The following is a 57,671-nucleotide window of genomic DNA, read 5'->3' on the forward strand; positions in this document are numbered from 1 at the left end:
AACATCTCATTGCGACCTACCTCTGCGAGAATACGTCTGAATGAATTCATAATCTTCTTCTTCATAACCTTAAAAAATTAAACTAACATCTTGAAAACTGAAAACTAATTTCTCTCTTAAAAGGGGATGAATGCTTAAAGCATTACATAACCCCAGATGTTCTTATCGGCTTCGCCGAAACGTCTAAATAATTTTCTTAACTTTTTCATTTTGTTATCCTCCTAAAATCAATCTTGTTATTCTTAAAAATAACCTGTTATCCTATCGTTTCTATGTTTTATAACACAAAAATAAGGCCTTTGTTCAAGATAGCAAGTGAAAATACATAGAAAAACATGTTTTATAACACATTTCTTGACCTAAATCAATTCCCTGCAACATTACGGCGGCAAGCAGGGACAGAATGTCAGTAAAGCAAAGCAATTCTGACAGACCGAGGTAAAAATGGCGGCAATAAAAAAAGCAGAGCGCATCCGGCACCCTGCTTTCACATTATTATATATAAAAAGAATTACTTTTCCGGAGTCTGCTCCAAAGTAGCAACCAGGAAGTCATAGAACTTCGTCACAGACGGAATATATGCACGTTCATCGGGCGAATGCGGTGAACGCAGCGTAGGTCCGAAAGAAATCATGTCGAGTCCCGGGCAATTGGCACCGATAATACCACACTCCAAACCGGCATGAATGACCTTCACAGCCGGTTCCACACCGAATTGCCGCTTATAGGACAACGTCATGGCATGCAGAATCGGGGAATCCACATTAGGCTGCCAGCCGGAGTAACCGCCGCTCAACTCTACCTTCATACCTGCCATAGAGAAACATGCTGTCAGGCTATCCGCCAAGAAGTCTTTCATTGTATCGCAAGAGCTGCGAGCCAATATGCGAACATCAGCCTTACCGCCTCCAATCGTTACAATGGCCAGATTGGAAGAAGTCTCCACCGTGTCTGGTACAGTGGGAATCATACGCATAACCCCGTTCTGACAGGCCATCAATACACTGATCATATTATCCTGGATTTCTTCGGGAACAATGGCGGCAGGCAACTCTACGTTCTCCAGTTTTAACGTAATATCTTCTTCGATCGGAGTATATTCTTCATTAATCTGTGCCTCATATTCCTTGATATAGTCTTCTAATCCTTCGATGTCTTCGGGATTAAAGACCAATACGGCGTGCGCCTCACGTGGAATCGCATTACGCATATTACCGCCTTCAAAGCTTGACAACTGGCAATCGAACTCAATCAGCAAGTCGTGTACGATACGGGCAAGCAACTTATTGGCATTACCGCGTCCCTGATTGATTTCCAATCCGGAATGTCCGCCACGCAAACCTTTCAAGGTTATCTTACGGGCTACGGAATCAGCCGCAGGGGCTTCTTCCTTATATTCCAATGTAGCTGTAATATCGATGCCGCCTGCGCAACCGATATAAAGTTCCCCTTCGTCCTCGGAGTCAAGATTCAGCAGAATCTCACCATTCAGCGTACCCGGTTTCAAACCGAACGCGCCGTACATGCCCGTTTCCTCGTCTTTGGTAATCAACGCTTCCAACGGACCATGCTTCAGGTCGTTCGCCTCAAGCACAGCCATAATAGCGGCTACGCCCAAACCGTCGTCCGCACCCAACGTGGTACCTTTAGCCTTTACCCAGTCACCGTCAATGTAAGTTTCAATGGGGTCTTTGGTAAAATCATGAACTGTATCGTTGTTCTTCTGCGGAACCATATCCATGTGTGCCTGCAGAATGACACCTTTGCGGTTTTCCATACCCGGAGTGGCAGGTTTGCGGATAATAACATTGCCGACCTCGTCAACAAACGATTCCAAGCCCAAACCCTTACCGAAATTTATCAGGAACTCAGTTATTTTCTCCATATGTCCGGAAGGACGGGGTATCTGAGTCAGCGAATAGAAATGCTTCCACACATTTTGTGGAGCCAACTGTAAGATTGTACTCATAATTATAAATGTTGTTTTCGCAAATATAAGAGTAATTTTTCAATATCGCTCTAATCGGAATTGCAAAAATCGGTAAAGTCACGCTCAAATTGCATGAAGCCGCCGGGATAAACGGCGTCTATCAGTTGGGAATAACGAACGCCTGTCATTTTTTTGTTCAATAAGGCTATAAAGTTCTCCATAAACTCTTTTTCAGCCACTTCAAGTCCGAACGTAACAAGCGCGTGGGAAAGAACGTAGGCATAAGATTCATCCGTAAGCAGTTTCTTACGAAAATCACCGTTGGTATTGTCGATAAACGATTTCAAATCCACTTCACCTAACATGTACATGGTACGTATCCGTCCCCGCTCGTAATCTCCGAGCGTGTGCTTAAGCCCTTTCTTACCCAACTCGCAATTTTCAAAATATTTGGATAGGCCTTCGTTAAGCCATCCCGGAAGTCTTTTTATGGTCTGACGGCTTAAATGATGCGTCAATTCATGAATAATTATCTTTGAGCTCCGTTCCCGCCATTTTTCACGTCCTAAGATAATCGCTTCTTTCTTACCGGGGATATACAGTCCGCCGGCATGCAGAGATGGCAGGGCTACTTTTATGCTGTCCAAATAATACCAAGCATCCTGCTTTTTCTCAAAGACGGTCAACTTCAAGTTAGTAGTATCTTTCAAGCCAAACCGTGCATAGAATTCTATTTCGGATGTCAGAAAACGTTCTATCCAAATCCTATCTTTTTCCGAAAGGGGATCCCCCTCATATCTTATCTGTAAATTTTGCGCGACAGCCCCGCAATATGAGGCGAACACCAAATAAAGGAATAGTGAAAGTCTCATTTCATTTTTTACTTTTTAAATACTTCTTTTGTTCACGCTTGCTCATATCCAGCATAATGAGTTCATCATCGACAAGCGCATTATACATCTTCCTCTCCACAGGCTTTACATCGCCTTCCGCAGTACGGAATACCGGCGTAAAGTGTGAATAGACATATCCGGCGGCTTCCAATCCGCTGAATTTATTTTTATCAAGGAAGAAAAAGGAGATAGAAACTCCCGTAGGACCGGCTATCCCGACCGGTTGTCCCGTACGTACCTCCTCACCGGGAGAAACAAAATTCTCATTCATAGCCAGATAGGCTGCAAAAGTATAGTCGGCATGGCATATCAGCAACTGGCGAGGTAACATCGTACGACACACGATTCCGCTACGGGTGGCATAGACAGTATCACCCGGCAACATGCGAAATTGCAAGGTTCTGACAGATTCGCGCCTGTCCGTTTTCCAAGCGGTTTGCATGCCATTCTTTACAGGAAACGCATAAGGCGTATTTATATTGAAGTCCTTTGGAAAACTTCCACGAAAAAACGTGTAAGTAGTGGCTCTGTTAAATAGGTTATTGTACTGTGCATCTTTCATTCTCTTAAAAACGGTGTTCTTGCCGGGTCTCAAATTATAGGAGTCATCATTAACCCTATAAAGATAATAGTTACAATAATCTTCGTTGTAATAATTCAGTTCCTGATTCCCGTCATTATCATACTCCCATTCCGACCGAACTATATTGACAGGGCGTTCCAATATTCGTTGAAAAGACTGTGCATCAGCACAAACCGATAATGCCGACAATGCAGCGGCTACTATCAAAGAATTGATTGTGTTTTTCATAAACAGTTTACTTTCTATGCGCAAAAGTAATTATTTATTCCTAACAGCAAATAATAAGAACATAAAAATCTTTCTTATCCGTCATTTCTGTTACTTCTTGAGCCGTATGCATGCAAAAGATGCTTGGTAAGCCATCTGCGTACCGGTTCATCATACAATTTCAAGCATAAGTAAGCCAGCACGACAGAACCCGCCACAAGCGCTACCGCACCCGGCAGAGACTGCGTAAATGTAAGGTGTTCATTCTTAACCCAAGCATAATACAGATAGATAAAAGGATAGTGCACCATGTACAACGGATATGATATATCTCCCAGAAACTTACAAACCCGGGTCGTGACTTTATCCGTAGTCTTTCCCGAAGCTCCAAGACAGACTAACAAAGGAAACGCGACGGCAAAGCATATAGTATCATACAAACCATTCATCCATAGATGCTCACTGCCGCCAATTCTGGGAATCGCCGATAAAATGACAATAGAGAAACTCCCTATCCAGAAAGCCCCTCGTACCTTGACAGGCTTAAAGATGCGTGACAACAACAAACCAGCCGGAAACGAGAACAACAATCGCAAAGAGCCGCCGATTATATTTTCTTCTGTCAAAGCAAAGCCCACACATATATCGCCAAGCGGTCCGCAAAGAGCAAATACAGCCAGTCCGCACCCCGCCGACAATACTAATACGGAAAGGACTTTTGTAGAAAGCTTATGCAGAAAGAACGCATATAGAATATTACCCATATATTCAAAAAACAGAGACCAGCTGGGTCCGTTCAGAGGGTACATCTCGCCTACTCCCCGAATTTCCATACCGGGAGTCGCCGGAATTAGAAAAGTATTCATTAGCGTAGCGAGTATCAACGCCATTGCAGATACCTGTGAAACATCCCAAACAGAACAGCCTTGAAAATAAAACATCACAGCTCCGATGACCGCTCCGAGAACTACCATAGGATGCAAACGAATAAACCGACGTTTAAGGAAATCAGTAATACACATTGTTTTCCACCGGTCATCATAAGCATAACCAACGACGAATCCGGATAAAATAAAGAAAAAATCGACAGCCAAATACCCGTGGTTAATCTTCTGGTCCAGATGACTGGTGGCATAAGCCTCAAACAAGTGGAAACATACAACTGTCAGCGCCGCCACCCCACGCAGTCCGTCGAGGATATTATAATGCGGTTTCGTATCTGCAAATGCAGATGATAAAGTATCAGACATCTGTGCTATTTATGTGTTTATACTTTTGCAAAAGTATAAAATTAATTGATTCATTTTGCACGGTTCACCAACGAAACGTGCAGTCCGCCATAAATACCGAGCAGTACAACCAGCAAGGTTTGAATACCATGTACTATCAGTGCAAAAGCGCCGGCATCCGTAGCGTTCACGCCGTAAAGCATCATCATGGTGATAACGGCAAAATGCCAAGGGCCCGCCCCATTGGGCGTAGGAACGATTACAGCAAACGTTCCGCCTACAAACATCACCATTGCGGCCTGAAAACTAAGATGTTCCGTAAAAGAAAAGCAATAGAAAGTCAGATAGAAATGATAGAAGTAACATCCCCATATAAGTAACGTATAGAGAATAAACAAGGGGATATTCCTCACATTACGAAGCGACATCACCCCCTCGCACACATTCAGCACGACTCCCTTCACTTTCTCAAAGAAAGAAAGCATCCGCATCAGATAATACATAAGCACCAGCACGCCGATAACACAGAACAGGGACACATAAAACCAGGGCGATGTCAGCAGATGCATCAGTGAAGGGATTTTTGTACCCGTTTCCTGAAAGAAGCGGAGAAACACGGGCATCTGAACCAGAAAAGTAAGTCCCGTAATCAAAAGGATGCACAAGGTATCCACCAAACGCTCGGTTACCACAGTCCCCAAAGATTTGGAAAACGATACATCATCATACTTAGCCAGAATACCGCAACGCGACACTTCACCCACACGGGGCAATATCAAATTGGTAGCATAGGAAATGAATATGGCATCCACGCAATCGCTCCTCTTGGGATAAGCCCCCAACGGTTCCAGCGTCTGTCGCCAGCGCCACCCTCGAAACACATGGCTCATCACGCCGAAGAACAGTGAGAACAGCATCCATCCCCAATTCGTACCATGCAAAAGCAATTCTTTGGCACGTTCAAAATCAAAATCACGATACACCCAATACAGGATAAAACCGCCCAAAAGAACGGGCAACACGATTTTCAATGTCTTTTTTATTATCTTATTCATCGTTTTACCTTAAAATTCATCCGGCACGCGTCGTAATTTGTGATTTGTAACTCGTAATTCGCCGAAAAGGATTACCTTTGAACCGCAAAAGTAACGATTTAGTTGATACATGAGATTAGTTAAACCTAAAAAGTTTCTCGGCCAGCACTTTCTGAAAGACCTGAAAGTGGCGCAGGACATCGCCGACACCGTAGACGCCTGTCCCAAACTCCCGATACTGGAAGTGGGACCGGGTATGGGGGTACTGACACAATTTCTTTTACCCAAAGAGCGCACAGTGAAAGTTGTGGAAGTGGATTACGAATCGGTAGCCTATCTGCGGGAAGCTTACCCGCAATTGGAGGATAATATCATAGAGGACGATTTCCTGAAAATGAATCTGCAACGCCTGTTCGACGGACAGCCATTCGTACTGACGGGTAATTATCCCTATAACATATCCAGCCAGATTTTCTTTAAAATGCTGGACAACAAGGACCTGATACCATGCTGCACGGGCATGATACAGAAAGAGGTCGCCGAGCGCATCGCCGCCGGTCCGGGCAGCAAGACGTACGGTATTCTGAGCGTACTGATACAAGCCTGGTATCGCGTGGAGTACCTCTTCACCGTAAGCGAGCACGTATTCAACCCTCCCCCTAAAGTGAAAAGCGCCGTTATCCGTATGATTCGCAATGACACGCGACAATTGGGATGCGACGAAAAGTTATTCAAGCAGGTGGTAAAAACCACATTCAACCAACGCCGGAAAACCTTGCGCAATTCCATAAAACCGATACTCGGCAAAGAATGTCCGCTGACCGAAGACATCCTCTTCAATAAGCGTCCCGAACAACTGTCCGTACAAGAGTTTATAGAGTTGACCAACCGGGTGGGAACAGCCTTGAAAGAAATGAAAGAAGAAACAGACAAATGAGCATTTAACGGCTTTCAGCCTTAGGCGATATACAATGAGTTATGGAAATAAACGAAGAATACATAGATAGAGTCAAAAGCTTTATAGAGCAGAAAGACGCGGAAAACGTCAAGGCGCTTCTTATCGACCTGCATCCGGCAGACATTGCCGAACTGTGTAATGACCTCGCGCCCGAAGAGGCGCGCTTCGTTTATCGTCTTCTCGACAACGAAACAGCCGCCGACGTATTGGTAGAAATGGACGAAGATGTCCGAAAGGAATTCCTGGAGCTTCTGCCTTCGGAAACCATTGCCAAACGGTTTGTGGACTATATGGATACGGACGATGCCGTAGATCTGATGCGCGACCTCGACGAGGAAAAAAAGGAAGAAGTCCTCTCGCATATTGAAGATATAGAGCAGGCCGGAGACATCGTAGACCTGTTGAAATACGATGAAGACACCGCCGGCGGTTTGATGGGTACGGAAATGGTAACCGTCAACGAGAACTGGAGTATGCCGGAATGTCTGAAAGAAATGCGTCTGCAAGCCGAACAGCTGGACGAAATCTACTACGTATACGTCATTGATGATGACGAACGCCTGCAAGGCGTATTCCCGTTGAAGAAGATGATTACCTCTCCCTCCGTTTCCAAAGTGAAACATGTGATGAGGAAAGACCCCATTTCCGTCCATGTAGACACTCCCACGGACGAAGTGGTACAGATCATCGAGAAATACGACTTGGTGGCAGTGCCCGTCGTCGACAGTATAGGCCGCCTGGTAGGGCAAATCACCGTGGACGACGTCATGGATGAGGTTCGCGAACAATCGGAGCGCGACTACCAATTGGCATCCGGTTTGTCACAGGACGTGGAAACGGACGACAATGTCATGCGCCAGACTTCCGCACGCCTGCCGTGGCTGCTTATCGGTATGTTGGGCGGTATCGGCAACTCCATGATATTAGGCAATTTCGACGCGACTTTCGCCGCACACCCCGAAATGGCGCTGTACATTCCGTTAATCGGTGGCACGGGCGGAAACGTGGGAACCCAGTCTTCCGCAATCATCGTGCAGGGCCTTGCCAACAGTTCTCTGGACGCAAAAGATACATTCAAGCAAATTGCCAAGGAATCCGTGGTAGCGGTAATCAACGCGACTATCATATCCTTATTGGTATACATATATAATTTTGTACGGTTCGGCGGTACGGCCACAGTTACCTACTCCGTATCTATCAGTCTGTTTGCCGTTGTCATGTTCGCTTCCATATTCGGAACGTTAGTACCCATGACACTCGAAAAGCTGAAAGTAGACCCGGCCATCGCCACAGGTCCGTTTATATCCATCACCAACGATATTATCGGCATGATGATGTATATGGGCATCACCGTACTATTGGCCTGAAACGGCTAAATTGAAAAAAATTAAGGGAAAAAGTATGAAGTAATCATTTTATTTCATTAATTTGTAACCTAATGTAACCCGAACGGGGTATCCCGTTTCTAAAAAGTAAATACAAATGACGGACACTCATGACACTAATCTCCCCGACAAACCGGTGGAATTAGAAGAAGACAAGAAAACAGCAGAGGTTTCTGAGCCGGCAACAACAGAAACTCCCGCTGAGGCAACCTTGACCGACAAGCCGGCCGAATCAGTTCAAAAGCTCACTAAAGAAGAAATCCTGAACAAACTCAAAGAGATTGCAACAGACGTGGAGAATGCTGCCAAATCGGAGATAGACGGTTTGAAACAGGCTTTCTACAAACTACATAACTCAGAGCAGGAAGCCGCAAAGAAGCAATTCGTTGAGAATGGGGGAGCTATTGAAGAGTTTGTTCCACAAGCCGACGCTTTGGAAGAGGAATTCAAAAATACCATGTCCGTCATCAAGGAAAAAAGAAGCGCGCTCAATGCAGAACAGGAGAAACTGAAAGAACTCAACCTGCAAATCAAGCTTTCTATCATCGAGGAACTGAAAGAGTTGGTGGAATCTCCGGAAGACGCCAATAAGAACTATACGGAATTCAAAAAGTTGCAGCAGCAATGGAACGAAGTTAAAATCGTGCCGCAGGCCAAGATTAACGAACTGTGGAAGAACTACCAACTGTATGTCGAGAAGTTCTACGACCTTTTGAAACTGAATAACGAATTCCGTGAATATGACTTCAAGAAGAATCTTGAAATAAAGAATCATCTTTGCGAAGCCGCCGAGAAACTGGCAGACGAACCGGATGTGGTTTCCGCTTTCCATCAATTGCAGAAATTGCATCAGGAATTCCGCGACACAGGACCGGTAGCCAAAGAACTGCGCGACGAAATATGGGCACGCTTCAAAGCAGCCTCTACTACCGTGAACCGTCGTCACCAGCAACATTTCGAAGCTTTGAAAGAGACTGAGCAACACAATCTCGACCAAAAGACCGTAATTTGCGAAATCATCGAGGCCATTGATTACAGCGAGCTTACCAACTTCGCTTCCTGGGAAAACAAAACTCAGGAAATTATCGCTTTGCAAAACAAATGGAAAACCATCGGTTTTGCTCCGCAAAAGATGAACGTGAAGATATTTGAGCGTTTCCGCAAAGCCTGTGATGAATTCTTCCAGAAGAAAGGCGAGTTCTTCAAATCCCTGAAAGAAGGCATGAACGAGAACCTTGAAAAGAAGCGCGCCTTATGTGAAAAAGCGGAAGCCCTGAAAGACAGTACCGACTGGAAAGCGACAGCGGACGAACTGACCAAACTCCAGAAAGAGTGGAAAACAGTAGGGCCTGTTGCCAAGAAATATTCGGACGCCATTTGGAAGCGGTTCATCTCCGCCTGCGACTACTTCTTTGAACAAAAGAACAAAGCGACTTCTTCACAACGTTCCGTTGAACAGGAAAATCTGGAAAAGAAGAAAGCCATTATCGAAAAGCTGACCGCCATCGATGAAACGACGGATGTGGAAGAAGCCACCCAACAGGTTCGCGAACTCATGAAAGAGTGGAACGGCATAGGACATGTGCCATTTAAGGAAAAAGACAAGATTTACAAACAATATCACAGCCAGATAGACAAGCTGTTTGAACGCTTCAACATCAGCGCTTCCAACAAGAAGCTGAGTAACTTCAAATCGTCTATCAGCAATATTCAGGAAGGTAGCCCGCAAGCCCTCTACCGTGAACGGGACAAACTGGTACGTGCCTGCGAAAACATGAAAAACGAATTGCAGACTTACGAAAACAATTTGGGTTTCCTGACGGCTTCTTCCAAGAAAGGCAACAGTCTTTTGACCGAGCTTAACCGTAAGGTTGAGAAACTGAAAGGCGATATAGAGCTGGTTAAACAGAAAATTAAGGTGATTGACAATTCAATCAACGAAGCGGAATAATTTTTTGAATCTAATTATACGAGGTTATGCCAAAAGAATGAAGGCTTTTGGCATAACCTCTTTTTTATCCAAATCTAATCTCACTGCTGAAATATGAAAAGAATTCTAACCTTAGGTATCGTGCTGCTGACGACAAACAGTCTGCTACCAGCACAAGAAATCACATTCTCGGAAACCAAATTCGATTGGGGAACCGTTCAGGAACAAGACGAAACCGTCAGCCATGATTTCCGGTTCGTAAACACCGGTGACAAACCTCTCACTATCAAAAGCATCATTACCGGTTGCGGATGCACCTCGTCCGAATGGTCTGAAAAAGCCTATCAACCCGGTGAGAAAGGAACCATACGGCTGGTATATCATCCGCAAGGCAGAACGGAAAACAGCATCAACCTCGTTGCCGAAATATATACCAACCGAGCTGCCAAAGGAGTGGTTACCTTGGAAATGGCAGGAGAGATAAAACGTCAGGCACCCTCCTATCCCGCCTACTATAATCCCGCCAATGGAAAGCGAAGCCAAAGCCAAGCCGGCATCCCGCAGGACGAATATGAGCAAATTCTCGACCGGATACGCGAAGAACTATATGCCAAATCCACCCCGCAGCAAACAGACCAAGCAACAGAGAGATTATTACGCTCCATGCTCCCGGAAGGCAAATGGAACGACCTCGATTATACCTGTTTTTTCCGTACCAACTGGGAACCGGCAGACCACTTGAAGCGGTTGGTTACAATAGCCGCTTCATATACCGACAAACAATCCCGCTATTACGGTAACGAGGTATTATACAATGCAATCAGGGCTGCCCTGCAATACTGGATAGCACAAGATCCTACCTGTTTCAACTGGTGGTATAACCAAATTTCCGTACCGCAAACGCAAGCTTCGCTCCTCGCCCTGATGGATGCAGGACAACAGAAGCTCCCGCCCGAAATCAGTGCGCCTATCTTAAAAGCAATGGGCGAACGCAGCGACCCGCGTAAGTGGACCGGCGCCAATAAAATGGACATTGCCATTCATCATTTAATAAGAGGTTGCCTATTAAAAAATGACAGCATTGTACGCGTCAACGCCGATGAAATATTCTATCCCGTACAAATTGTCGCGAACGAAGGCATACAGGAAGACTTGTCCTATCACCAGCACGGGCCACAACTCTACATCGGCGGATACGGAACGGTGTTTGTTGATAACATAGTGCGCATGGGCAATATCCTCAACGGCACAAAATATGCCATGAATCCGGAGAAACTCAACCTGTTTTCCAATTTTATCCGCAACACCTACTTCAACGTATTCCGCAGCAGATATCTGGACTTCAGTGTAACAGGCAGAGGTGTCAGCCGCAAAGGAACATTGGATTACGGAGATTGCGCAGTCCTGTTTAAAAACTTACAGACACTCGATGCCGCACATGCCGACGAATATGCGAGCATTGCCCGCCGTTTCCTCACCCGGGAAGCATCTTATCAGCGTTCGGACAGAAATACAATGTATTATTGTTCAGACTACATGTTACACAACCGACAGAATTACGACTTTTCCGTACGCACCTCCTCAACACGCACCAACAAGACCGAAAGCGGTAACGGCGAAAATATATACGGAACCTATATGAGTGACGGTGCTACCAACATTCGTGTCAATGGCAATGAATATGTTGACATCTTCCCCGTTTGGGAGTGGGACAGAATACCGGGAACCACTCTGCCCGCAGGAGAAAAACGCAATCCTGTTGACTGGGGAACCAAGGGAACCTGTACATTCACAGGCGGAGTATCCGACGGGAAATACGGTGTAATGACCTTCAGGCTGAATGATTATGGCGTAAAAGCCCAAAAGTCATGGTTTATGTTCGACAACGAAGTGGTCTGCTTAGGTAGCGGCATCGGCTCGGATGTCCCGGCAGACATCGTTACCACCCTCAATCAATGCCATTTAGACGGAGACACATGGATAAATACAGGAAAGACACTCCAGCAAGCAGCCCAAGGAGAATTTTCTTTTGAGCAAGCTCCGCAATGGATCTGGCATGACAGCATCGCCTACCTGTTCCTTCAGGAGAATAATGTAAAGCTAAGGATGAACAGGCAAAAAGGCAACTGGGCAAAAATCAATTTCAATTATCCTGCTACGGAAATCAGCATACCTGTGTTCAACCTGAGCATTAATCACGGCAAGTCACCCCGGAATGCATCTTACGCATATATCATTGTACCGGGAATCAACCATCCGGAAAAGATGAAAGCATACTCCCACCGGCATCTGAAAATTGAACGGAACGATATGGAGATACAAGCCGTTAGTAATCGGAAATCTGGAATCCTGCAAATTGTTTTCTTCAAGCCCGACACCTTCGACAATGGAGAAATAAAGGTGAAAGCCCTGAAACCCTGTGTTGTACAAATAAAGAGAAGTAAAGGAAAAGTGACGGATATACAAATTGCCGACCCGCAAAATCAGGAAAAGCTAAAGCCCGGGATAGATGTAATAATCTTATAGAAGGGGGCGTCAAAATATACTTGATAATTTCTTTCAGGCACGGATTACACGGACTTCACGGAAAAGGATAAAGGAAATCCGTATTTTCCATAAAATCCGTGTAATCCGTGCCTGAAAAGAAACAAATAGTAAGTGAATTTTATTTTGGCACATCCACCTCTTAATGGTGGAACAGACGGATACCCGTAAACGCCATTGCTATACCATACTTATCGCAAGTCTCGATAACATGATCATCGCGTACCGAACCGCCGGCCTGCGCTATAAACTCCACGCCACTCTTGTGCGCGCGCTCAATATTATCACCAAAGGGGAAGAAAGCGTCAGAGCCCAGTGCAACCCCTCTTAAAGTATCCAGCCAGGCACGTTTCTCCTCACGGGTCAGCACCTCCGGCTTCTCCGTAAAGAATTGCTGCCAAACGCCGTCAGCCAATACATCATCATAATCGTCACTGATGTAAACGTCAATCGTATTGTCACGGTCGGCACGGCGTATCTTCTCCACCCAAGGCAGATTCAGCACTTTCGGATGTTGGCGCAAGTACCATATATCAGCTTTATTTCCTGCCAGACGGGTACAATGAATACGACTTTGCTGACCGGCGCCGATACCGATTGCCTGGCCGTCTTTCACATAACATACGGAATTAGACTGGGTATACTTCAGGGTAATAAGCGCTATCATCAAATCACGCTTGGCGGCTTCGGAGAAATTCTTATTCCGGGTAGGAATATCAGCAAACAACTCCTCGCCATTCAGCTTAATCTCATTGCGCCCTTGTTCAAAAGTAACTCCGAACACGTCTTTATGCTCAATCGGAACCGGTTTATAAGCCGGATCAATCTTGATTACATTATAAGTACCTTTACGCTTGTTTCTCAATATTTCGAGCGCCTCATCGGTATAGCCCGGAGCAATCACCCCGTCTGAAACCTCACGATTGATGAAACGGGCGGTAGCCTCGTCACATACATCACTCAGGGCGATAAAATCGCCATAAGAAGACATACGGTCGGCACCACGGGCACGCACATAGGCATTGGCAAGCGGTGAAAGCGGCAGGTTATCAACAAAGTAAATCTTTTTTAGCGTTTCGTCCAGCTCCAGCCCGATAGCGGCTCCTGCCGGGCTCACATGTTTGAATGAAGTGGCGGCCGGCATTCCGGTAGCCTCTTTCAATTCCTTCACCAATTGCCAACCGTTCAAGGCATCCATAAAGTTGATATACCCCGGACGTCCGTTCAGGACTTCGATAGGCAACTCCCCCTCCTGCATAAAAATGCGGGCCGGCTTTTGATTAGGGTTACAGCCGTATTTCAGCGATAATTCTTTTGCCATAATTAGTATTGTTTGAGTTGTTGCAAATTTACTCTTTTTTGCCTAATAAAAAAACCCACTAAATTATGATTTTAGTGGGTTCTTTAGCTTTAAATATATGTCTTATGGTTGGGCTACCTGGATTCGAACCAGGAATGACAGGACCAGAATCTGTAGTGTTACCATTACACCATAGCCCAATTGAGCATCGCATTTCTGTTTTGCGGTGCAAAGATACAAAGTTTTCCATAAACCAAAACATTTTCCGTTATTTTTTTCATTAAAATCTGATAAGATACCATGACACAAAGAATTATATACCTAAAAAAAAACAAAAAATGAAAGACTTTTTCTCTTTTGCGTGTTTGATATAATAAATCAACGTATATTTGTCACCTGTTTAATATTAATAATGTGTAATGAACGAAGCTAAAAAACTAATTCAACAAATAACAGAAGGTATTCAAGATAAAAAAGGAAAAAAAATCGTCATAGCAGACCTTACCCAAATAGACGATACTATATGTAATTATTTCGTCATCTGTCAAGGAAACTCTCCAAGCCAAGTAAGCGCCATTGTAGACTCTGTAAAAGACTTCACCCGTAAAGGAGCGAACAGCAAGCCTTTTGCGGTAGACGGTTTACGTAACGCCGAATGGGTAGCCATGGACTATTCCGATGTATTGGTTCACGTCTTTCTGCCGGAAGCGCGTGACTTCTACAATCTGGAACACCTATGGGCAGATGCCAAACTAACTCAAATCCCCGACCTCGATTAATTTAGACTTATGGACAATAACACCAATAAAAAGCCCTCTAAAACCAATATGCCCAAGTTCAACCTGAACTGGTTGTATATGATTATAGCCATGATGTTACTGGGACTGTATCTCACCAACGAAAGCGGTACAGCCAGCAAAAACATCCCCTACGACGAATTTCAGGAATATGTACGCAACGGCTATATAAGCAAAGTGACCGGTTATGACGATAACTCCGTAGAAGCATACGTCAAGCCCCAATATGTGCCCAATGTATTCAAAGCCGATTCCAGCCGTGTAGGCAAGAATCCTCTGATTACGACAGAAGCCCCCTCGCGCGAAAGCCTGGGTGACTTCCTGCAGAAAGAAAAAGACGAGACTCGTTTCGACGGCTCCATCAACTACGAAAAGAAGCGTAACTACTTCGGTGCAATCCTCTGGCAGATACTGCCGTTCGCATTCCTTATCGGCTTCTGGATATTCCTGTCCCGTCGCTGGAGTGGCGGTGGCGGCATGGGCGGCGGTAGCGGCATCTTCAGTGTCGGCAAATCCAAAGCGCAACTGTTTGAAAAGAACTCTCCCGTAAAGGTAACCTTCAAGGATGTAGCCGGACTTGCCGAAGCCAAACAGGAAGTAGAGGAAATCGTGGAATTCCTGAGAGAACCGCAGAAATATACAGACCTGGGAGGCAAGATACCCAAAGGCGCATTGCTCGTAGGCCCTCCGGGAACAGGTAAGACGTTGCTGGCAAAGGCGGTAGCCGGAGAAGCCAACGTACCGTTCTTCTCATTGGCAGGTTCCGACTTCGTGGAAATGTTTGTCGGCGTAGGCGCTTCCCGTGTCCGCGACCTGTTCCGCCAAGCCAAAGAAAAAGCTCCCTGCATCGTGTTCATCGACGAAATCGATGCAGTGGGACGTGCCCGTGCCAAAGCGGCCGCTATGGGCGGTAACGATGAACGCGAAAACACATTGAACCAATTGCTGACCGAAATGGACGGTTTCGGTTCCAACAGCGGTGTCATCATTCTCGCCGCAACCAACCGTGTGGATGTCTTGGACAAAGCATTGCTGCGCGCCGGACGTTTCGACCGCCAGATACACGTTGATTTACCGGACTTGAACGAGCGTAAAGAAGTATTCGGCGTACATCTGCGCCCCATTAAGATAGACAATACGGTGGACGTGGAATTACTGGCCCGCCAAACTCCGGGTTTCTCCGGTGCCGATATCGCCAATGTCTGCAACGAAGCCGCCCTGATTGCCGCCCGTCACGGAAAGAAGTTTGTAGAAAAGCAGGACTTCCTGGATGCCGTAGACCGTATCGTAGGCGGATTGGAAAAGAAAACCAAAATTACGACAGAAGAGGAACGCCGTTCCATCGCCATACACGAAGCCGGACACGCCAGCATCTCATGGCTGTTGGAATACGCCAATCCGCTGATTAAAGTAACAATCGTTCCGCGTGGACGCGCCCTGGGCGCTGCCTGGTACTTGCCCGAAGAGCGACAGATTACCACCAAGGAGCAGATGCTGGACGAAATGTGCGCTACTTTGGGAGGACGCGCTGCCGAAGATTTGTTCATCGGAAGAATCTCTACCGGCGCCATGAACGACCTGGAGCGCGTAACCAAGCAGGCTTACGGCATGATTGCCTATTTAGGCATGAGCGACAAATTGCCTAATCTCTGCTACTACAATAACGAAGAGTATTCTTTCAACCGCCCGTACAGCGAAAAGACCGCCGAGCTGATTGACGAAGAAGTAAAGCGTATGGTCAACGAGCAGTACGAGCGTGCCAAGAAGATACTTTCCGACAACAGGGACGGCCACAACAAGCTGGCTCAACAGTTGATAGACAAAGAAGTTATCTTTGCGGAAGATGTGGAAGAAATCTTCGGCAAGCGTCCGTGGGCTTCCCGTTCCGAGGAAATCATCAGTGCCGGCAAGACCTCTAAAGAGTTGAAAGAAGCCGAAGAGCAAGAAGCCGCCAAGGCCAAAGAAGCGGAAAAAGAAGTGAAAGAAGAAGAAAGCCGTAACACAGAGGCTTCAGACAAAACCGACAATACGGCTCACGCCGAATCAAACAATTAAAACGAGAACACTTTGAAAAATAACTTCATACAACGCGCGATTACAGGTGCATTATTTGTAGTCATATTGGTGGGCTGTATCCTTTACAGCCCCCTCTCATTCGGGATTCTGTTCACCATCATCAGCGCATTGAGCGTGCATGAGTTCGCCCATTTGGTAAACAAAAGCGGTGAGGTCGGTATCAACAGGACGATTACCGCTTTAGGCGGAGCCTATCTGTTCCTCGCGCTCATGGGCTTTTGTACGTCCGCTATCGACGCGCGCGTATTCTTACCCTATTTAGGGCTGCTGCTCTATTTGATGATTACGGAGTTATATCTGAAAAAGAAGAATCCTATCGGCAACTGGGCATATTCCACATTGAGCCAGCTATACGTAGCCTTGCCTTTCGCGTTACTGAATGTACTCGCTTTCCAGAATTCACCGGAAACGAGCAGCGTGACTTACAATCCTATCCTGCCGCTTTCCATCTTTGTATTTATCTGGCTGAGTGACACAGGCGCATATTGCGTAGGTTCTTTAATAGGCAAGCATCGTCTGTTCGAGCGCATCTCTCCCAAGAAATCATGGGAAGGCAGCATAGGCGGAGCGGTTTTCTCCATCGCCTCTTCCTTTGTATTTGCCCGTTTTTTCCCTTTCATGTCCATGTGGCAATGGGCGGGACTGGCAGTCATCGTGGTTATTTTCGGTACCTGGGGCGACCTGACCGAATCGCTGATGAAACGCCAACTGGGCATCAAGGATTCCGGAAACATCCTGCCAGGACACGGCGGAATGCTCGACCGCTTTGACAGCGCCCTAATGGCCATTCCCGCAGCGGTGGTCTATCTGTATATACTGACAATGATTTAACAAACAAGAAACCAATATTTTTTAGGCACGGACTACACGAATTTCACGGCTCTTTTCAAGTTCATCCGTGTTTTCCGTGTAATCCGTGCCTAAAAAGAAATCGGCAAACGGGTTTTAAAACACCCTATTCTTCACGCATATAATACGACGACCTTCCTACTTCAGCCGCATCTTCGATAAGTCGAGGTTTCGTATATCCTTCGTATTATCATCGGCAGCTACAATATCGAATACCAATTCCACCTCACCGTTTACTTCCGAATTAAGTTTCAGTTTAATGCCTTTTGTCTCGGAAGTCACGTCAAGGCTGTTCAGGTTATACGATACCGCGCCGTAGTCGCGCAGCCCCGTCAAGTCCTCATAGTCATTATAGCGGAGTTCCAAATGTATGTAACCGTCCTCTCCATATAAATCCGCATCATCTTGCGGACGCACAAGACTGATACGATGCTTGGTTTTGGAGGGCAGATTCTGCATGAACACGATATTCATATACCCTCCGCTGATACCGATATCCCCTTTAAATATCAGGACAGGATCATTACCGAACTCTTCCTCGGTCTCGGGAGTCAGCGTTTCGACTTCCTTCGTCAGCACATCCTGCAAACTTAAGAGCTTCACAGCGTGGTCGTACCCGTCAAACCCGTCGGATAAAGGATTAAACATGGTAATCACGCGCTTTCCGTCGACCGGTTCGTACCATCCCAAATCCGTATTCACAGGCCAGAGGGTTCCCCAAACATCACAGTCCAGATAAAAAGCATTTCCGGTAACACGCACCGTAGCCCATAACGGTGGAGTGAAATCACCGATTGAATATCCGTCGTTATCATCACAGGATTGCAGTACAGGCATCACAGCCAAACAAACTGCCATAAATAACCAATGTAGCTTTCTCATAATTAAAGTCTTTTTGTTTATTTCTGTATGGAAAATACAAAAGCCGGGCATTTACTGCACCGGCTTTATTCCTTTTAACAAGAAATTAAATATCGTCCTACTTTTTAAAACGTTTCTTAAGCAAAGCCACCATCTTACGGGCTGCGTGCGCAGGTGCTCCCGCCTCGCCCAAACGGGACGCCATATATTCGTAACCGTCAAGCATCCGCCTGCGGTACGCCTCATCATATAAGATACGTTGAAGTTCGGCACGTATCCGCTCCACCGTCATGGTATCGGCAACCAGCTCTTTCACGACTTCACGGTCCGCGATAAGATTAACCAAAGAAATGTACCTGACTTTCAAAATATGCCGTTTCAGGAAAGCGATAACCTTACCTATCGGCGTATGGTAGCATACCGCCTGCGGAACCCGGAACAACGCCGTTTCCAGCGTTGCGGTGCCCGAAGTGACCAGTGCCGCTTCCGCATGCCGAAGCAAAGAGAACGTACGGTTAAAGATTATTTTCACATCCGAGTTGCCTACATACTTTTGGTAATACTCCGGAGAAATGCCCGGAGCCCCCGCCAGCACCAACTGATAATCGGGGAATGAAGCGGCAGCCCGAATCATATCCGGCAAATTATCCTTAATCTCCTGCTTGCGGCTTCCCGCGAGCAGCGCTATGACAGGCTTTGCGGAAAGGCCGTTGGCCTGCCGGAACTCATCCGAAGTTTCCGAATAAGCGGCCTGAAAAGCGGTCACCTCATCCATCGTCGGATTACCGACATAATGTATGGGATAATGGTGCCTGCCTTCAAAGAACTCCACCTCGAACGGAAGAATGGAGAACAGTTCATCCACATCCCGCTTGATATTCTTGATGCGGTACTCCTTCCAAGCCCATATTTTGGGAGAGATATAATAATACACGGGGATTTGCGTATGGGCATGAATAAACTTGGCGATATTCAGGTTGAATCCCGGATAATCCACTAAAATAAGTACATCCGGTTGCCAGGCCGCAATATCTTCTTTGCACCGCTTCATATTGGCAAAAATAGTACGCAGATGCAACAAGACGGGAACGAAACCCATATACGCCAATTCCTTATAATGCTTCACCGGCGTTCCGCCCACAGCCGCCATCAAATCGCCGCCAAAAAAGCGGAACTCAGCCTGCGGGTCTTCCACCTTCAAAGCGCTCATCAGGTGAGACGCATGCAGGTCACCGGAAGCTTCGCCGACAATCAAATAATACTTCATAAATACCGTAAATTAATTTATACTCTCTGAAGTTGTGTCCAAACGAAGTGTCAGAACCAGGTCTTCAATTCGTCTATCAAGCCGTATGCGGTTACATCCACGGTGGTCGGGGTTATTGCCACATAGCCGTTTTGAAGCGCCCAATGGTCGCTCTTTTCATTCTCTTTTTCAGCCTCTTCAAATTCTCCGGTCAGCCAATAATAATGCGCATCGCCCCGGTGGGCAAAGTTCTCCCATTCGTTGGTCCACTGTCCCTTGGCCTGTTCGCAGATTTTCACCCCTTTCAGCTCTTTGGTGTCGGGGAAGTTGACATTAAGACAAGTCAGCGGCGGCAATCCTTTTTCCAACACCCGGCGGGCTATCTCACGGATATACGTTCCCGCAGGCTCAAAATCGGCGTCGGGCTCGTGGTTGCACAGTGAAAAGCCGATAGAGGGAACCCCCTTCAGGCAACCCTCGATAACCACGCCCATCGTACCCGAATAATGTACATTGACAGAGGAGTTATCCCCATGGTTGATACCACCCACCACGAGGTCGGGCTTACGGTCGAGTACCGTATGGAACGCCAGTTTGACGCAATCGGCAGGCGTACCGGAACATTTATAAACCGTCAGCCCCACATCCTTACGAAGCAACTGGTAACGGATAGGCTCCGTTACAGTCAGCGCGCTCGCACTGCCCGAACGCGGCGCATCCGGCGCCATCACCACAATCTCGCCCAACGGACGGAGAAACTTTATCAACTCGCTGATTCCTTTCGCAATGATGCCGTCATCATTGGAAATCAATATTAAAGGTCTCTGATTTTCCATATTTCTTTTTAAATTTGCTACAAATTTAGCAAAAGAGAACCACATATTAACCACCAACACTCAAAAAGATATGCCAGACATCATTCTCATCATAACGGGTATCCTCTGCCTGATAGCAGGACTGGCCGGCTGCATACTGCCCGCCATACCCGGCCCGCCCGTCTCCTATGCCGGTTTATTGCTGCTGCACTTCACCGATAAGGCGCAATTCTCCGCCACACAATTACTGCTCTGGCTGCTGATTGTCGTCATCGTTCAGGTACTCGACTATCTCGTCCCCATGCTGGGCAGCAAATACAGCGGTGGAACCCGGTGGGGAACACGCGGATGCCTCATAGGAACCGTCATCGGACTGTTCTTCATGCCCTGGGGCATTATCCTCGGCCCGTTCCTCGGCGCATTCATCGGTGAGCTTTTCGGCGGCAGGGAAACCCGCCAGGCGTTAAAGTCCGGATTGGGTTCACTGCTCGGCTTCCTGTTCGGCACGGTGGTAAAATGCGTCTTATGCGGGTACTTCGCATGGGAGTTTGTATCGGCGTTAGTCCGGTAATCGCACGCGCATCAAAGAGAAGAATATCCCCTTCACCTTTCACATCCCTTTATTGATGCGGGATAGCGGGTGAAGGCCGGCTTTAAAGCGTTTCGTTCTGATTTGTCTCGCGGGATGAATGATTTCGTTCCGCGGGATGGATTTATCCGTCTCACGGGACGGATATTTTTGTCTCGCGGGACGGTTTAATCCATCCCGCAAGACGGTTTCACCCGCTATCCCGCATCAATAAAAGGATGTGAAAGGTGAAGGGGGTACATGCAAACCGTTTTTTCATACAAAACACACCGTCTGTCGCACCCGGACAGACTATGCGTTCACCTCGGACAGACAGTGCGTTTCGCCCGGACAGACCCTGTATTTTCCTACGATGATAATCCGGTTTGATACGCTTGAAAAAAAGATTTGCTTATAGTGAAAACTTGTTTGGATGTACATCAAAACAGGCCGGCACAAAACGCGTCGCAGCGCAACGCCCGCATTGAAATAAATCTTAATCTTACGCAAGTGAGACAAAAAAACAGCTTCATTTCAAGATAAATACGTATATTTGCCTGCCAACACAGAGAAGGAGTACTCCAGCGTACTTTCATAGGGAAGAACCGAAATAAACGCCCGGGAGTTATTAACAAAACAGGCGACTTTTCAACCGTTTTTGCAATCTTTCTCTTTTTTAGTAGGCGCTATTCGGAATTATCACTTATTTCGCTGCCAATAAACATTGAAATTATGGGAAAAATAATTGCTTTGGCAAATCAAAAAGGTGGTGTAGGAAAAACAACAACGACCATTAACCTCGCAGCTTCTCTCGCCACGCTTGAAAAGAAAGTTCTTGTTGTGGACGCAGACCCCCAGGCAAATGCCTCATCAGGGTTGGGCGTGGACATCAAGCAGGCGGAATGTACTATCTATGAATGTATTATAGACCGTGCCGATGTGCGCGACGCTATTCACGACACAGAGATTGATACATTGAAGGTTATTTCCTCCCACATCAATCTGGTAGGTGCCGAAATAGAAATGCTCAATCTTAAAAACAGGGAAAAGATACTGAAAGAAGTGCTTGCCCCGCTGAGAGAAGAGTTTGATTATATCCTGATAGATTGCTCACCGTCATTGGGGCTGATTACCATCAACGCGCTTACGGCCGCCGACTCGGTTATCATCCCCGTACAGGCCGAATACTTCGCGCTGGAAGGTATCAGCAAACTGCTGAACACCATTAAAATCATCAAGTCCAAGCTGAACCCCGCACTCGAAATCGAAGGATTCCTGCTGACCATGTATGATTCACGCCTGCGCCAGGCCAACCAGATATACGATGAAGTAAAGCGCCACTTCCAGGAACTGGTGTTCAACACCGTTATCCAGCGCAACGTAAAGCTGAGCGAAGCGCCCAGCTACGGGCTTCCCACCATCCTGTACGACGCAGACTCCACCGGAGCCAAAAACCACATCGCGCTGGCCAAAGAATTAATCAGCCACAACGAAAAGTAATCTCCCGTATGGCAAAACAGTAAATTGTAAATCGTAAAACAGTAAATAAACAGATGGTACAGAAAAGAAATGCATTAGGACGTGGGCTGGACGCCTTGCTCTCTATGGACGAGGTGCAGACCGAAGGCTCTTCCTCTATCAATGAAATAGAATTGTCGAAGATTGCCGTCAACCCCAATCAGCCCCGCCGCGAGTTCGACCAAACAGCGTTGCAGGAACTTGCCGATTCTATTGCAGAGATTGGTATCATCCAGCCTGTCACCCTGCGTAAGCTATCCGATGATGAATACCAGATTATTGCCGGCGAACGCCGTTTCCGCGCTTCACAAATAGCCGGACTGACAAGCATCCCCGCCTACATCCGTACGGCCGACGATGAAAATGTCATGGAAATGGCGCTCATCGAAAACATACAGCGCGAAGACCTGAACTCCGTGGAAATAGCGCTTGCCTATCAACACCTGCTGGAACAATACGGACTGACTCAGGAACGCCTCAGCGAACGCATAGGAAAGAAACGTACCACCATCGCCAACTACCTGCGCCTGCTGAAACTGCCGGCTCCCATCCAGATGGGACTGCAAAACAAGCAGATAGACATGGGACACGCCCGTGCCTTGATAACGCTGGGCGACCCCAAACTGCAAGTGAAGATTTTCGAGGAGATACTCGAGCAAGGATATTCCGTGCGCAAGGTAGAGGAAATCGTGAAATCATTGAACGAAGGGGAAACCGTGAAAAGCGGCGGTCGCAAGATTGCTCCCAAACGCGCCAAACTGCCCGAAGAGTTCAATATGCTGAAGCAGCAGCTTTCCAGCTTCTTCAGCACCAAAGTACAACTGACCTGCTCCGAAAAAGGGAAAGGAAAAATCAGTATCCCGTTCGGTAACGAAGAAGAATTGGAACGTATCATCGGTATTCTCGATACGCTGAAAAATAAATGACGAAGAAGAGAAGAATATATCAAATCGGTATCGCCCTGCTGCTTTGCTTTATGCAGACGGCAGGGATTGCTATGTATGGTCAGAACCGTCCGCGCGCCGCCGCCAAAAGGATACACAGGCTGCAGGCGGACTCCCTCAACGCCATACGGCAAGCTGCCCGGATACCGTCCGACAGCCTGGGTCTGACAATGGACGAACCGGTGCTTCACCAGGCCGTTACCTCGGCAGACAGCATCGCCACCGCCGACAGCATTGCGGCCGAGAACAAGAAAAAGTTATTGGAAATGACCTCCGCTCCCGCCTTGGAAGAACCGGAAGCGCCGACAGACAGCCTGAAAAGAGAAATCAACCCAAAGGTGTGGGTTCCCAACCCTACGAAGGCAACCTGGCTGGCGCTCGTGATTCCCGGCGGCGGACAAATCTACAACCGTAAATACTGGAAACTGCCTATATTCTACGGCGGTTTCGCCGGATGCGCCTATGCATTGACGTGGAACGGAAAAATGTATAAGGACTACTCCACCGCATACAAAGACGCGATGAACGGCAACATGCAGTCCAGCAGCATCACCGACCTGCTGCCCCCCGGATACACGGTTTCCGAAACCCAGCTGAAGGAATTGCTGCGCAAGCGAAAAGATACCTATCGCAGATACCGGGATTTAAGTATCTTCGCCTTTATCGGAGTATATCTGCTATCCGTCATCGACGCCTATGTGGACGCCGAGCTGTCCAACTTCGACATCACTCCCGACCTCAGCATGAAGGTGGAGCCGACTGTCATCAATAATCAGATAAGCAACCCGTCCAACCGTTCCGTAGGATTGCAATGCAGTTTCCGATTTTAAAAACAAATAAAACAGATTTATCCATGACAAATAAACCTACATACATGAAAAGAATAATCATAGGTTCCTCACTGCTGTTCAGTGTATTGCTTGCGGCTCCGCAAGCGTATGCCCAGGAAAGCGTAGACGTCATCATCCGTGAAAACGGAACGGAGCGCCGGGAAGTCATCGACCTGCCCAAGAGCATGACTTACCCCGTAGACAGCCTGCTCAACGACTGGAAAGCAAAAAACTATATAGATTTGGGAAAGGATTGCAGCACTTCTACCGTCAATCCGGAATTCAGCGACTCTGTATATATCGACCGGCTTTCACGTATGCCGACCGTCATGGAGATGCCTTACAACGAGATTGTTCGCAAATTCATCGACATGTACGCCGGACGCCTCCGCAACCAGGTGGCTTTCATGCTGAGCGCCTGCAATTTCTATATGCCTATTTTTGAAGAAGCGCTCGATACATACGGTCTGCCGCTGGAGCTCAAGTATCTGCCGATTATCGAGTCGGCTCTCAACCCTTCGGCCGTATCCCGTGCAGGAGCCTCCGGCTTATGGCAGTTCATGCTGAACACGGGCAAGATATACGGTCTGGAAAGCAACAGCCTTGTGGACGAGCGCCGCGATCCGATTAAAGCGACCTGGGCCGCCGCACGTTATCTGAAGGATATGTACGCCATTTATCAGGACTGGAATCTGGTAATCGCCGCTTACAACTGCGGTCCCGGAACAATCAACAAAGCCATCCGTCGCGCGGGCGGCAAAACGGATTATTGGGAAATATACAATTACCTGCCCAAAGAGACACGGGGATACGTACCTGCCTTTATTGCCGCCAACTACGTAATGACGTACTACTGCAAGCACAATATCTGCCCGATGGAGACCAATATTCCGGATGCCACAGATACCGTACAGGTGAACCGCAACCTGCACTTTGAGCAAATCGCGGATGTTTGCGGCATCGGAATGGATGAGCTCAAAAGCCTGAATCCCCAGTACAAAAAGAATATCATCCCGGGAGACAGCAAACCTCAGACACTCCGTTTACCGATAAACTCCATTAGTACTTTTATTGACAAACAAGACACGATTTATGCCCATCGCAGCGCAGAGTTGTTTAAAAACCGCAGAACCGTTTCCGTGGCCGATACCCGCAGCAAAGCACGCGGCAGCAAAGGAAAAAGTTCTTCACAAGGCGATGTAACCTACCACAGGATACGCAACGGAGAAACCCTGTCGACTATCGCCCGTAAATATGGCGTTACCGTCAATCAGATAAAAAGCTGGAATGGATTGAGAAGCACAAAAATTAACGCAGGAAAGAGACTGAAGATTTACAAATAAAGACATAAATGCTTGTCCGGTGTTGAAAATTGCTTATTTTTGCAAAAAGTGAAGAAGAAAGGAGAAACAGTATATGGAAGAGAGTGTAAGCCAGAAGGAGAAAGAGAAAGCCGAAGAAGAAATGATTGAACAGGCATTCCAGGAACTGTTGAACGACTATTTGGCAACCAAGCACCGCAAGCGTGTCGAAATAATAACCAAAGCATTCAATTTTGCCAATCAGGCGCATAAAGGAATCAAACGCCGTTCGGGCGAGCCTTATATCATGCACCCCATCGCCGTTGCCAAGATTGTGTGCAATGAGATAGGTTTGGGGTCGACTTCCATTTGCTCCGCCCTGTTGCACGACGTAGTGGAAGACACCGATTACACGGTTGAAGATATTGAAAACATTTTCGGCCCTAAGATTGCCCAAATCGTAGACGGGCTGACCAAAATCTCAGGCGGTATCTTCGGTGACCGCGCCTCGGCGCAAGCAGAGAACTTCAAGAAGTTGCTGCTCACCATGTCCGATGACATTCGCGTTATCCTTATCAAAATAGCCGACCGGCTGCATAATATGCGTACGCTCGGTTCCATGCTGCCCAACAAGCAGTTCAAGATAGCCGGTGAAACCTTGTATATCTATGCGCCGCTGGCCAACCGGTTAGGCTTATACAAGATAAAGACGGAGTTGGAAAACCTGAGTTTCAGGTACGAACATCCGGAAGAGTACCGCGAAATTGAAGAAAAGCTGGCGGCAACAGCCGTAGAGCGCGACAAGGTATTCAAAGAATTCACCGCTCCGATACGCGCCCAACTGGATAAGATGGGATTGAAATACCGCATTCTCGCCCGCGTAAAATCCATTTACTCTATTTGGAACAAGATGCAGACCAAGCACGTGCCGTTCGAGGAAATCTATGACCTGCTGGCCGTACGCATCATCTTCGAACCCCGCAATATGGAAGAGGAGCTGAACGACTGCTTCGACATATACGTGTCCATATCCAAAATATACAAACCGCATCCCGACCGCCTGCGCGACTGGGTGAGCCACCCGAAAGCCAATGGTTATCAGGCCTTGCACGTCACCCTTATGGGGAATAACGGACAATGGATTGAAGTCCAGATTCGCAGCGAGCGTATGAACGACGTTGCGGAGCAAGGCTTCGCCGCCCATTGGAAATACAAAGAAGGCGGTGGCAGTGAGGATGAGGGCGAGCTGGATAAATGGTTGCGTACCATCAAGGAGATACTCGACGACCCCCAACCGGACGCCATTGATTTTCTGGATACCATCAAGCTGAATCTGTTTGCCTCGGAAATTTTCGTATTTACCCCGAAAGGCGAAATCAAGACCATGCCGCAGAACTCGACAGCATTGGATTTCGCTTTTTCCCTGCACACAGACATCGGCAGCCACTGCATCGGCGCGAAAGTAAATCACAAACTCGTTCCTCTCAGCCATAAGTTGCAGAGCGGCGACCAGGTGGAGATTCTGACCTCCAAATCGCAGCGCGTACAACCGGAATGGGAAGCTTATGCCACTACCGCCCGTGCCCGCGCCAAGATTGCATCCATCCTGCGCAAGGAAGCGAAAGCCCATCAGAAAGAGGGTGAAATAATGCTTGCCGACTTCTTCAAGAATGAGGATATACGCATGGATGATGCAGCTTTAGACAAGCTCACCCGTCTGCACAATTTCCATACCCGCGACGAACTGTTCGTTGCCGTCGGCGGCAAAAAGCTCGTATTGGGCGATGCGGACAGAAACGCCTTCAAAGAAAAGCAGAGTACCAACTGGAAGAAGTTCCTGACTTTTTCCTTCGGTAACAAAGATAACAAAGACACAAAGGAGCAGCCGTCCGAAGATAAAGCTCCGCAAGAAAAAATCAATACCAAACAGATATTGAAACTTACGGAGGAAACCATCCAGAAGAACTATATCATGGCGGATTGCTGTCATCCCATTCCCGGCGACGATGTACTGGGATATATAGACGAGCAGAACCGGATAATCATTCACAAGCGCCAATGTCCGGTAGCCGCACGCCTCAAGAGCAGTTACGGCAACCGCATCATCGCAACCGAATGGGATACTCACAAGGAGCTGTCATTCCTTGTGACGATTTATCTGAAAGGTATCGATAGCATGGGACTGCTGAACGAAGTTACACAGGTCATCTCCCGCCAACTGAACGTTAATATCCGCAAGCTGACGATTGAAACGACCGACGGCATTTTTGAAGGCAAGATACAGCTTTACGTACATGACGTGGACGATGTGCGCAGCATCTGCGACAACTTGAAACTGATACAGAATATCAAGCAGGTAACGAGAATAGAGGGATAATCCTTTAAAGATTCTCTTTGATAAGATTCTCTTTCAATGCCTCTACATCTTCATAGGTAAAGGCATCGAGTGATTCTTTCATACCGATAAGTTCTTCACGGATACTTTTAAGCCGCTCTACGATTTCAAAATTCCGGAGAGTGGCTTCTTTATTGTCTTTCATCCGCTGGCGTGCGCCGGGTAACGTCATCCCACGCTCCTTAACCAGGTGATAAATCAACTTCACAGTCTCAATATCTTCCTTACGGTATTGGCGTATCCCCCGCCCGCCCTTCTTGGGATTGAGTTGCGGAAATTCCTTCTCCCAGAAACGAAGCAGCGATTCGTTGACGTCAAACATTCTGGCAACCTCGCCAATGGAGTAATACAGTTTCAGTTCTTTATCGGTATTCAGCATGACAATACTATCAATCAGTCGTTATACAATCCATTAATCAAGCACCTTACCGTGATTGGCCGCAATCTGTATCATACGGTCGTAATCTTCGGCGCTCAAATCCATAAAGTAATAGTTAACCGGATTTACTACCTGTCCTTTTACATGCACTTCGTAATGCAAGTGAGGACCTGTACTCTTGCCCGTACTGCCTACTTCACCGATAACCTCACCTCGTACCACCCGCTTACCGAGTTGCGTACGGAAACCTTGCAAGTGAGCGTACCAAGTCTGATAACCGAAGCCGTGGTCAACGATAATAATATTGCCGTAACCGGTTTCCCATCCCATTTTTACCACCTTACCATCGCCAGTGGCGTATACCTCTGTCCCCGGATGAGCCGAGAAGTCCATACCCGCATGAAATTTGGTAGTTCCGTAGATAGGGTCGATACGCGTGCCATAACCGGAAGCCGTCTTACGCAAATCCTTATTGGAAATCGGCTGAATGGCAGGTATGCAACGTAACATTTCATCATGGTTCTTGCACATCTCCACCACGTCGTCAAACGAACGGGATTGGATATAAAGCTGCTTCGTGAGCATATCCATCTTCTGAGTAGTGTTTACCACCAAATCCGAATTAGCCATATCCATCAGATGTTCGTAACGGTTTGTACCGCCGTACCCCGCCTTACGGATAGCCGACGGAACAGGGTCAGCCTGGAAAATGACGCGATATAAGTTGTCGTCACGTTGCTGTACATCCTGCAATACTCCCATCGCCTCGTCCATTCTTCGTGAAAGGACATTATACTGCGCCTGAAGCCGGCTGTTTTCTTTCCGCAGCTCTTTCTCGGAGGGTGAACCGAAAATCAGCAATAATATGATGAAACTGCCGGCTCCCAACCCCATACCGAAAAACAGCCTGCGCAATATGCTCAACGCCCGTTGCCGGACGGTAGGATAAATTCGGTCGTAAGTCTGTGTCCGCGGATTATAAATGTAGTAAACTTTGCGCATTGAGAGTAAATATTTCATTATCAATGCGACAAAAATACGAAAAACAAGCTATCTTTGCACAGTTTTTTCAAGAATTATAAGATTTATGACCGACGATTTATGATTTATCGGAAGGTGAGTCATAGAATGTGTAAGTCATAAATCACAAGCAATAAATCGGAAATCATAAATCAGAAATAAGAAGTATGTTGACTGCAAATGAAATCAGAGACTCATTCAAGAGTTTCTTCGAAAGTAAAGGTCACCAAATTGTGCCTTCGGCTCCAATGGTGATTAAAGACGATCCCACGCTGATGTTTACCAACGCGGGTATGAACCAGTTTAAAGATATTATTTTGGGGAATCACCCGGCGAAATATAAAAGAGTGGCGGACTCGCAAAAATGTCTTCGTGTCAGCGGAAAACACAATGACTTGGAAGAAGTGGGTCATGACACTTATCACCACACCATGTTCGAGATGTTGGGTAACTGGTCTTTTGGCGATTACTTCAAGAAAGAAGCTATCTCCTGGGCATGGGAGTATCTGGTAGACGTGCTGAAGCTGGATCCGAAAGACCTCTATGCAACCGTGTTCGAAGGCAGTCCCGAAGAAGGTCTGGAGCGTGACAACGAGGCCGCTTCTTACTGGGAACAATTCTTGCCGAAAGACCATATCCTCAATGGAAATAAGCATGATAACTTCTGGGAAATGGGTGATACAGGCCCTTGCGGTCCGTGTTCCGAAATCCATGTGGATTCACGTTCGGAAGAAGAGAAAGCCAAAGTTCCCGGATCGCAATTGGTGAACAAAGACCATCCGCAAGTTATCGAAATCTGGAACCTCGTATTCATGCAGTTCAACCGTAAAGCGGACGGCAGCCTTGAAGGACTTCCCGCCAAGGTTATCGATACCGGAATGGGCTTCGAGCGTCTGGTACGTACATTGCAAGGCAAGACTTCCAACTATGACACCGATGTTTTCCAACCGATGTTGAAAGCAATCGGCGACATGTCAGGAACCGCATACGGCAAAAATGAGCAACAGGATATCGCCATGCGCGTAATCGCCGACCATATCCGTACGATTGCCTTTTCTATTACTGACGGCCAATTGCCGAGCAATGCCAAGGCCGGTTATGTAATCCGACGTATTCTTCGCCGTGCGGTGCGTTACGGTTACACATTCCTCGGACAGAAACAGGCGTTCATGTACAAGTTACTGCCTGTACTGATTGAAAATATGGGTGGTGCATATCCTGAACTGAACGCACAAAAAGAACTGATAGCCAAAGTTATCAAAGAAGAAGAAGATTCTTTTCTTCGTACTTTGGAAACCGGCATACGTCTGCTGGATAAGACCATGGCGGATGCCAAAGCAGCCGGTAAGACTGAAATCAGCGGTAAAGACGCCTTTACGCTTTATGATACATTCGGTTTCCCGCTCGACCTTACGGAGCTTATTCTCCGCGAAAACGGTATGACAGCCGACATCAAAGAATTTGACGCCGAGATGCAGCAGCAAAAGCAACGCGCACGTAATGCAGCAGCCGTGGAAACCGGAGACTGGATTACATTGCAGGAAGGTACAACCGAATTCGTAGGCTACGACTATACGGAATACGAAACATCCATTCTGCGTTACCGACAGATAAAGCAGAAGAACCAGACATTGTACCAGATTGTACTGGACAAAACCCCGTTCTATGCCGAAAGCGGCGGTCAGGTAGGCGATACCGGTGTATTGGTGAACGAATTCGAAACAATTGAAGTCATTGACACAAAGAAGGAAAACAATCTTCCTATCCATATTACCAAGAAGCTTCCCGAACATTTGGAAGCTCCGCTCATGGCATGTGTAGACACGGACAAACGCGCCGCTTGCGCCGCCAACCACTCTGCCACTCACTTGCTGGATGCAGCGTTGCGCGAAGTGCTGGGCGAGCACGTTGAACAGAAAGGTTCTTTGGTTAGTCCGGAATCCTTACGTTTCGACTTCTCTCACTTCCAGAAAGTAACGGACGAAGAAATCCGCCGGGTAGAGCATATTGTAAATGCCAAGATACGCGCCAATATTCCTTTGAAAGAATATCGCAACATTCCTATTGAAGAAGCCAAGGAACTGGGAGCTATCGCTTTATTCGGTGAGAAGTACGGTGACCATGTACGCGTTATCCAATTCGGTTCTTCCATCGAATTCTGTGGCGGTACGCACGTAGCCGCTACCGGAAACATCGGAATGATAAAGATCGTATCCGAAAGTTCCGTTGCAGCCGGTGTCCGCCGTATCGAAGCCTATACCGGAGCCCGTGTAGAAGAAATGCTCGATACGTTCCAGGATACCATGCGCGATTTGAAAGCGCTCTTCAACAACGCTCCCGACTTGTCCGGCGCAATCCGCAAATACATCGAGGAAAATGCAGGTTTGAAGAAACAGGTGGAAGACTTTATGAAAGAGAAAGAAGCGCAACTGAAAGAGAAACTTTTACAGAACATTCAGGAAATAAACGGTGTGAAAGTAATCAAATTCTGTGCAGCCATGATACCTGCCGATGCAGTCAAGAATATCGCTTTCCAACTGCGCGGGGAAATTACAGAAAACCTCTTCTTCGTTGCAGGAACAGTATTTGAAGGAAAACCGATGTTGACAGTAATGCTGAGCGACAATTTGGTGGCCGGTGGCCTGAAAGCCGGTAATCTGGTGAAAGAAGCGGCCAAACTGATACAAGGCGGCGGTGGCGGTCAACCTCACTTTGCAACTGCCGGCGGTAAGAACCCCGACGGGCTGAATGCAGCAGTTGAGAAAGTGATAGAACTGGCAAATATCTAAACGATTATTCCAATCACCATAAAGTAGAAACCCCGTCTCGGCTTCCTTTGCCAAGACGGGGTTTCTTTTATTTATCCAATCTGTTCCTGCGGATAATTTACTAAATATAACGTCCCCGTAGCACGGGTAAAGGCTGTATACAGCCAACGGAAATAATCGGGTGTCAAATACTCGTCCGTCATATATCCCTGATCGAGAAAAACGTTCTTCCACTGCCCGCCCTGCGCTTTATGGCAAGTCACGGCATAAGCGTACTTCACCTGCAAAGCGTTATAGTAAGGATCGGCTTTCATCTTTTTCATCCGTTCACGTTTCGTCGTTATATCAGCATAGTCCTCCAGAACAGTATAGAAAAGCCTGTCGTTATCTGCTTTAGGCAACGCGGGGGCATCGCTATGCAAAGTATCCAGCAAGAGATTCACCTCTAACTCAAAATCATTATAATCAGGAAATGCCAAAGTCACATCGGCAAAGCGAAAACCATACAACTCACGGGTGCGGCGTACCCGGCGTACTATGGCGGTTTCACCATTGGCTATGAAATCGGGAATTTGCGCAACAGCTTCTTTCTTTTCGCCATTGCGCAACATATCCGTTTGAAGCTGTTCCGTCCAAAAATAATTATTTTTCGCAACCATCAGCAAATCTCCCGTATTCAGTTCATCCTCCCTCCAAAGAATCTGGGCACGAATACCGTTATTATAAATATTCGCCCGTTTATTGGAACGGCATATCACAATGGTTTCATCCAATCCGTCATGGTCATAGCATGTTTCAAGCCTATCTATCAACTCATTACCGGGTAATGCCTTTATGTCCGCAAAGCCCGTTATCTTTATTTTCGGTAACGCTTCACAAGTATCTTCGGCTATCAGTTGCCGTAAACGGGTTGCATTCCACAATATACCCGATTGCTGTTCCTGACGGACGACTTGAGTTAAATCCACTTCCTGTACTTCCAGCCCATATCCTTTCAAAGCATCGGCAAAAAGTGCAGGACTTTGTTCCTCTCCTACCGGCGGAAGCTGCGCCGTATCGCCCATCAGTAAAAGACGGCACCCCGTACCGGAATAAACAAACTGTACCAAATCATCCAGCAAACGTCCCGTTCCGAATGAAGTTCCCGACAGGCCTTCATTGGAAATCATCGACGCCTCATCCACAATATATAACGTGTGAATTGTCAAATTATCGTTCACAGAAAAATTACTTGTCTCGTTAAAGAATGATTGCTGTCTATATATTTTTTTATGAATTGTAAACGCCGGATGTCCCGCATAAGCAGAAAATACTTTCGCCGCCCGCCCCGTCGGAGCCAGCAATATCACCTTTTGCTGCAACTTATCCAACGTCTTGACCAAAGCGCCTACCAACGACGTTTTACCCGTTCCGGCATAACCACGAAGCAGAAAAACCGCCTCGCTGCGTGGCGACAAAAGGAACTCCGACAAAGATTTTATTGCAATTTCCTGCTCCGAAGTTGGTTGATAAGGAAAATTTTCCTTAATTTGCCTTTCTAAATAGTTATTTATCATTTTTGTAATAGAAAAAAGTAACGGGAACTATCGTTTTTAAATTTATTTCTTTTATTTTTGCGGTGCGAATATAACAACTAAAAAACATATTTATCATGAAAACAGTATTTAATATCGTTTTAGGCTTATGTGCTCTGGTCTTAGTTTATATCTGCTATGCCAGTATCATGGGTCCTATAAACTTTGAAGAAGCCAAAAAGCACAGAGACGCAGCAGTTATCGCACGTCTGATCGACATCCGTAAAGCACAGTTGGAATATCGTGGTTTGCATGACCAACAATATACCGCCAGTTTCGATACGCTGATTGACTTCGTAAAGAATCAGAAACTTCCGTTCATCTTCAAACAAGGAGAATTGGATGACAAACAGTTGGAAGACGGTTTGACTGAAAAGAAAGCTATCAACATCATCAATAAAGCCAAGAAGACCGGTAACTATTCAGAAGTAAAGAAATGGGGATTGGAAAACTTCAAACGTGATACCATGTGGGTAGCCGTATTGGATACTATCTTCCCGAAAGGCTTCAACGCAGATTCTATGAGATATGTTCCTTTCGGAAACGGTGCGCAGTTTGAAATGGCTATCCGCAACGATACAGCCAAATCAGGTGCTCCTTTCTGTCTGCTCGAGGTTAAGACTCCGTACGATGTATATCTGAATGGTTTGGACAAGCAGGAAATCGCTAACTTGAAAGACCTTCAAACTAAGTTAGGTAAATACTCAGGTTTGATGATCGGTAGCTTGGAAACAGCTAACAACAACGCCGGTAACTGGGAATAATCCACCGACAATACGTATGATAGAAACAACTGATTTTAGTAAATCGGAACAATATACCTTATCCATCCGTCTCAGTACGGATGGATTTTCTTTTTCTATATTCAACCCTCTCGGCGACGGTGAAGTTTCTTTCTATGAGCGTGAGGTAGATGATTCTTTATCTTTAACCGCCAACCTGAAACAAACTTTCCGGGAAGTGGAATGGCTGAACTTCGCTTTCCGCCGTGTCAATGTGCTCATGGCAAACAAGCGCTTCACATTCATTCCTTTAGAGTTTTTTGAGGATGAACAGGTAGAAACCGTATTCTATCATAATCACCCCAAGCAGGAAAACGAACTGGTACAATATAATATTCTGCACAAAAACAATATAGTCGTACTGTTCGGTATGGATAAAAGTACTTATTCACTTTTACGGGAACAATATCCGAACATCCGTTTCTATTCTCAAGCAAGTCCGTTTATAGAATACTTTGCGACTAAAAGCCGGCTGGGCAACTGCCGGAAAATGTATGTACATCTACGTAAAGAAGCAGTAGACATATACACCTACGAACGTGGCCGGTTGACATTCGCCAACGCTTTTGCGTGCAAGGAAGCCAACGACCGTATCTACTACATCCTCTATATATGGAAACAACTCGGCATGGAACAGGAACGCGACGAACTTCACCTTACCGGCGAACTGTCCGACAAAGAGCAACTGCTGCCCGAACTGAGAAAATTCATCCGACAGGTATTCATCATGAACCCTGCCACTAATCTTGACCTGCAAGCCATTAACCTATGCGAGTAATCAGCGGAATATATAAAAGAAGACGCTTTGATGTGCCTCATACATTCAAAGCACGCCCGACTACGGATTTTGCCAAAGAAAACCTGTTCAACGTACTATCCAACTATCTCGACTTTGAGGAGGGTGTGCGTGCCCTTGACCTGTTTGCCGGTACAGGCAGTATCAGCATAGAACTTGTGTCCAGAGGTTGCGACCAGGTTATCAGTATAGAAAGAGACCGTGACCATTACGCCTTTATCTGTAAAGTGATGCAAGAACTGAAAACCGACAAATGTCTACCCGTCCGCGGTGATGTATTCAAATACATACGAGGCGGCCGAGAGCAGTTCGACTTCATCTTTGCCGACCCGCCTTACGAGCTAAAAGGACTTGAAACTCTACCTGACCTGATTTTTGAAAATAACCTTTTAAAAGAAGACGGTCTGTTTGTTCTGGAACATGGAAAAAGCAATAATTTTGAAAGCCATCCTCATTTTGTAGAAAGAAGAGTATACGGTAGCGTAAACTTCTCCTTTTTTAAATTGAAAGTTGAAAGTTGAGAGTTTGCCGCACAGTGAAACTTTCACCTTTCAGCTATCAACTTTCAACTATAAAAGTGGTGCCAGCAAACGCACCACACTCTCTGCCGCCTTACGATACCACGGTCGTTTTTCCCAGTTCTTGGAGAATACTTGTACACACTCCCGTTGATCCTGCAGAAATATCTCACGCATCTGGAGAGCCGTTTCAGTATCGTATATAAATGCATTCACTTCAAAGTTATGTTCAAAACTACGGAAGTCCACATTTGTAGAGCCTACAGTAGATAATTCATCATCCGAAACCATCAATTTGGAGTGCAGAAATCCTTTTTTGTAGAAATAAACTTTCACTCCCGCCCGTAATGCTTCTGCCAAATAAGAACAAGAGCCTAAATGCGTCAGTCTGTTATCTGCACGGTAAGGGAGCATCAAACGCACATCAACTCCTGCTAAAGCCGCTGTCTGCATTGCTACGGCAACGGCCTCCGTCGGCAGGAAATAAGGAGTTTGTATGTAGAAATATTTTCGTGCACCGGTTATCGCCATGACAAGTCCCTGCATAATCTCTTTCCAAGGGCCTATCGGTTCACTTGTTACAATCTGCGCCAACGAGGTTCCGCAATTATCGACTTTCGGAAAATAGCGGGCGGACGTTATCAAAGTACGATCTACAAAATACCAGTCGAGCAAAAACGCCGTCTGCAAGCCGTGCACAGCTTTACCATCCAGCAAAATATGAGTATCACGCCAGATACCCCAAGAGAATCCGCGCATATAACGCTCTGCCAAATTCATTCCGCCGACAAATCCGATACGCCCGTCAATAACCGCAATCTTACGGTGATTACGATAGTTCACCTTACTGGTAAACAATGGAAAACGAACCTTCAAAAAACTACGCACTTCCACGCCCGCCTCACGCATCTGATCATAAAAACGGTGGGGAACATGCCAGCATCCCACATCATCATAAATAACACGCACCTCTACCCCCTGTCTTGCCTTATCTACCAATACATCTCGCACCATACGCCCAATGGCATCATCCTCAAAAATATAGAACTCCATGTGGATATGTTTCGTAGCCTTCTGCAACTCGCGCAACAAGGATTGGAGCATGGAAAGCCCTCTCGTATAGACTTCCACACGGTTTCCGTCAAAGGGAAATGCTTGGTTAGTATTACGGAACAGGGCGATGAGACGGCTGTAATTCATCGGAAGTACACACGAATTCTGGGCAAGATATTCCGCCATCGGCTTCTTCAGCAAACGGTTGTAGCTCTTCTTCCCGATGACACGTACACGCCGTTGACTACGACCGAAGAAGAAGTAAAGCACAAGCCCCGCTAATGGCAGAAACATTAATATCAATATCCACGCCATCGTCTTTACCGGATTTCGGTTGTCGAGGATGATGACCGTAATTGTTCCGATAATTGCACCAAAATAGATTATATCAAATGCTACTGTGGCAATCAGGCTGGCTATGAGGTTCCAATCAAACATACATTTGTCATAAAGAGTAAAACAAATGTATAAAAAACAAAGGGATTTTTACGACCTATTACATTGATTAACATTAAAACGGACGACGCCCACCGCCAAATCCGCCCCGATGTCCTCCCGGATGGCCGCCAGGGCCGCCAAACCCTCTTCGCCCCTGCATGCTTTCGCGAGCAGCCTTACTGCCAAAGATATTCAAGCGATAAATAAAGTGCAGCATACAATAGCTGTTGATACCGTTATAAGAAGATACCGAACGTGCATCTGCCGTCAACGAACGACTGATATTACTCTGCTGTTTCAGTATATCGTACATCTCAAAACTTACAGTAGCCGCACCTTTCAGGAAAGACTGCGAAAGTTGGGCATTCCAAATCAATTCGTTACGGTTCATGCTGCTATCCGTATAGCCGCGACGACTCTGATTGGTAATATTGGTAGAAAGCGTCATCTTCCAGGGCATCGTTATATTAGTCAAAGCACCGTAAGAGAAGGTATAAGGTTCCTGATTATTCTCCGGACGCAATTTGCTGCGCTCGGCCGTATAAGAAATAGAACCGTTCAGTCCAAATTCAAACCAATCGTTACGATAAGCTCCGTTCAACCGTTCACTCAGCGTTAATCCGGTAGTGGTATTCTTATCGTCCACCTTTGTATCCTTATTGTATAGGAAAGCTACATTATTGGCATAATTGATATTCGAGAAAGAATTTATCGTAAACTTCTTATTCTTCAATGCCGTATTGAATCCAAACATGCCGAAAGCGTTCCAATTACCGTTGATATTCTTCGGAGTGGTAGTTCGCCCACCGGTTTGCTCATTATATATCGTACTGTTGCTGATACTATTCTGAGTCGTCGAGAAGCTGACATGCGTCATCATACCACGCTGCAGTTCTGCGTTATATGTATTATAAAACAAACGCATATTATGCGTAAACGCAGGTTTCAGGCCGGGATTACCCACTTTGATATTCAGTGGATTTGAATTATCGGCAATCGGCAATAAGTTCTCCATACTCGGCTGACTGCTACGCCCACGATACATGAAACGTAACTGGCTCACTTTGGAGAAACGGTAGCGAAAATCAATATTCGGAGCAAAGTTAAATACGTTACGTGTCGTATCAATCATATAATCACCACGTTTGTAGGACAGTACCGAATGTTGCGGCTGGAAAGACATTCCCGCGCTCAACTGATACTTTTCACGGATGAAACGCAACGATACAGACGCATCATGATTATAGTACCTATACTCTGCATATTTGCCCAAACTATCCACCGGATGCGTTTCATATCCTGCGGGTAATGGTCCGTTGATATCCCATTCGGGAAAGCTCAACATATCAAACGTAGTCTTATCGCTCTCACTATACTTATACTGGAACTGATAACTGAACTGTAAAAAAGTAGCCCGTGCAATCGGCTCGCTGTATGTAATTTGGGCGCTATAATTATAATTGCGGGTGGGAGTCGTAATGTATTGGTTACGATACAGGATGGAGTCACCTCCCAATGCATTCAATATCTGATAGTAACGAGTTTCTGACTGCGTATATTGGTCGTTATCGTTATCCCCGTAACCAAAACGTCCGCGAAAAGTAACATTACGTCCTCTGTCATTAAGTTTCCTGTTCAGCTGCAAAGTAGCCGCTGTAGAGATACTCTTACTTTTACTTAAAGAAGCGTCGTTCGTAGCATTGACACGAATATCTTCCAAAGGATCATCTGTCATCTGGTCGAAATTGAGGAAATCGTTCGGGTTGGCAACCAAACTATACGGATCGATATTGAATGTTCCCGACTCCGATCCGGAAGCATTATTCGTTTTACCATAAGAGAAGTTCGGACGGAAAATAATATTGGTCATTGAGTCCGGCTTCCACTCCAAACGGAAATCAGCATTAAAGTCTATATTCTTGTTCCTATTGACGGAATTGGAGTTTGAATACGAGTTTCCGTTCTGCAGGAAACGTTCGGAGGAGTTGGTACTGATAATATCCGCGCCTCTATAATTATATCGGGCGCTGCCGCCAACTTCCAGTTTGGATGTTTCCGTAGCGAAATTCGCACCCAATGTTTTAGTAGCCACCAAACCGTTATTTCTGCGCCAACGCGGACCACCGCCACCGCCCGAGAAGCCTTGGTCATTGACATTATTCGCCGAACCGATCAAGGAGAACTGCGTTTTATCCACAAAATGATTCACCATCATACGAGCCATATAGCGGTCTTCCGTACCATAAGCAACATCCGCATTACCAAACCAGCCCCTGTTCATGCCTTTCTTCACAGTGAGGTCAAGCACCGTTTCCTCTTCACCGTCGTCTATACCGGTGATACGTGCCAGGTCTGATTTCTTATCGTAGGTTTTCAGTTTATCAATCATATCGACGGGCAAATTCTTCAATCCGGTTTTTACATCACCGCCAAAGAATTCTTTGCCATCTACCATAATTTTCTTCAACTCCTTACCATTAATCTTCACGTTACCGTCGTCATCAATTTCGGCGCCGGGAAGTTTCTTCACCAATTCTTCCAGCATCGCGCCTTCCGGAGTACGGTAAGCGGTAGAATTATACATTAATGTATCTTCCACCACTTGTACTTGCGGCGCTTCGGCGGTTATCACGGCTTCAGCGAGCATAATGGCATCCGTTTCGAGCGTTACCGTACCGACATTCTTATTCAGTACATTGGCATACAGATGCAAAGGGATAAATTTATTCTTAAAACCGATATAGGAAACTTTCAATACATACTTCCCGGCATTCACCTTCGGCAAGGTAAAATAGCCATTTCCTGTAGTAGCGACACCGGCAGCATAGGCGCTGTCCGGCAATGAAAGTAACTGAATAGTAGCTTGTACCGCAGGTTCGTTCGTATCCTCGACCACACGACCGGAGACGGTAATGTTTTTTGTTTGTGAAAAAGCGGATAATGCCGTTGCCAGCAACAACATTGCTCCGGTGATAATTCTTTTCATGCCCTGTCTTCTAAATGATCAACAATGTTTATTTGTAACTGCTTCATTTGACAAACTTACGGACAAAAGGTTTAATGCCTAACAGATTGATTTTATTTAATTATCGATTATTCCGCTTAAATAACCGGTCAACAGTCGCTTTCTTTATACCAAATTCAAGACAAAGAACATTTATAATCAGGAATATCAAGAAAGAAGAGGAGTCTACAGACATCAAATCACCTTGTGCCACACGATAGAGCATGTTACCAAAGATGAAAAACACCGTCAAAAACATAGCGTTCCGCGTAGCTTTGTTACGTATTGCCTCCACCTCTTTACATTCATTTTTTGTTAAAGCGAATATTATCATCAATGCCCCCAACATCATCAAAAGTTTGGAACATTCCTTATAAAACAGCAAATTAGCATCCGTTACCCTGCCCATCATCACCATTAAGAACGGCAGAAACAAAGCGAGCGCAATTATACAATATCCAAGCGGACGACAATATACGGGAAGTAAAGCTTTCATTTGGATTTCAGAATTATGGTTTCAGATTTATTTTCGTGAGACAAAGGTAGCATTTATTGTCGAAAGAATTATCTTTGTCCCGCAATAAATCATAAATCAGCAATTTTCTCATGAGTAAACAAGAAGTAATCCTTTGCGAAAAACTCGAAAGCAGTCTGACGCATGCCATTGAGAAGTGTCCTCACGATAAGCTCTTCATCCTTACCGACGAACATACCCACCGTCTTTGTTTGCCGCAACTGCAAAGTATTCCCGCACTGCAAGATGCTGCCGAAATCATTATCGGAGCAGAAGATATGCATAAGAATCTGGAAACGCTGACTTCGGTGTGGCAGGCTTTAAGCGAGCAAGGAGCTACCCGCCACTCACTATTAATAAATTTGGGCGGCGGTATGGTAACCGATCTCGGCGGTTTTGCCGCTTCCACCTTTAAACGAGGAATAGCTTATATCAATATCCCCACGACCTTGCTTGCTATGGTAGATGCATCGGTAGGCGGAAAAACAGGTATTAATTTCAACGGATTGAAAAACGAAATCGGAGTTTTTGCACCTGCCGCCAGCGTATTGTTGGAAACCGAATTCTTACGCAGTCTCGATTCCCATAATTTCTTCTCCGGTTACGCCGAAATGCTGAAACATGGTCTAATCAGCACTCCCGAACATTTAACAGAATTATTATCTTTCGATACGGAAAACATAAACTATACTGCTCTCAAAGCAATGGTAGGCCGTTCTGTTCAAGTAAAAGAAGATATTGTAGAACAAGACCCCCAAGAACATGGTATACGTAAGGTGCTTAACCTCGGCCATACCGTAGGGCATGCTTTCGAGAGCCTTGCCTTGGCAGAAAACCGTCCGGTACTCCATGGTTATGCCGTAGCGTGGGGAATAGTATGTGAACTTTATCTTTCGCATATACAAACGGGCTTCCCTAAAGAAAAGATGCGTCAAACCATTCAGTTTATCAAGGAGAATTACGGAGCCTTTGCTTTTAATTGCAAACAATATGACCGCTTGTATGAACTGATGCAGCATGACAAGAAAAATACCGCCGGCATCATTAACTTCACACTGCTTAAAGAAGTCGGGGATATTTGTTTGAATCAAACGGCAGACAAAGAAACAATATTCGAGGTATTCGACTTTTATCGGGAATGTATGGGTGTATAAGCTCCTTATTAGCATAAAGAATATAAAGAAGTTACAAAATAAAGGAGCAAAAAGTTAAGGAATTATTTGCTATTTCAAAATAAAGCCGTACTTTTGCATCCGCAATTCGGGGTGTAGCTCAGCCCGGTTAGAGTACGCGTCTGGGGGGCGTGTGGTCGCTGGTTCGAATCCAGTCACCCCGACTGGTGAAAAAGCATTGATAATCTGATGATTGTCGATGCTTTTTTGTTTTAGGTAGTTCTTGTAACTATGGCGGTTGACGCGATGGTTGACGCGTAAAAGTCAACCAAGAAGTCAACCGTAATTTTAATGAAAGCATCAATTTCTGTAATCTGTTACAAGCATAAAGTGCTTGCAAATGGAGAATCACCGTTAATGGTAAGAATAGCTAAAGACGGGAAACGTACCATGAGGAGTTTGGGCATATCTGTTAATCCTCAACATTGGGATTTTGACAAGAATCAACCAAAATCTAATTGTCCTAACAGAAACCAAATCAAGCAAATTATTTTGAGAACAGAAATGGATTACCAATCAAAAGTGCTTGATAAGGAAATCAAAAATGAAGAATTTACTACCTTGTCTTTAATTGATGGGCAGAAAGAAGATATTAAAGCCCAAACAGTGGAAGAGTTCTACTTATTTTTGATTAAAGAACTGAAAGAAGATGGCAGAATAGGCACAAGCTATGCTTATCTCAATTCGTACAGAACACTAAAGAATTTCAATAAAGGAAAGAAGTTAAATTACACCTTTAGTTATATTGATGTAGAGTTCTGCAAGAAGTTTGAAAAGTGGATGCGCTGTAAAGGCAATAATGATGTTACTATCAGCTATCAATTCAGAACACTAAGAGCTACATTTAACAAAGCCATTGAAGCTAAAGTTGTCAGCAGAGATAAAAATCCATTCATAGAATACAAACTAAGCCGCTTCAATACCAAGACAGCTAAGAGAGCGTTATCTAAAGATGATATTCTTAAAATCATAGATGCAGATTGCAGTCAAGCAAGCGAGAAACGGCAGTTTACACAAGACATTTTTACGTTTTCTTATCTCTGTGGTGGAATCTCGTTTGTGGATATAGCCCACTTGACAGAAACGAATATTGTAGAAAATAGATTGCTTTATCAAAGACAAAAGACACATGGAAGCATAAACTTGATGCTGACAGATAGAGCCAAACAGATTATTCAAAAATATAGCTTATATCAACGTCAGACAGGTTATTTGTTTCCTATACTGCATAATAAGCGTCATGTTACACCTATGCAGCAGAATAACAGAGTACATAAAATCTGCCATCAGATTAACACAGAATTAAGAGCATTTGCTAAAGAATTAGAAATAACAGCAGAAGTTACCACCTATGTTGCAAGGCATTCGTTCGCAACCATCTTAAAAAAGTCTGGAGTAAATATAGGAATTATATCACAAGCATTAGGACATCAAGATATTAAGACCACCCAAATCTATCTAAGTCAATTTGATAATGAACAAGTAGATGATGCCATGAAGAATTTACTCTAAGCCAATAATTCCCCATTTGCAGCAATGCAGGTGGGGATTATTTTTTAACTTTGTCTTAAACTAATAATTATGGAGCAACTAAAGGACGATTATATAAACATTGACACCCGTCTGGAATATATGGAAGCCATAGCCATAAAATATGTTCCAGACGTAGATATAGACACATCCACAGGAGAAAGATATGTCTGTGGCACTACCGCCTTACCTATATTCATAAGGAGATGCAATCAAAATAAACTATATGGCAACTTCACATACGAAGATTATATAGCCCATGAGGATATACAGAATACTCTGAAAGGTTTGGGAGTTGATATAGATAAGTTCTGGTTTTTGCTCCTGTTCATCTTTGACTATACTTGTGGCACGTGCTTGGATGGGATGAAAGCCACAGGCATTGGAATAGAACAGCTCACCAAATTTGCCAAAGCCATAGCTGACAATCATAAGGAGATTAACCAATTTGGAGTAAGTTTTAAAAAGCCTATCACCGTATCTGTAAAGGTGGAGGGCAAGCATCAGATAGTAATTGATAATGAGAATGCCATAGGATATTTGGCTGCTACCATTGCCAATAACTTAAAGGAGATGGAGGAACACCCTTGGATGCAAAGCCAGCAAGTCAGCATAAGTATCCAAGCAGAAGAAAAGGAATCCGTTCAGATATGGTTGTTCTATAAGATGTTCAATGACTTCTTCAATTTAGAGCCATATAACAAGCAGTTTAATATCAGACAAAAGAAAGGAAGTGCCATATCACTTAGTAAGACATTACTCATATCAAGGCTTATCCACTTCACCAAGCTGTCCACGAATAAGAATTTCTCAGAAGATGAATTTACTTTAAAAGGCTATATCAAGCAATATAAAGACAAAAGAATTGATACAGCGAATAGCATATACTTCTAATAAACTTCTGATAATTAATACAGTCCTGCTTCATACCATTAAGAGGGTACATAAAAGCAGGACTTTTTTTCTCTCTTTTAATCCAGCCATTATATACCATCTTTGCACCGTCAAAACGAGAGCGGACGAGCTAATAATTAAGAGGGAAAGCAAAACCGCTCATTATTTTCTCTCTTTTAATCAGCCCAGAAGCAAGTAGTTTTGCAGCGTAATCAGAAAGCCAAGTGCGCATAGGTTTGACGATTGCACAGAACATTTTAATAACAATTAAAAACAAACGAATATGAAAACATTAAATGTAAATGAAACAAAGATGGTTAATAACAGTGTAGAATCAAATAACGCAACTATGGGTAACGTAGAGGAACTGACTAAGGTTTTGAATCAAGAAGAAAAGGAATTACAGCGTCTCACTAAAAGAAATGCAAATGAAGCAGTGATAGCAGCACAAAAGAATGTAGTTGATAATGCCAAAGCCAAACTGGAACAGGCACAGGAATTTGAAAGAATATCCAAAGAGAAAGCTGTCAATAGCTTTTTCACATTCTCAGTAGTGGATGAAGAAACAGGTGTAAGAACTGAACAACAGAAAAAGATAGCATTCGTTAAGAACAACAGACCTGTAAATTCCAAGAAAGTGGATGGCTTTATAGCTTTGATAGCCGCCAATAAATATGACAAGGCTTTTCCCATTATCGTAATGGAAGCCTCAAAGCTGATTGAAGCAGGTTATACTGTAACAGACATCAATGGAAAGGAACTTACCAAAGAAGAAGCCAAAGACTACTTCGTTATCCTTGATGGGCAGCATAGAAGTACAGCATTTGCCAAACTGATTGCAACAGGAGAATATCAGAATCTGATTCCAAATGTTCATGTAAGAGATATTGAAAACGTAGGAGAATATCTGGTTGATATTAATAATGTAGGCAGCAGTTGGGACAAGAGGGATAAATTGGTTGTAGCTTCTCTGACAACTAAAGATGAACTGTTCCAAAATGTGGCGGAATTGCTGAATGAAGGCTTCAACCCATCTACCGCCATGCTGATTTACACAGGTAAGAGTTTACCAGACAAACAAGTAAACAAGGCTTTAAAAGGTGAAAAAATAATATTTCCAAAAGGTGTGGAAATTAACATTGAAAGAGGAAACAAGTTCATCAACTTATGCAAGGCAGCCAACATGAGCGTCAGTTTCATTACCAAACGTTACTTCATCAAAGACTTCAACAGTTATGCCAAATCCACAAGCGAAGAACAGGCATTTGAAGCATTAAACAAATTGAAAGAGCTGAACTATACAGAAACAAATTGGAAAGATATTAAAGAAGAAGATGACTTCATAGAAATACTGAAAGAAGCTCTGGAAGCATAAGAAACCAACAGCAAAGCCCATCTGACAGGTGGGCTTACTCTCCCCAAATTCTTATACATTCTGAATGGTCTAAAGTCCAATTCTTAAATGTGTGGTCTTATCATTAGTTCCCCACTCATGGAATTACTATCTTTATAATACCATAAACAGATAATTCCACCACACAGATTAACAGACTTACAAACTATTCAGAATATCTAAAATGGAAGAATTTACTTATGAGCAGATAAGAGCTAAGGCTCTTAAACAGGGAGTGAAAGATAACAAAGTCCATATTGGATTATGGGCTAATCTTAATAACTATCTAAAGACAAGGAGAAAGAAAAATGGAAAGGTTACTACCTATTATATATCATTGCAGAAGTTGGCTTATTAACTCATTAATATTCAAACTGACATGATTATCCATTTGCCAACAGGAAAGAAGTTCCAAAATAGAAAGGAAGCCAAGATATACTTTGGGACTGCCTACTATTACAAGATGGAACGAGAGAAGAAAGATTTAGTGTTTACCAATAATGTTCAATCAGCTACTAATGAATATGAAGATACCTCAAAGACACCTGCAAAGCAGGACAAGTAACATTAGGCAGGACTATGCCACCATTAATAAATCAATAGTGGATAAGCTCAATCCACCCAATTTGTACAGGTTCTTCTGTCTGTCCTTATATAGAAATGACTATTATAAGGTCAGATGGAGAATTAAGGATTTAGCCAAACGGACTGGAGAGGAAGAAACAGCTCTAAAGAATTTCAATAAAGACATAGAGGCAGTGTTGGTTAGAAAGAGATACCCTGTACCAATCAACCACCCTATATATGAATTTACAATGAGAAGTCTTTACTGCATCCCACCAATAGACCATCCCAACTTTATAACACTATCCTACCTCTTTATGAAAGTGAATTTGGATATTAAAGTGAAAGGATATTATATCAAGCTCCTATTGATAGCAGAAGATAACAAGATATTGCTTTCTTCTAATAAATTAGCTGATAAATTGGGGATGGGTAAGAAAAGTGTTGAGAGTTATAATCTGGATTTATATAGTGCAGGTCTGTTAAGATATATACCCAAAGGGATAGAGCTTACTCCAAATGAACTATTATTAGACAATGATATAGCCAAACAACGTAAGGAGTGGAATCCCATCAACTCAAAAAACGTGTTTAAGATAGGATTCAAGCCCCAATAACAGGCAAGCAGGATTTTTCGTACTGTTTATTATTATATTAATAGATGGTACGAATAATCCTAAGTCTGCCTTATTATGAATTTAGAAGCATTTAAAGCTGGATTTCTAAGGTTGGGTACAACATTTAAGGCAAAAAATGGATTTTATAACCCCAATCCCCAAAATGTTGCACGAGATACCATACCACCATTTTAGTCCCCTCTCACCAAGCAAAAGGAAAATGAGAATTGATAGACAGCCACCCACCCCCTCAACCATTATAAATTTTACTATTCACCTCACATCATTCATGGACTTCTTAAAGCGATACACAATACAGACATAATGGTAATATAGTCTAATTGTAATATCGCTTAAATGTAATTCAGCGAATTGTAGTGAAGTCAAAATCGTCATGGAGCAATCCTAAATGATATGGGCTTTGACAATTCCAGAATTAATCCAATCAATAACCATTTAAACAATTTATCATTATGAGAAATTTAGTTATCATGCCAGCTATGGCAAACAATCGTGAGAGAATGAATTTGGGTGAATATGCAGAGGAAGCAACCGTCATCGTGGATGAACCTGTAAAACCTGCCAACCATTTCATTGAAGCCAACACGCAGGAAGCAACCTTGCGTCATCTAAAACATGACTGCATTACACCTGTGTTCTCTAAAGACAACGAACTTACCATTAACCATGCTGCATTTGTGGAAACCATACAGGATGCAGCCCAATCATTTTTTAGTGGTGAGAGAGTGGAACAGGCAGATATTCGTGTGAGCCACATTATTAAAGGAAGAATCCCAGAAGCCATCCACAAGCCAGCTAATCAATTATTGGAATCAGACAAGACCATCTATTATGAAAGAGCAGCTTTCAGCATTGATATTTCTACTATCTATGAAACGGTTGGAGGAAACAAGCTCAACCTTTCCATTGTAGGTGTGAGGGCTTATAATCAGATGAACTTATACAGCAAGAAAGTGCCAGAACTCTTTCGATTGGCTATTGGCTTCAAAAACCAAGTCTGTTGCAATATGTGTGTCTTTACTGATGGCTACAAGGATGATTTGAGAGTGAGCAACACAACTGAACTCTATCGTGCTGCTTTGGAACTGTTCAACAACTACAATCCTGCCAGACATCTTTATCTGATGCAGCAATTAGGTAACACTTCCATGAGTGAACACCAATTCTGTCAGATTATAGGTAAGATGCGGCTTTATCAATGCCTGCCAACAGGCTATCAAAAGGCATTACCAAGAATGTTGCTTACTGATACGCAGATTAACAGCGTAGCCAAAGCATACATCAATGACGAAAACTTTGGCAGCTTTGGAAGTGAGCTTAATATGTGGAAGTTCTACAACTCGCTTACAGGAGCTAACAAGTCAAGCTATATTGATTCATTCTTAGACCGTTCTTTGAATGCTACTGAAATAGCTTTGGGAATCAATGCAGCTTTACATGGTGATGAGAGATATAAATGGTTCATTGATTAAATGGGCTTATTGATTGAGAGAGGAAAGGGCAGCTATTCAGTTAGTTGTCCTTTCTTTATACTTAATAATTAACTATTTAAATTTGTAAGTACGCAAATAAGTACATATCTTTGCATTATAGAAAGGAGAACTTATGAGAACAGCCAATTACACAGATTTAAGAGCCAATCTAAAAGGTTATATTGATTCAGTCATTGACGATTGCGACACAGTGCTTATTAATCGTGGCAATGGCACAGGAGTAGTAATGATTTCATTGGAAGAATATAACTCTTTAAAGGAAACTGAATATATTATGTCGTCTGAACAGACCATGAATGATATTCGTAAAGGAGAAGAAGATTTAAAGGCAGGCAAAGGAATAGAAGTAAATTTAGATGAATTATGAAACTGATATTTACTCCTATTGCACAAGAGCATTGGGAATATTGGAAGAAAAATGACCCCAATATGACTAAACGCATAAAGAAACTGCTTGCTGATATATTGGAACATCCTTACACTGGAATAGGTAAGCCCGAACCTCTCAAATATGAGTTGGCAGGTAAATGGTCAAGGCGAATCAATTCAGAACACAGGCTTATCTATTCTGTGCATGATGATATGATAGAGGTTTATATATTCTCTATGAAATATCACTATTCCAAGAAGTAACTACATTATTACATTTAATGAGAAGGACATCTATTAAGTTAGGTGTCCTTTTTCTATTTATACACTTAAATTAGCAACATTATGAATATAGATTATACTGTGGGAGAAGTGGAACTATCTTACAAACCCAAATTCAAGAATATATATAAGGTAGTCAGTTCAGAGGACGCTTATAAATACTTACTCCCTACATATAAAGAGGGTACAATCTGTTACAAGGAATATTTCAAAGTGCTGTTCCTAAACCAAGCCAGCCAAGTTTTAGGCTATACGCTCATTTCAGAGGGTGGAATTACTGAAACCTGTGCTGATGTGAGAGTTATCATGCAGGCTGCATTACTTACCAATTCAGTAGCCATCATTCTTGCACATAACCATCCAAGTGGTAATCTGAAACCAAGTAGGCAGGATATGGAAATTACTAAGCAAGTCAAGGATGCAGCCCAAATTATGAGAATAAAAATCTTAGACCATATCATCCTTACTGATACAGGATATTACAGTTTCGCTGACGAGGGAGAGCTATAATAGGTAAAGGACATTCAATTTTTAAGTTGGGTGTCCTTATCATATTCACTTTGATAATTAGTGAATGTTCCTTTAGTAATCAATGAGTTAGTAAATCCAACTCAAAATTAATATTCACTTTTATTCATTTCATTATAAAACAGAACATTATGTCACTTAAATATTCAAGCACAACAGCAGACTATCTTGTTTGGTCTGACGCAATGAACCTCATAAGGAAGTTAGCCAAAGATGAGAATTATAAAGTCTCACTTCTTATAGCTTTGGGATGCTTCACAGGATTAAGAATATCTGATATTCTATCTCTAAGGTGGAAGCAGATATTAGATGCTGACGAGTTTACAGTAATAGAGAAAAAGACAAGTAAGGTAAGGACTATCAGACTGAATCCACAATTACAGGAACATATTAAAGAATGCTACGAACATATAAATCCTGTTGGAGTCAATGCACCTATCTTAGTAAGTCAGAAAGGCACTATCTTCACAGTCCAGAGAATCAATATCATTCTTAAAGAGGTGAAGAAGAAGTACAGGTTAAAGATTAAGAACTTTAGCTGCCATTCTCTTAGAAAGACCTTTGGTCGGCAGGTCTATAACATGAACAGCGATAATGCTGAACTTGCCTTAGTAAAGCTGATGGAACTGTTCAACCATAGTTCTGTTGCCATTACTAAGAGATACTTGGGATTAAGGCAGGAGGAAATCTTGCAGACTTATGAGTGTTTGAGCTTCTAATGACAGGCAGGACAAATTTAGAGCAAGGTCAGTCTTATAGACCCCAATCTGAATTTGTCCTACCCTCAAATTCAGACGGAGAAATTAACTTTAGCTTTATAAATCCATGTGGGTAACAATTTCTAAAATTCAGTTCTTATAAGGGGAATTATCATTTTGATACCCACATGGATTTGCAGAGTTTAGATACTATTCAGACTAAATATTTCATGCTGACTATGTTTAATGACACAATAGTTACTATTTATCCTCACTCCATGCTCATTAATTTAGAACCTTTCGCTATCTTTGCGCCAATTCCAATAAACTAATGAAATAGGGAGTTGGAAGGACATATTTAACGAAAGGTGTTATTGAAATTATCTTCGTGATGAAATTCTCGCAAAATTTCAACTGACTGTGAAGATGATAGCAATAGCACCCCACCATTGATATATACCTACCTTATATCTATAAGGCTTAGATATTGTCAAATTGGTGTGGGTTGCTATTGTTTTATCCACAGTCAAGGCAATGCGAGAAGCCCCATCATAGGATAAGACAGATATAGTTCCCACACCTCTTTTATTTTAACAGCTTATCCATAGGGAACAGGTAGGCATAGATAAATGGATATGAAAACCTACTTGTTGGATATTCTTAACAGATATAACAGATTCAGTGATAATCTGGATATAAAAACTATACTATGCAATAAGTCTTGGCAGATATTTAATAATACAGGATATAAAGAACTATACATCTTTCAGGAGGATGGTTCACTTATCGCATCAAGCAAAGGAAATGTAATTAATGCCACATGGAAGTACATTTCTGCGAACAAATCTCTCATAATCTCCTTCAAGGAACAATCATACATGTTGCATCCATCATTCTTGGATAATTTATTATTCGTCTTACAGAAAGATGGAACAGAGGAATACCTCTTTATGATTAACGAGGAACATAGTAACATCTTTCAGCCCAAATCATTGAATGACCTTACATTTTATCTTAAAAGACAAAAGGAAGTAGAGGAGAAGAAGCAATTACAACACGAACAAGCTATAAGGGCAGAGAGGCAGCGCATCCAAGAAGAAAATAAGTTGAAGCATTATAAAGAACAATGGATAACTTGTAGAAAGCAATTATGGGAACAACAACGATATAAGATATTAAATAGCAGCCTTGAATATCAAACAGCGTTAAAGAATAAGAAGAAATGGAGAACCATAAAATTCATCATATTCTTGCTATTTTTATGCTATTGGGGATGGTACATATTTTATGGAATAGACTATATAAATCAGTTCAAGGGATTTAGCTGGTGGGCACTTTTTATCGTTACTACATTTACTTTGTCCTTTCCTGCATTTATTGTTCTATGCCTAATTAAACCATATAAGACACCTACTCGATGTGAAGAAGAATTGAAACAAAACTTTATAAATAAAATAGATTAATGAGAATGATTAGATTATTAGCAACCTCATTATTGGTTGCATTGAGCATGGGAGTTAGCTCCTGTGGGGATGATGTTACTAATGAAATTATCCAACAAGAGCCAGACAATACTTTGGAATTATTAATTGGTACTTGGCAGGGAACAGGTGAAGCAGAGGGAGAAACCCTTACTTTTAACAAGGATAACTCCTATACAGAGATAAGTGGGAATGAAACTCTAAGCGGTAGATTTGAATACTTCCCTAACAGATATATGTTCGTTACTTACTACACAACTGATTGGGGAAAAGAAAATACCATCTATACAGTAGTTAAGATAACCAAAGAGGAACTATACCTCAATGACAATGGGCATAGTGATATAATAATTTATAAACGTAAATAATAACCAATTTAACAACAAATGAAAACTTTAAGATTCTTAGGAATGACCTTATTAATGGTCATGCTGGTTGTGAACTTTACAGCTTGTAGTGATGATGAAGAAGAACAGACAATCATTGAACAAGCCAACCTTATAGGTAAATGGCAATCCACATGGGAGAAGATTCACAAAGTGGAGAATGGTAAAGAAGTAGTTATTTCTGACGAAGCATATACCAATGGTTTGTGGGAGTTCAAAGCTGATGGAACTTGCATAGAAAGCCGTGTGGATGGTGGATATACAGAAACAAGTCGTTGGTCTTTAAAAGACAATAAACTGACTATCTCCTACAATGATGGTTATTCTGATGTCCTTACTGTCAATGAACTTACAGCCACTAAATTGGTTCTCGCTTTTGAGGATTGGGATAATTTGGACGATGGCAGTTTAGAATTGGATGACATAACTACGACTACTTATAAGAAGATTGACTAATAGCCAAACTAATTTAAGACGAAGCAGCATTTGAGAAAATTCTTATGCTGCTTCTATATACGCTCAAAGCATCAAATATCGCGCAATAGTGTTGGTTGCTTAGATTTGCATTATGGTGTTAAACCATAAAGAGAGATTATTAACTTTATTATTAATTCATCTTGGTTGTTGATAACAAAGTCAACCATAAAGTCAACCAATAGTAAAAGAGAATCCTACAACACTGATAATCAAAGATTATTACGCTATATAGTACGCGTCTGGGGGGCGTGTGGTCGCTGGTTCGAATCCAGTCACCCCGACTGGTAATTATCAAGGAGTTAAGTCAATGGCTTAGCTCCTTTTTCTTTATAGCGATTACATTTTTATTAAATTTTTCGGCTTCAAAAAGAAATATAAGCAATACCAATCCATAAATTCCTATCTTTACTTTCAAATTCACCCTTAATAGTTTCAATACAATCCTTAACATTAGCCTATGTTCGAATTTATAAAGAAATACAGCAACGGTTCCTTCTCTTTCGGCATTGAAGATAATCTGAAAGCAAAGTGCATGGAAATCCAATATGAAAATATAGACAAGTGTTGCGGCGTATATATCGTATATGGCTATCCCAAAGATAAAGGCGACAAAGAAATCGTTTACATAGGCAGTTCCGGCCATTTTGAAGACAACCGTCCCATCCCTCGCAAGGGCGGACTGCGAAGGAGACTTTACGGGCGGCAGAAGGATGATTTATCGGGCGAACTTATCTTTAGAAGTATATTATGGCCTCGATTGATGCAAAGAGACTCTATCCATAAATTAGAAATATGCTGGTACGATACGGGAAAAGAGCACAATCCCTTAATTGTTGAGTTCTGTCTGATACTAACACATATTATCTGCCGCAAAAGGCTGCCTGTTTGGAATAATGAATTAAAGCTGGACGGACGTTCAAAGAACGACTTCGAACAATTTGTAAAAGAACAAAATATAACATCTTTGATTACGGCAATAAACCAATAAGTTAAATCCTTTTTTATAATACTCCGAAATCTAAATCAATGTAAACGAAAAAAGATAAACCGGGCTCCATATAGCCAATCTATAATCTCTATTCGCATTATTCCGTATTTCTTGGCATCGCCCTTCTTTGTATTTAGGCAAGAATAGTTACTTTTGCAAAATCAAAGAACAAAATTATGGGAGCAGGAAAATGGATTGGCGGTATCATCGGCTTTATGGCAGGCGGACCGCTCGGCGCATTGGCAGGATATGCACTTGGTTCGTTGATGGACCTCGGCGGTAATACAACAAGCTATACGGCAACCTACGGTAACGGACAGACAACGGAAGACGTGTTTGCCGGACAGCGGAACAGTTTTCTCTTTTCAATGCTGGTAATGGCCTCGTACATTATACGGGCGGACGGGCGTATCATGCACAGTGAAATGGAATACGTCCGCAATTTCTTACGAACGAATTTCGGTGTGGCCGCAGTCAGCGAAGGAGAACGGATACTACTCAACCTCTTTGAGCAGCGTAAGCGTATGGATATGCAAAACCCTCTTGCATTCAAGAATACCATCCGTGACTGCGGTATGCAAATTGCCGCCAACCTGACATACGAAGAACGCTTGCAGTTGTTGGGCTTCCTCGCCAACATAGCCCGAAGCGACAACAACGTTTGTCGTGAAGAAATAGAAGCGTTGAAAGAAGTGGCGACTTATATGGGACTATCCGAAAACGAAGTGGAATCCATGCTCAATTTGGGTGGCAATTCATTGGACGCGGCTTACAAAGTATTGGAAATACTCCCCACAGCAACCGATGAAGAAGTGCGTGCCGCATACCGCAAATTGGTATTAAAGCACCATCCCGACCGGGTAGCTACGCTGGGAGAAGACATCAAGCGTGCCGCCGAAGAAAAGCTGCAGAACATCAACAATGCCAAAGAGATTGTGTACAAGGCAAGGGGAATGAAATAATAACCAAAGCCCACTTCATCAAAACAATACTCTTACTATAAATCCCTAATCCAATAGAAATACATTCATTATGAAAAAGATACTCGCTTACTTCGCGCTGAGTTTCACTACTCTCGCCACCTATGCAACAACTCCTCTCTGGATGCGTGACATACAAATTTCACCCGACGGGACAGAAATCGCTTTCTGTTACAAAGGAGACATCTACAAAGTTCCTGCAAAAGGCGGTACAGCCATACAACTCACTACGCAGGAGTCCTACGAATCGACCCCTGTCTGGTCACCGGACGGCAAGCAAATAGCATTTGCCAGTGACAGATACGGTAACTTCGACGTATTCGTAATGCCTGCCAACGGTGGAACAGCCCAACGCCTGACCACCCACTCGGCCGGAGAAATCCCATCCGCATTTACCCCCGACGGTAAATACATCCTCTTCTCGGCCGCCATTCAAGACCCAGCCGAAAGCGCCCTCTTTCCCCGTTCTGCCATGACTGAGCTTTATAAAGTATCCGTAACCGGTGGACGTACCGAACAGGTATTGGGTACACCTGCCGAAGCAATCTGTTTCGACAAATCGGGCGAACTGTTTTTCTATCAAGACCAAAAAGGGTTTGAAGACCAATGGCGGAAGCATCACACTTCATCCGTCACACGTGATATATGGATGTACGATGCCCGCACAGGCAAACATGCCAACCTCACCCAACGTGCCGGTGAAGACCGTAACCCCGTCCTTTCTCCGGACGGACAGGAGTTGTATTTCCTAAGCGAACGCGATGGCGGTTCATTCAACGTATACGCCTTCCCGCTGAACCGACCGGAGGCAGTGAAAGCAGTAACTTCCTTTAAAACCCACCCCGTACGTTTCCTTTCCATAAGCACCAACGGAACATTGTGCTACGGTTACGACGGCGAAATATACACACAGCAGAACAACTCGGAACCACAAAAAGTCCGAATAGAAATCACCCGTGACGACCGTCCGCAGATAGCCCGCTTGAATTATACCAGCGGAGCAACCTCGGCCACCGTCTCACCGGATGGCAAGCAAATAGCCTTCATAGCTCGTGGCGAAGTCTTTGTAACTTCGGCAGACTACGCTACCACCAAGCAAATCACCCACACCCCTGCCAACGAAAGCAGTCTGTCCTTTGCCCCCGACAATCGTACGCTGGCCTACGCCAGCGAACGTAACGGCAACTGGCAGCTCTATCTCGCCAAGATTGCCCGCGAGGAAGAGCCCAACTTCCCCAATGCCACTCTTATAAAAGAGGAAGCGCTACTGCCTTCCGCCACTGTCGAGCGCACTTGCCCGCAATTCTCACCGGACGGTAAGGAATTGGCATTCATAGAAGACCGCATCCGCCTGATGGTACTCAACCTCGACACGAAGAAAGTACGCCGGATTACCGACGGTTCCACCTGGTACAGTACAGATGGCGAATTCAGTTATGCCTGGTCACCGGACAGCAAATGGTTTACCCTCGAATTTATCGGCAACAGACACGATCCGTATTCCGATATAGGTCTTGTCAGCGCGCAAGGCAATAGTCCCATCGTCAATCTGACCAATAGCGGTTACATGAGCGGTTCGCCCCGTTTTGCCCTCGACGGTAACGCGATTCTGTTCAAGACAGAACGTTACGGTATGCGCGCCCACGCCTCATGGGGCTCGCAAGACGACGCCATGCTTATTTTCCTCAATCAGGACGCTTACGACAAATACTGCCTGAGCAAAGAAGATTACGAGTTGCGCAAAGAATTGGAAGCCGAACAGAAGAAAACGCAAGACAAGGATACCGCCAAAGATAAAAAGCGCAGCAAGAAAGAAACAGAACAAGAAAAGACCGGCAATGACAAGCCTCAAGTGAAAGACATTGTCGTTGAACTGAAAAACATTGAAGACCGCATTGTACGTCTCACCCCGAATTCTTCGGATATGGGCAGCGTCATCATCTCCAAAGACGGTGAAAGCCTTTATTACTTCGCAGCCTTTGAAGACGGTTACGACCTTTGGAAAATGGATCTCCGCAAGAAAGATACCCGGCTCCTTCACAAAATGGATGCCGGCTGGGCTTCCATGGAAATGGACAAAGACGGTAAGAACCTCTTCCTGCTGGGTGGCAAAACCATGCAGAAAATGGATATGGCGTCCAATACGTTGAAACCCGTCACTTATCAGGCGCAGGTTAAAATGGATTTGGCGGCAGAACGCGAATATATGTTCGGGCATGTGTACAAACAACAGCAGAAACGTTTCTACAACACCAATATGCACGGCGTAGACTGGGATGCCATGAGCGCCGCCTACCGTAAGTTCCTGCCACACATCAACAACAACTACGACTTTGCCGAACTCTTGAGCGAATGGTTGGGCGAACTGAACGTATCGCACACCGGCGGTCGCTACTCCCCTTCCGGACAGAGCGAACCGACAGCCAGCCTGGGACTGCTTTTTGACTGGAAATACCGGGACAAAGGCATGCGTATAGCCGAAGTAATAGAAAAAGGCCCGTTTGATAACGCCACTACCAAGGTGAAACCAGGCAGCATTATCGAAAAGATTGACGGTATGGAGATTACCCCCGAGACGGATTACTATACATTAGTAAACAATAAGGCCAAAAAGAAAACCCTCGTCTCGCTCTACAACCCGCAGACCAAAGAGCGTTGGGAAGAAGTGGTAATCCCGATAAGCGGCAGTGCGCTAAACACTCTGCTCTACACCCGTTGGGTAAAACAACGCGCGGCAGATGTAGCCGAATGGTCTGGCG

49 protein-coding genes and 2 tRNA genes (1 of these 51 only partly in view) are annotated in these 57,671 nt (G+C 44.3%); 35 read left to right on the forward strand and 16 right to left on the reverse strand.

Going from position 1 to position 57,671, the window contains the following annotated elements; translation table 11 throughout:
- Window positions 1-511: 511 nt before the first annotated feature.
- The 5 genes from BHV73_RS11575 to BHV73_RS11595 form a co-directional block, all read right to left on the reverse strand.
- Window positions 512-1,969, reverse strand: a complete 1,458-nt coding sequence (locus tag BHV73_RS11575; protein WP_196052905.1) for an aminoacyl-histidine dipeptidase — start codon at window positions 1,967-1,969, stop codon at window positions 512-514.
- A 50-nt stretch (window positions 1,970-2,019) separates the two neighbouring features.
- A complete protein-coding gene (locus BHV73_RS11580) occupies window positions 2,020-2,802 on the reverse strand; it encodes a hypothetical protein (RefSeq protein ID WP_196052906.1) in 783 nt (260 codons plus the stop codon).
- Window position 2,803: 1 nt separating this feature from the next.
- On the reverse strand, window positions 2,804-3,634 hold the full coding sequence (locus BHV73_RS11585) for a M23 family metallopeptidase (protein ID WP_009122990.1): 831 nt from the start codon (window positions 3,632-3,634) through the stop codon (window positions 2,804-2,806).
- Window positions 3,635-3,708: 74 nt separating this feature from the next.
- Window positions 3,709-4,863, reverse strand: a complete 1,155-nt coding sequence (locus tag BHV73_RS11590) for an acyltransferase family protein (RefSeq protein WP_196052907.1) — start codon at window positions 4,861-4,863, stop codon at window positions 3,709-3,711.
- Window positions 4,864-4,913: 50 nt separating this feature from the next.
- Entirely contained in the window at window positions 4,914-5,897 is a 984-nt protein-coding gene (locus tag BHV73_RS11595; protein WP_009122988.1) for a lysylphosphatidylglycerol synthase transmembrane domain-containing protein, read from the reverse strand.
- Window positions 5,898-6,006: 109 nt separating this feature from the next.
- Between BHV73_RS11595 and rsmA the strand changes: the two genes are divergently transcribed.
- From rsmA to BHV73_RS11615, 4 genes are all read left to right on the forward strand, one after another.
- Window positions 6,007-6,813, forward strand: coding sequence for a 16S rRNA (adenine(1518)-N(6)/adenine(1519)-N(6))-dimethyltransferase RsmA (gene rsmA / locus BHV73_RS11600; RefSeq protein WP_196052908.1), 807 nt, complete (start codon window positions 6,007-6,009; stop codon window positions 6,811-6,813).
- A gap of 41 nt (window positions 6,814-6,854) precedes the next feature.
- On the forward strand, window positions 6,855-8,201 hold the full coding sequence (mgtE, locus tag BHV73_RS11605) for a magnesium transporter (RefSeq protein WP_009122986.1): 1,347 nt from the start codon (window positions 6,855-6,857) through the stop codon (window positions 8,199-8,201).
- A 115-nt stretch (window positions 8,202-8,316) separates the two neighbouring features.
- Entirely contained in the window at window positions 8,317-10,170 is a 1,854-nt protein-coding gene (locus BHV73_RS11610) for a DUF349 domain-containing protein (RefSeq protein ID WP_022218081.1), read from the forward strand.
- 93 nt (window positions 10,171-10,263) lie between these two features.
- On the forward strand, window positions 10,264-12,675 hold the full coding sequence (locus BHV73_RS11615) for a polysaccharide lyase family 8 super-sandwich domain-containing protein (RefSeq protein WP_196052909.1): 2,412 nt from the start codon (window positions 10,264-10,266) through the stop codon (window positions 12,673-12,675).
- A 160-nt stretch (window positions 12,676-12,835) separates the two neighbouring features.
- Here the strand turns inward: BHV73_RS11615 and BHV73_RS11620 are convergent, their stop codons facing one another.
- The gene (locus tag BHV73_RS11620) at window positions 12,836-14,017 is read right to left on the reverse strand and encodes a phosphoribosylaminoimidazolecarboxamide formyltransferase (RefSeq protein WP_286738464.1); all 1,182 of its coding nucleotides are present in this window, start codon (window positions 14,015-14,017) and stop codon (window positions 12,836-12,838) included.
- Between the two features lie 102 nt (window positions 14,018-14,119).
- Window positions 14,120-14,193, reverse strand: a tRNA-Gln gene (locus BHV73_RS11625).
- Between the two features lie 219 nt (window positions 14,194-14,412).
- On the opposite strand from BHV73_RS11625, the gene rsfS reads away from it, so the two are divergent.
- The 3 genes from rsfS to BHV73_RS11640 are packed head-to-tail and all read left to right on the forward strand — an operon-like array spanning window position 14,413 to window position 17,697.
- Entirely contained in the window at window positions 14,413-14,772 is a 360-nt protein-coding gene (rsfS, locus tag BHV73_RS11630; RefSeq protein ID WP_009122981.1) for a ribosome silencing factor, read from the forward strand.
- 9 nt (window positions 14,773-14,781) lie between these two features.
- Complete coding sequence (ftsH, locus tag BHV73_RS11635) at window positions 14,782-16,845, forward strand: ATP-dependent zinc metalloprotease FtsH (RefSeq protein ID WP_022218077.1); 2,064 nt, start codon at window positions 14,782-14,784, stop codon at window positions 16,843-16,845.
- A 12-nt stretch (window positions 16,846-16,857) separates the two neighbouring features.
- On the forward strand, window positions 16,858-17,697 hold the full coding sequence (locus BHV73_RS11640; RefSeq protein WP_009122979.1) for a phosphatidate cytidylyltransferase: 840 nt from the start codon (window positions 16,858-16,860) through the stop codon (window positions 17,695-17,697).
- 156 nt (window positions 17,698-17,853) lie between these two features.
- Here BHV73_RS11640 and BHV73_RS11645 read toward each other — a convergent pair whose 3' ends face one another.
- The 3 genes from BHV73_RS11645 to surE form a co-directional block, all read right to left on the reverse strand.
- Window positions 17,854-18,597: a NigD1/NigD2 family lipoprotein gene (locus tag BHV73_RS11645; RefSeq protein WP_118046536.1), complete on the reverse strand. Its 744-nt coding sequence runs from the start codon at window positions 18,595-18,597 to the stop codon at window positions 17,854-17,856.
- A 97-nt stretch (window positions 18,598-18,694) separates the two neighbouring features.
- Window positions 18,695-19,843 (reverse strand): lipid-A-disaccharide synthase, encoded by a 1,149-nt coding sequence (gene lpxB, locus BHV73_RS11650; RefSeq protein WP_022218075.1) that lies wholly within the window; start codon window positions 19,841-19,843, stop codon window positions 18,695-18,697.
- A 50-nt stretch (window positions 19,844-19,893) separates the two neighbouring features.
- A complete protein-coding gene (gene surE / locus BHV73_RS11655; protein ID WP_022218074.1) occupies window positions 19,894-20,658 on the reverse strand; it encodes a 5'/3'-nucleotidase SurE in 765 nt (254 codons plus the stop codon).
- Between the two features lie 70 nt (window positions 20,659-20,728).
- On the opposite strand from surE, the gene BHV73_RS11660 reads away from it, so the two are divergent.
- The 6 genes from BHV73_RS11660 to BHV73_RS11685 all read left to right on the forward strand — a co-directional run bounded on the left by BHV73_RS11660 (window position 20,729) and on the right by BHV73_RS11685 (window position 28,175).
- The gene (locus tag BHV73_RS11660) at window positions 20,729-21,208 is read left to right on the forward strand and encodes a DUF456 domain-containing protein (RefSeq protein WP_009122975.1); all 480 of its coding nucleotides are present in this window, start codon (window positions 20,729-20,731) and stop codon (window positions 21,206-21,208) included.
- A 729-nt stretch (window positions 21,209-21,937) separates the two neighbouring features.
- Window positions 21,938-22,705 (forward strand): ParA family protein, encoded by a 768-nt coding sequence (locus BHV73_RS11665; protein ID WP_009122973.1) that lies wholly within the window; start codon window positions 21,938-21,940, stop codon window positions 22,703-22,705.
- 53 nt (window positions 22,706-22,758) lie between these two features.
- Window positions 22,759-23,649, forward strand: coding sequence for a ParB/RepB/Spo0J family partition protein (locus BHV73_RS11670; RefSeq protein WP_009122972.1), 891 nt, complete (start codon window positions 22,759-22,761; stop codon window positions 23,647-23,649).
- On the forward strand, window positions 23,646-24,497 hold the full coding sequence (locus tag BHV73_RS11675) for a DUF5683 domain-containing protein (RefSeq protein ID WP_009122971.1): 852 nt from the start codon (window positions 23,646-23,648) through the stop codon (window positions 24,495-24,497). The genes BHV73_RS11670 and BHV73_RS11675 overlap by 4 nt, the downstream gene beginning before the upstream one ends.
- Before the next feature lie 44 nt (window positions 24,498-24,541).
- The gene (locus BHV73_RS11680; protein ID WP_195620682.1) at window positions 24,542-25,840 is read left to right on the forward strand and encodes a lytic transglycosylase domain-containing protein; all 1,299 of its coding nucleotides are present in this window, start codon (window positions 24,542-24,544) and stop codon (window positions 25,838-25,840) included.
- Window positions 25,841-25,913: 73 nt separating this feature from the next.
- Window positions 25,914-28,175 carry a RelA/SpoT family protein gene (locus BHV73_RS11685; protein ID WP_009122969.1) on the forward strand — a complete coding sequence of 754 codons (2,262 nt, stop codon included), beginning with the start codon at window positions 25,914-25,916 and terminating at the stop codon, window positions 28,173-28,175.
- 4 nt (window positions 28,176-28,179) lie between these two features.
- Here BHV73_RS11685 and BHV73_RS11690 read toward each other — a convergent pair whose 3' ends face one another.
- Together BHV73_RS11690 and BHV73_RS11695 are read right to left on the reverse strand one after the other, a co-directional pair.
- Window positions 28,180-28,572, reverse strand: coding sequence for a MerR family transcriptional regulator (locus BHV73_RS11690; RefSeq protein WP_255379432.1), 393 nt, complete (start codon window positions 28,570-28,572; stop codon window positions 28,180-28,182).
- A gap of 33 nt (window positions 28,573-28,605) precedes the next feature.
- Complete coding sequence (locus tag BHV73_RS11695) at window positions 28,606-29,574, reverse strand: M23 family metallopeptidase (protein ID WP_022218068.1); 969 nt, start codon at window positions 29,572-29,574, stop codon at window positions 28,606-28,608.
- 185 nt (window positions 29,575-29,759) lie between these two features.
- Here BHV73_RS11695 and alaS point away from each other — a divergent pair, with 185 nt between their 5' ends.
- Window positions 29,760-32,381: an alanine--tRNA ligase gene (gene alaS, locus BHV73_RS11700; protein ID WP_022218067.1), complete on the forward strand. Its 2,622-nt coding sequence runs from the start codon at window positions 29,760-29,762 to the stop codon at window positions 32,379-32,381.
- Between the two features lie 71 nt (window positions 32,382-32,452).
- Here alaS and BHV73_RS11705 read toward each other — a convergent pair whose 3' ends face one another.
- Window positions 32,453-33,916: an ATP-dependent DNA helicase gene (locus BHV73_RS11705; RefSeq protein ID WP_087412367.1), complete on the reverse strand. Its 1,464-nt coding sequence runs from the start codon at window positions 33,914-33,916 to the stop codon at window positions 32,453-32,455.
- A 95-nt stretch (window positions 33,917-34,011) separates the two neighbouring features.
- On the opposite strand from BHV73_RS11705, the gene BHV73_RS11710 reads away from it, so the two are divergent.
- From BHV73_RS11710 to rsmD, 3 genes are read left to right on the forward strand one after another with little or no spacing between them, the layout of a single operon-like run.
- The gene (locus tag BHV73_RS11710) at window positions 34,012-34,698 is read left to right on the forward strand and encodes a hypothetical protein (protein WP_009122964.1); all 687 of its coding nucleotides are present in this window, start codon (window positions 34,012-34,014) and stop codon (window positions 34,696-34,698) included.
- Window positions 34,699-34,714: 16 nt separating this feature from the next.
- Window positions 34,715-35,494: a DUF3822 family protein gene (locus tag BHV73_RS11715; protein ID WP_087412368.1), complete on the forward strand. Its 780-nt coding sequence runs from the start codon at window positions 34,715-34,717 to the stop codon at window positions 35,492-35,494.
- Window positions 35,485-36,033, forward strand: coding sequence for a 16S rRNA (guanine(966)-N(2))-methyltransferase RsmD (rsmD, locus tag BHV73_RS11720; RefSeq protein WP_087412369.1), 549 nt, complete (start codon window positions 35,485-35,487; stop codon window positions 36,031-36,033). Before BHV73_RS11715 ends, rsmD begins: the two co-directional genes overlap by 10 nt.
- A 48-nt stretch (window positions 36,034-36,081) precedes the next feature.
- Here the strand turns inward: rsmD and cls are convergent, their stop codons facing one another.
- From cls to BHV73_RS11735, 3 genes are all read right to left on the reverse strand, one after another.
- Window positions 36,082-37,521: a cardiolipin synthase gene (gene cls / locus BHV73_RS11725; protein WP_087412370.1), complete on the reverse strand. Its 1,440-nt coding sequence runs from the start codon at window positions 37,519-37,521 to the stop codon at window positions 36,082-36,084.
- A 73-nt stretch (window positions 37,522-37,594) separates the two neighbouring features.
- Window positions 37,595-40,507 (reverse strand): TonB-dependent receptor, encoded by a 2,913-nt coding sequence (locus BHV73_RS11730; RefSeq protein ID WP_087412371.1) that lies wholly within the window; start codon window positions 40,505-40,507, stop codon window positions 37,595-37,597.
- A gap of 100 nt (window positions 40,508-40,607) precedes the next feature.
- Entirely contained in the window at window positions 40,608-41,021 is a 414-nt protein-coding gene (locus tag BHV73_RS11735; protein WP_009122959.1) for a hypothetical protein, read from the reverse strand.
- Between the two features lie 110 nt (window positions 41,022-41,131).
- On the opposite strand from BHV73_RS11735, the gene aroB reads away from it, so the two are divergent.
- From aroB to BHV73_RS11825, 18 genes are all read left to right on the forward strand, one after another.
- Window positions 41,132-42,193, forward strand: coding sequence for a 3-dehydroquinate synthase (gene aroB, locus BHV73_RS11740; RefSeq protein ID WP_087412372.1), 1,062 nt, complete (start codon window positions 41,132-41,134; stop codon window positions 42,191-42,193).
- 107 nt (window positions 42,194-42,300) lie between these two features.
- Window positions 42,301-42,375, forward strand: a tRNA-Pro gene (locus BHV73_RS11745).
- 127 nt (window positions 42,376-42,502) lie between these two features.
- On the forward strand, window positions 42,503-43,723 hold the full coding sequence (locus BHV73_RS11750) for a site-specific integrase (RefSeq protein ID WP_087412373.1): 1,221 nt from the start codon (window positions 42,503-42,505) through the stop codon (window positions 43,721-43,723).
- A 69-nt stretch (window positions 43,724-43,792) separates the two neighbouring features.
- Window positions 43,793-44,635: a hypothetical protein gene (locus tag BHV73_RS11755; protein ID WP_087412374.1), complete on the forward strand. Its 843-nt coding sequence runs from the start codon at window positions 43,793-43,795 to the stop codon at window positions 44,633-44,635.
- Between the two features lie 283 nt (window positions 44,636-44,918).
- Window positions 44,919-46,010, forward strand: a complete 1,092-nt coding sequence (locus BHV73_RS11760; protein WP_087412375.1) for a hypothetical protein — start codon at window positions 44,919-44,921, stop codon at window positions 46,008-46,010.
- A gap of 397 nt (window positions 46,011-46,407) precedes the next feature.
- Complete coding sequence (locus BHV73_RS11765; RefSeq protein ID WP_087412376.1) at window positions 46,408-46,593, forward strand: hypothetical protein; 186 nt, start codon at window positions 46,408-46,410, stop codon at window positions 46,591-46,593.
- Complete coding sequence (locus BHV73_RS11770; protein ID WP_087412377.1) at window positions 46,553-47,209, forward strand: hypothetical protein; 657 nt, start codon at window positions 46,553-46,555, stop codon at window positions 47,207-47,209. The genes BHV73_RS11765 and BHV73_RS11770 overlap by 41 nt, the downstream gene beginning before the upstream one ends.
- Window positions 47,210-47,682: 473 nt before the next feature.
- Window positions 47,683-48,702 (forward strand): DUF3871 family protein, encoded by a 1,020-nt coding sequence (locus BHV73_RS11775; protein WP_087412378.1) that lies wholly within the window; start codon window positions 47,683-47,685, stop codon window positions 48,700-48,702.
- A gap of 133 nt (window positions 48,703-48,835) precedes the next feature.
- Window positions 48,836-49,090: a type II toxin-antitoxin system Phd/YefM family antitoxin gene (locus BHV73_RS11780; RefSeq protein ID WP_004292581.1), complete on the forward strand. Its 255-nt coding sequence runs from the start codon at window positions 48,836-48,838 to the stop codon at window positions 49,088-49,090.
- A complete protein-coding gene (locus BHV73_RS11785) occupies window positions 49,087-49,356 on the forward strand; it encodes a Txe/YoeB family addiction module toxin (RefSeq protein WP_087412379.1) in 270 nt (89 codons plus the stop codon). The genes BHV73_RS11780 and BHV73_RS11785 overlap by 4 nt, the downstream gene beginning before the upstream one ends.
- A gap of 81 nt (window positions 49,357-49,437) precedes the next feature.
- On the forward strand, window positions 49,438-49,884 hold the full coding sequence (locus BHV73_RS11790) for a JAB domain-containing protein (RefSeq protein WP_087412380.1): 447 nt from the start codon (window positions 49,438-49,440) through the stop codon (window positions 49,882-49,884).
- A gap of 149 nt (window positions 49,885-50,033) precedes the next feature.
- Window positions 50,034-50,621, forward strand: a complete 588-nt coding sequence (locus BHV73_RS11795; protein ID WP_087412381.1) for a tyrosine-type recombinase/integrase — start codon at window positions 50,034-50,036, stop codon at window positions 50,619-50,621.
- A gap of 614 nt (window positions 50,622-51,235) precedes the next feature.
- A complete protein-coding gene (locus tag BHV73_RS11800) occupies window positions 51,236-52,063 on the forward strand; it encodes a hypothetical protein (RefSeq protein WP_286738404.1) in 828 nt (275 codons plus the stop codon).
- A 5-nt stretch (window positions 52,064-52,068) separates the two neighbouring features.
- Window positions 52,069-52,449: a hypothetical protein gene (locus tag BHV73_RS11805; RefSeq protein WP_286738405.1), complete on the forward strand. Its 381-nt coding sequence runs from the start codon at window positions 52,069-52,071 to the stop codon at window positions 52,447-52,449.
- A gap of 18 nt (window positions 52,450-52,467) precedes the next feature.
- A complete protein-coding gene (locus tag BHV73_RS11810) occupies window positions 52,468-52,923 on the forward strand; it encodes a lipocalin-like domain-containing protein (RefSeq protein WP_087412384.1) in 456 nt (151 codons plus the stop codon).
- Between the two features lie 478 nt (window positions 52,924-53,401).
- Window positions 53,402-53,932 carry a hypothetical protein gene (locus tag BHV73_RS11815; RefSeq protein ID WP_087412385.1) on the forward strand — a complete coding sequence of 177 codons (531 nt, stop codon included), beginning with the start codon at window positions 53,402-53,404 and terminating at the stop codon, window positions 53,930-53,932.
- Window positions 53,933-54,108: 176 nt separating this feature from the next.
- On the forward strand, window positions 54,109-54,894 hold the full coding sequence (locus BHV73_RS11820) for a TerB family tellurite resistance protein (RefSeq protein ID WP_022218058.1): 786 nt from the start codon (window positions 54,109-54,111) through the stop codon (window positions 54,892-54,894).
- A 70-nt stretch (window positions 54,895-54,964) separates the two neighbouring features.
- On the forward strand, window positions 54,965-57,671 hold the 5' portion of the coding sequence (locus BHV73_RS11825) for a S41 family peptidase (RefSeq protein WP_087412386.1). Its footprint extends 563 nt past the window's final position; the window shows 2,707 of its 3,270 coding nt (coding positions 1-2,707); its start codon is at window positions 54,965-54,967; the stop codon falls past the right edge of the window.

Origin of the sequence: Bacteroides sp. 44_46 (assembly GCF_001915465.1) — a bacterium.
Taxonomy (GTDB): Bacteria; Bacteroidota; Bacteroidia; order Bacteroidales; family Bacteroidaceae; genus Bacteroides; species Bacteroides clarus.

Coding starts and splice junctions, on each gene's coding strand:
- ftsH (WP_022218077.1), top strand. CDS start 14,782: ATGGACAATAACACCAATAAAAAGCCCTCTAAAACCAATATGCCCAAG.
- BHV73_RS11815 (WP_087412385.1), top strand. CDS start 53,402: ATGTTCGAATTTATAAAGAAATACAGCAACGGTTCCTTCTCTTTCGGC.
- BHV73_RS11785 (WP_087412379.1), top strand. CDS start 49,087: ATGAAACTGATATTTACTCCTATTGCACAAGAGCATTGGGAATATTGG.
- rsfS (WP_009122981.1), top strand. CDS start 14,413: ATGAACGAAGCTAAAAAACTAATTCAACAAATAACAGAAGGTATTCAA.
- BHV73_RS11580 (WP_196052906.1), bottom strand. CDS start 2,802: ATGAGACTTTCACTATTCCTTTATTTGGTGTTCGCCTCATATTGCGGG.
- BHV73_RS11760 (WP_087412375.1), top strand. CDS start 44,919: ATGAAAACATTAAATGTAAATGAAACAAAGATGGTTAATAACAGTGTA.
- BHV73_RS11765 (WP_087412376.1), top strand. CDS start 46,408: ATGATTATCCATTTGCCAACAGGAAAGAAGTTCCAAAATAGAAAGGAA.
- BHV73_RS11780 (WP_004292581.1), top strand. CDS start 48,836: ATGAGAACAGCCAATTACACAGATTTAAGAGCCAATCTAAAAGGTTAT.
- BHV73_RS11610 (WP_022218081.1), top strand. CDS start 8,317: ATGACGGACACTCATGACACTAATCTCCCCGACAAACCGGTGGAATTA.
- BHV73_RS11770 (WP_087412377.1), top strand. CDS start 46,553: ATGAAGATACCTCAAAGACACCTGCAAAGCAGGACAAGTAACATTAGG.
- BHV73_RS11690 (WP_255379432.1), bottom strand. CDS start 28,572: ATGCTGAATACCGATAAAGAACTGAAACTGTATTACTCCATTGGCGAG.
- BHV73_RS11790 (WP_087412380.1), top strand. CDS start 49,438: ATGAATATAGATTATACTGTGGGAGAAGTGGAACTATCTTACAAACCC.
- BHV73_RS11730 (WP_087412371.1), bottom strand. CDS start 40,507: ATGAAAAGAATTATCACCGGAGCAATGTTGTTGCTGGCAACGGCATTA.
- BHV73_RS11775 (WP_087412378.1), top strand. CDS start 47,683: ATGAGAAATTTAGTTATCATGCCAGCTATGGCAAACAATCGTGAGAGA.
- aroB (WP_087412372.1), top strand. CDS start 41,132: ATGAGTAAACAAGAAGTAATCCTTTGCGAAAAACTCGAAAGCAGTCTG.
- BHV73_RS11680 (WP_195620682.1), top strand. CDS start 24,542: ATGAAAAGAATAATCATAGGTTCCTCACTGCTGTTCAGTGTATTGCTT.
- surE (WP_022218074.1), bottom strand. CDS start 20,658: ATGGAAAATCAGAGACCTTTAATATTGATTTCCAATGATGACGGCATC.
- BHV73_RS11820 (WP_022218058.1), top strand. CDS start 54,109: ATGGGAGCAGGAAAATGGATTGGCGGTATCATCGGCTTTATGGCAGGC.
- alaS (WP_022218067.1), top strand. CDS start 29,760: ATGTTGACTGCAAATGAAATCAGAGACTCATTCAAGAGTTTCTTCGAA.
- BHV73_RS11795 (WP_087412381.1), top strand. CDS start 50,034: ATGTCACTTAAATATTCAAGCACAACAGCAGACTATCTTGTTTGGTCT.
- BHV73_RS11585 (WP_009122990.1), bottom strand. CDS start 3,634: ATGAAAAACACAATCAATTCTTTGATAGTAGCCGCTGCATTGTCGGCA.
- mgtE (WP_009122986.1), top strand. CDS start 6,855: ATGGAAATAAACGAAGAATACATAGATAGAGTCAAAAGCTTTATAGAG.
- BHV73_RS11810 (WP_087412384.1), top strand. CDS start 52,468: ATGAAAACTTTAAGATTCTTAGGAATGACCTTATTAATGGTCATGCTG.
- BHV73_RS11595 (WP_009122988.1), bottom strand. CDS start 5,897: ATGAATAAGATAATAAAAAAGACATTGAAAATCGTGTTGCCCGTTCTT.
- BHV73_RS11710 (WP_009122964.1), top strand. CDS start 34,012: ATGAAAACAGTATTTAATATCGTTTTAGGCTTATGTGCTCTGGTCTTA.
- BHV73_RS11705 (WP_087412367.1), bottom strand. CDS start 33,916: ATGATAAATAACTATTTAGAAAGGCAAATTAAGGAAAATTTTCCTTAT.
- BHV73_RS11735 (WP_009122959.1), bottom strand. CDS start 41,021: ATGAAAGCTTTACTTCCCGTATATTGTCGTCCGCTTGGATATTGTATA.
- BHV73_RS11755 (WP_087412374.1), top strand. CDS start 43,793: ATGGAGCAACTAAAGGACGATTATATAAACATTGACACCCGTCTGGAA.
- BHV73_RS11685 (WP_009122969.1), top strand. CDS start 25,914: ATGGAAGAGAGTGTAAGCCAGAAGGAGAAAGAGAAAGCCGAAGAAGAA.
- BHV73_RS11665 (WP_009122973.1), top strand. CDS start 21,938: ATGGGAAAAATAATTGCTTTGGCAAATCAAAAAGGTGGTGTAGGAAAA.
- BHV73_RS11750 (WP_087412373.1), top strand. CDS start 42,503: ATGAAAGCATCAATTTCTGTAATCTGTTACAAGCATAAAGTGCTTGCA.
- BHV73_RS11805 (WP_286738405.1), top strand. CDS start 52,069: ATGATTAGATTATTAGCAACCTCATTATTGGTTGCATTGAGCATGGGA.
- BHV73_RS11575 (WP_196052905.1), bottom strand. CDS start 1,969: ATGAGTACAATCTTACAGTTGGCTCCACAAAATGTGTGGAAGCATTTC.
- BHV73_RS11660 (WP_009122975.1), top strand. CDS start 20,729: ATGCCAGACATCATTCTCATCATAACGGGTATCCTCTGCCTGATAGCA.
- BHV73_RS11615 (WP_196052909.1), top strand. CDS start 10,264: ATGAAAAGAATTCTAACCTTAGGTATCGTGCTGCTGACGACAAACAGT.
- BHV73_RS11675 (WP_009122971.1), top strand. CDS start 23,646: ATGACGAAGAAGAGAAGAATATATCAAATCGGTATCGCCCTGCTGCTT.
- BHV73_RS11715 (WP_087412368.1), top strand. CDS start 34,715: ATGATAGAAACAACTGATTTTAGTAAATCGGAACAATATACCTTATCC.
- rsmA (WP_196052908.1), top strand. CDS start 6,007: ATGAGATTAGTTAAACCTAAAAAGTTTCTCGGCCAGCACTTTCTGAAA.
- cls (WP_087412370.1), bottom strand. CDS start 37,521: ATGTTTGATTGGAACCTCATAGCCAGCCTGATTGCCACAGTAGCATTT.
- BHV73_RS11695 (WP_022218068.1), bottom strand. CDS start 29,574: ATGCGCAAAGTTTACTACATTTATAATCCGCGGACACAGACTTACGAC.
- BHV73_RS11800 (WP_286738404.1), top strand. CDS start 51,236: ATGAAAACCTACTTGTTGGATATTCTTAACAGATATAACAGATTCAGT.
- BHV73_RS11645 (WP_118046536.1), bottom strand. CDS start 18,597: ATGAGAAAGCTACATTGGTTATTTATGGCAGTTTGTTTGGCTGTGATG.
- lpxB (WP_022218075.1), bottom strand. CDS start 19,843: ATGAAGTATTATTTGATTGTCGGCGAAGCTTCCGGTGACCTGCATGCG.
- BHV73_RS11670 (WP_009122972.1), top strand. CDS start 22,759: ATGGTACAGAAAAGAAATGCATTAGGACGTGGGCTGGACGCCTTGCTC.
- BHV73_RS11590 (WP_196052907.1), bottom strand. CDS start 4,863: ATGTCTGATACTTTATCATCTGCATTTGCAGATACGAAACCGCATTAT.
- rsmD (WP_087412369.1), top strand. CDS start 35,485: ATGCGAGTAATCAGCGGAATATATAAAAGAAGACGCTTTGATGTGCCT.